The organism is Amycolatopsis sp. NPDC005003 (assembly GCF_053600695.1).
The window spans coordinates 1-55,802 of the sequence record NZ_JBSGAI010000034.1; the positions used below are offsets into that span (position 1 = coordinate 1).

The 55,802-nt window shown below is 70.2% G+C and carries 54 protein-coding genes and 1 tRNA gene (1 of these 55 running past the window's edge); 33 read left to right on the top strand and 22 right to left on the bottom strand.

Annotation, left to right across the window (positions count from 1 at the left end; translation table 11 throughout):
- Window positions 1-385, top strand: a 385-nt coding sequence (locus ACWED2_RS32550) for an IS30 family transposase (protein ID WP_449694335.1), incomplete at its 5' end; no start/stop codon positions are given.
- Window positions 386-551: 166 nt separating this feature from the next.
- A complete protein-coding gene (locus ACWED2_RS32555) occupies window positions 552-1,034 on the top strand; it encodes an SRPBCC family protein (RefSeq protein WP_449694336.1) in 483 nt (160 codons plus the stop codon).
- Here ACWED2_RS32555 and ACWED2_RS32560 read toward each other — a convergent pair.
- The gene (locus tag ACWED2_RS32560) at window positions 1,024-1,599 is read right to left on the bottom strand and encodes a hypothetical protein (protein WP_449694337.1); all 576 of its coding nucleotides are present in this window, start codon (window positions 1,597-1,599) and stop codon (window positions 1,024-1,026) included. The two genes, ACWED2_RS32555 and ACWED2_RS32560, sit on opposite strands and share 11 nt — an antisense overlap.
- 166 nt (window positions 1,600-1,765) lie before the next feature.
- Between ACWED2_RS32560 and ACWED2_RS32565 the strand changes: the two genes are divergently transcribed.
- The 3 genes from ACWED2_RS32565 (at window position 1,766) to ACWED2_RS32575 (ending at window position 6,144) form a co-directional block, all read left to right on the top strand.
- Complete coding sequence (locus tag ACWED2_RS32565) at window positions 1,766-3,577, top strand: NHL domain-containing thioredoxin family protein (RefSeq protein WP_449694438.1); 1,812 nt, start codon at window positions 1,766-1,768, stop codon at window positions 3,575-3,577.
- A 1-nt stretch (window position 3,578) separates the two neighbouring features.
- Window positions 3,579-3,911, top strand: coding sequence for a GroES family chaperonin (locus ACWED2_RS32570; RefSeq protein WP_449660499.1), 333 nt, complete (start codon window positions 3,579-3,581; stop codon window positions 3,909-3,911).
- Window positions 3,912-4,233: 322 nt separating this feature from the next.
- Window positions 4,234-6,144 (top strand): VanW family protein, encoded by a 1,911-nt coding sequence (locus ACWED2_RS32575; protein ID WP_449694338.1) that lies wholly within the window; start codon window positions 4,234-4,236, stop codon window positions 6,142-6,144.
- Between the two features lie 4 nt (window positions 6,145-6,148).
- Here ACWED2_RS32575 and ACWED2_RS32580 read toward each other — a convergent pair whose 3' ends face one another.
- Both ACWED2_RS32580 and ACWED2_RS32585 read right to left on the bottom strand, forming a co-directional pair.
- The gene (locus tag ACWED2_RS32580; RefSeq protein ID WP_449694339.1) at window positions 6,149-6,856 is read right to left on the bottom strand and encodes a leucine-rich repeat domain-containing protein; all 708 of its coding nucleotides are present in this window, start codon (window positions 6,854-6,856) and stop codon (window positions 6,149-6,151) included.
- Complete coding sequence (locus ACWED2_RS32585; protein ID WP_449694340.1) at window positions 6,853-7,695, bottom strand: helix-turn-helix transcriptional regulator; 843 nt, start codon at window positions 7,693-7,695, stop codon at window positions 6,853-6,855. The genes ACWED2_RS32580 and ACWED2_RS32585 overlap by 4 nt, the downstream gene beginning before the upstream one ends.
- A gap of 111 nt (window positions 7,696-7,806) precedes the next feature.
- Here ACWED2_RS32585 and ACWED2_RS32590 point away from each other — a divergent pair, with 111 nt between their 5' ends.
- Entirely contained in the window at window positions 7,807-9,222 is a 1,416-nt protein-coding gene (locus ACWED2_RS32590; RefSeq protein WP_449694341.1) for an MFS transporter, read from the top strand.
- 63 nt (window positions 9,223-9,285) lie between these two features.
- Here the strand turns inward: ACWED2_RS32590 and ACWED2_RS32595 are convergent, their stop codons facing one another.
- The 4 genes from ACWED2_RS32595 to mug form a co-directional block, all read right to left on the bottom strand.
- The gene (locus ACWED2_RS32595) at window positions 9,286-9,561 is read right to left on the bottom strand and encodes a GlsB/YeaQ/YmgE family stress response membrane protein (protein WP_449694342.1); all 276 of its coding nucleotides are present in this window, start codon (window positions 9,559-9,561) and stop codon (window positions 9,286-9,288) included.
- 141 nt (window positions 9,562-9,702) lie between these two features.
- Window positions 9,703-11,538 carry an acyl-CoA dehydrogenase gene (locus tag ACWED2_RS32600; protein ID WP_449694343.1) on the bottom strand — a complete coding sequence of 612 codons (1,836 nt, stop codon included), beginning with the start codon at window positions 11,536-11,538 and terminating at the stop codon, window positions 9,703-9,705.
- Window positions 11,539-11,697: 159 nt separating this feature from the next.
- The gene (locus ACWED2_RS32605; RefSeq protein WP_449694344.1) at window positions 11,698-12,483 is read right to left on the bottom strand and encodes a response regulator transcription factor; all 786 of its coding nucleotides are present in this window, start codon (window positions 12,481-12,483) and stop codon (window positions 11,698-11,700) included.
- A 267-nt stretch (window positions 12,484-12,750) separates the two neighbouring features.
- Window positions 12,751-13,308, bottom strand: coding sequence for a G/U mismatch-specific DNA glycosylase (mug, locus tag ACWED2_RS32610; RefSeq protein WP_449694345.1), 558 nt, complete (start codon window positions 13,306-13,308; stop codon window positions 12,751-12,753).
- A gap of 193 nt (window positions 13,309-13,501) precedes the next feature.
- Between mug and ACWED2_RS32615 the strand changes: the two genes are divergently transcribed.
- Complete coding sequence (locus ACWED2_RS32615) at window positions 13,502-13,678, top strand: hypothetical protein (RefSeq protein ID WP_003058066.1); 177 nt, start codon at window positions 13,502-13,504, stop codon at window positions 13,676-13,678.
- Here ACWED2_RS32615 and ACWED2_RS32620 read toward each other — a convergent pair.
- Window positions 13,619-14,245 (bottom strand): VanZ family protein, encoded by a 627-nt coding sequence (locus ACWED2_RS32620; RefSeq protein ID WP_449694439.1) that lies wholly within the window; start codon window positions 14,243-14,245, stop codon window positions 13,619-13,621. The two genes, ACWED2_RS32615 and ACWED2_RS32620, sit on opposite strands and share 60 nt — an antisense overlap.
- 221 nt (window positions 14,246-14,466) lie before the next feature.
- On the opposite strand from ACWED2_RS32620, the gene ACWED2_RS32625 reads away from it, so the two are divergent.
- The 4 genes from ACWED2_RS32625 to ACWED2_RS32640 all read left to right on the top strand — a co-directional run bounded on the left by ACWED2_RS32625 (window position 14,467) and on the right by ACWED2_RS32640 (window position 18,550).
- Window positions 14,467-15,546: a Gfo/Idh/MocA family protein gene (locus ACWED2_RS32625; protein ID WP_449694346.1), complete on the top strand. Its 1,080-nt coding sequence runs from the start codon at window positions 14,467-14,469 to the stop codon at window positions 15,544-15,546.
- Window positions 15,547-15,597: 51 nt separating this feature from the next.
- Complete coding sequence (locus tag ACWED2_RS32630) at window positions 15,598-16,377, top strand: alpha/beta fold hydrolase (protein ID WP_449694347.1); 780 nt, start codon at window positions 15,598-15,600, stop codon at window positions 16,375-16,377.
- A gap of 116 nt (window positions 16,378-16,493) precedes the next feature.
- On the top strand, window positions 16,494-18,185 hold the full coding sequence (locus ACWED2_RS32635) for a bifunctional metallophosphatase/5'-nucleotidase (RefSeq protein WP_449694348.1): 1,692 nt from the start codon (window positions 16,494-16,496) through the stop codon (window positions 18,183-18,185).
- Between the two features lie 38 nt (window positions 18,186-18,223).
- Complete coding sequence (locus ACWED2_RS32640; RefSeq protein WP_449694349.1) at window positions 18,224-18,550, top strand: MmcQ/YjbR family DNA-binding protein; 327 nt, start codon at window positions 18,224-18,226, stop codon at window positions 18,548-18,550.
- On the opposite strand, the gene ACWED2_RS32645 is transcribed toward ACWED2_RS32640, so the two are convergent.
- Window positions 18,543-19,073 (bottom strand): GNAT family N-acetyltransferase, encoded by a 531-nt coding sequence (locus tag ACWED2_RS32645; RefSeq protein ID WP_449694350.1) that lies wholly within the window; start codon window positions 19,071-19,073, stop codon window positions 18,543-18,545. The genes ACWED2_RS32640 and ACWED2_RS32645 overlap by 8 nt on opposite strands.
- Window positions 19,074-19,168: 95 nt before the next feature.
- On the opposite strand from ACWED2_RS32645, the gene ACWED2_RS32650 reads away from it, so the two are divergent.
- From ACWED2_RS32650 to ACWED2_RS32665, 4 genes are all read left to right on the top strand, one after another.
- A complete protein-coding gene (locus tag ACWED2_RS32650; RefSeq protein WP_449694351.1) occupies window positions 19,169-19,819 on the top strand; it encodes a hypothetical protein in 651 nt (216 codons plus the stop codon).
- Window positions 19,820-19,917: 98 nt separating this feature from the next.
- Entirely contained in the window at window positions 19,918-20,268 is a 351-nt protein-coding gene (locus ACWED2_RS32655; protein ID WP_449694352.1) for a YciI family protein, read from the top strand.
- The gene (locus ACWED2_RS32660; protein WP_449694353.1) at window positions 20,265-21,452 is read left to right on the top strand and encodes an RNA polymerase sigma factor; all 1,188 of its coding nucleotides are present in this window, start codon (window positions 20,265-20,267) and stop codon (window positions 21,450-21,452) included. Before ACWED2_RS32655 ends, ACWED2_RS32660 begins: the two co-directional genes overlap by 4 nt.
- Before the next feature lie 100 nt (window positions 21,453-21,552).
- Entirely contained in the window at window positions 21,553-21,945 is a 393-nt protein-coding gene (locus tag ACWED2_RS32665) for a nuclear transport factor 2 family protein (protein ID WP_449694354.1), read from the top strand.
- Between the two features lie 47 nt (window positions 21,946-21,992).
- On the opposite strand, the gene ACWED2_RS32670 is transcribed toward ACWED2_RS32665, so the two are convergent.
- Window positions 21,993-22,066 (bottom strand) — tRNA-Gly (locus tag ACWED2_RS32670).
- A gap of 109 nt (window positions 22,067-22,175) precedes the next feature.
- On the opposite strand from ACWED2_RS32670, the gene ACWED2_RS32675 reads away from it, so the two are divergent.
- Both ACWED2_RS32675 and dcd read left to right on the top strand, forming a co-directional pair.
- Window positions 22,176-23,369 (top strand): oxygenase MpaB family protein, encoded by a 1,194-nt coding sequence (locus tag ACWED2_RS32675; RefSeq protein ID WP_449694355.1) that lies wholly within the window; start codon window positions 22,176-22,178, stop codon window positions 23,367-23,369.
- Between the two features lie 23 nt (window positions 23,370-23,392).
- Window positions 23,393-23,974 (top strand): dCTP deaminase, encoded by a 582-nt coding sequence (dcd, locus tag ACWED2_RS32680; protein WP_003058109.1) that lies wholly within the window; start codon window positions 23,393-23,395, stop codon window positions 23,972-23,974.
- On the opposite strand, the gene ACWED2_RS32685 is transcribed toward dcd, so the two are convergent.
- Window positions 23,971-25,164: an FAD-dependent oxidoreductase gene (locus ACWED2_RS32685; RefSeq protein WP_449694356.1), complete on the bottom strand. Its 1,194-nt coding sequence runs from the start codon at window positions 25,162-25,164 to the stop codon at window positions 23,971-23,973. The genes dcd and ACWED2_RS32685 overlap by 4 nt on opposite strands.
- Before the next feature lie 73 nt (window positions 25,165-25,237).
- Between ACWED2_RS32685 and ACWED2_RS32690 the strand changes: the two genes are divergently transcribed.
- The 3 genes from ACWED2_RS32690 to ACWED2_RS32700 all read left to right on the top strand — a co-directional run bounded on the left by ACWED2_RS32690 (window position 25,238) and on the right by ACWED2_RS32700 (window position 31,220).
- Entirely contained in the window at window positions 25,238-25,708 is a 471-nt protein-coding gene (locus tag ACWED2_RS32690; RefSeq protein WP_449694357.1) for a MarR family winged helix-turn-helix transcriptional regulator, read from the top strand.
- Window positions 25,709-25,813: 105 nt separating this feature from the next.
- Window positions 25,814-30,370 carry a DUF7507 domain-containing protein gene (locus ACWED2_RS32695; RefSeq protein ID WP_449694440.1) on the top strand — a complete coding sequence of 1,519 codons (4,557 nt, stop codon included), beginning with the start codon at window positions 25,814-25,816 and terminating at the stop codon, window positions 30,368-30,370.
- 145 nt (window positions 30,371-30,515) lie between these two features.
- Window positions 30,516-31,220, top strand: a complete 705-nt coding sequence (locus ACWED2_RS32700; RefSeq protein ID WP_449694358.1) for a CAP domain-containing protein — start codon at window positions 30,516-30,518, stop codon at window positions 31,218-31,220.
- A 2-nt stretch (window positions 31,221-31,222) separates the two neighbouring features.
- Here ACWED2_RS32700 and ACWED2_RS32705 read toward each other — a convergent pair whose 3' ends face one another.
- The 3 genes from ACWED2_RS32705 to ACWED2_RS32715 form a co-directional block, all read right to left on the bottom strand.
- Window positions 31,223-32,224 carry a cation diffusion facilitator family transporter gene (locus tag ACWED2_RS32705; protein WP_449694359.1) on the bottom strand — a complete coding sequence of 334 codons (1,002 nt, stop codon included), beginning with the start codon at window positions 32,222-32,224 and terminating at the stop codon, window positions 31,223-31,225.
- Window positions 32,225-32,241: 17 nt separating this feature from the next.
- On the bottom strand, window positions 32,242-32,673 hold the full coding sequence (locus tag ACWED2_RS32710; RefSeq protein ID WP_449694360.1) for a DUF742 domain-containing protein: 432 nt from the start codon (window positions 32,671-32,673) through the stop codon (window positions 32,242-32,244).
- Window positions 32,674-32,991: 318 nt separating this feature from the next.
- Complete coding sequence (locus ACWED2_RS32715) at window positions 32,992-35,205, bottom strand: (Fe-S)-binding protein (RefSeq protein WP_449694361.1); 2,214 nt, start codon at window positions 35,203-35,205, stop codon at window positions 32,992-32,994.
- A 156-nt stretch (window positions 35,206-35,361) separates the two neighbouring features.
- On the opposite strand from ACWED2_RS32715, the gene ACWED2_RS32720 reads away from it, so the two are divergent.
- Together ACWED2_RS32720 and ACWED2_RS32725 are read left to right on the top strand one after the other, a co-directional pair.
- Window positions 35,362-35,922, top strand: a complete 561-nt coding sequence (locus ACWED2_RS32720; RefSeq protein ID WP_449694441.1) for a TetR/AcrR family transcriptional regulator — start codon at window positions 35,362-35,364, stop codon at window positions 35,920-35,922.
- Between the two features lie 21 nt (window positions 35,923-35,943).
- A complete protein-coding gene (locus ACWED2_RS32725) occupies window positions 35,944-36,381 on the top strand; it encodes a GNAT family N-acetyltransferase (RefSeq protein WP_449694362.1) in 438 nt (145 codons plus the stop codon).
- On the opposite strand, the gene ACWED2_RS32730 is transcribed toward ACWED2_RS32725, so the two are convergent.
- From ACWED2_RS32730 to ACWED2_RS32740, 3 genes are all read right to left on the bottom strand, one after another.
- Window positions 36,378-36,536, bottom strand: coding sequence for a DUF397 domain-containing protein (locus ACWED2_RS32730; protein WP_013230878.1), 159 nt, complete (start codon window positions 36,534-36,536; stop codon window positions 36,378-36,380). The two genes, ACWED2_RS32725 and ACWED2_RS32730, sit on opposite strands and share 4 nt — an antisense overlap.
- Window position 36,537: 1 nt before the next feature.
- Window positions 36,538-37,377 (bottom strand): helix-turn-helix domain-containing protein, encoded by an 840-nt coding sequence (locus tag ACWED2_RS32735; RefSeq protein ID WP_449694363.1) that lies wholly within the window; start codon window positions 37,375-37,377, stop codon window positions 36,538-36,540.
- 83 nt (window positions 37,378-37,460) lie between these two features.
- Window positions 37,461-37,994 carry a YbhB/YbcL family Raf kinase inhibitor-like protein gene (locus ACWED2_RS32740; RefSeq protein WP_449694364.1) on the bottom strand — a complete coding sequence of 178 codons (534 nt, stop codon included), beginning with the start codon at window positions 37,992-37,994 and terminating at the stop codon, window positions 37,461-37,463.
- A gap of 174 nt (window positions 37,995-38,168) precedes the next feature.
- On the opposite strand from ACWED2_RS32740, the gene ACWED2_RS32745 reads away from it, so the two are divergent.
- The 7 genes from ACWED2_RS32745 (at window position 38,169) to ACWED2_RS32775 (ending at window position 45,511) form a co-directional block, all read left to right on the top strand.
- Window positions 38,169-38,939 (top strand): DUF4097 family beta strand repeat-containing protein, encoded by a 771-nt coding sequence (locus tag ACWED2_RS32745; protein WP_449694365.1) that lies wholly within the window; start codon window positions 38,169-38,171, stop codon window positions 38,937-38,939.
- A 28-nt stretch (window positions 38,940-38,967) separates the two neighbouring features.
- The gene (locus tag ACWED2_RS32750) at window positions 38,968-39,201 is read left to right on the top strand and encodes a hypothetical protein (protein ID WP_449694366.1); all 234 of its coding nucleotides are present in this window, start codon (window positions 38,968-38,970) and stop codon (window positions 39,199-39,201) included.
- Between the two features lie 67 nt (window positions 39,202-39,268).
- The gene (locus ACWED2_RS32755; RefSeq protein ID WP_449694367.1) at window positions 39,269-40,711 is read left to right on the top strand and encodes an alpha/beta hydrolase; all 1,443 of its coding nucleotides are present in this window, start codon (window positions 39,269-39,271) and stop codon (window positions 40,709-40,711) included.
- 590 nt (window positions 40,712-41,301) lie between these two features.
- Window positions 41,302-43,176, top strand: a complete 1,875-nt coding sequence (dnaK, locus tag ACWED2_RS32760; protein ID WP_449694368.1) for a molecular chaperone DnaK — start codon at window positions 41,302-41,304, stop codon at window positions 43,174-43,176.
- Window positions 43,173-43,871 carry a nucleotide exchange factor GrpE gene (gene grpE / locus ACWED2_RS32765; RefSeq protein WP_449694369.1) on the top strand — a complete coding sequence of 233 codons (699 nt, stop codon included), beginning with the start codon at window positions 43,173-43,175 and terminating at the stop codon, window positions 43,869-43,871. Before dnaK ends, grpE begins: the two co-directional genes overlap by 4 nt.
- A gap of 33 nt (window positions 43,872-43,904) precedes the next feature.
- Window positions 43,905-45,080, top strand: coding sequence for a molecular chaperone DnaJ (dnaJ, locus tag ACWED2_RS32770; protein WP_449694370.1), 1,176 nt, complete (start codon window positions 43,905-43,907; stop codon window positions 45,078-45,080).
- Between the two features lie 5 nt (window positions 45,081-45,085).
- Window positions 45,086-45,511 carry a heat shock protein transcriptional repressor HspR gene (locus tag ACWED2_RS32775; RefSeq protein ID WP_208630211.1) on the top strand — a complete coding sequence of 142 codons (426 nt, stop codon included), beginning with the start codon at window positions 45,086-45,088 and terminating at the stop codon, window positions 45,509-45,511.
- Window positions 45,512-45,671: 160 nt separating this feature from the next.
- On the opposite strand, the gene ACWED2_RS32780 is transcribed toward ACWED2_RS32775, so the two are convergent.
- The 5 genes from ACWED2_RS32780 to ACWED2_RS32800 form a co-directional block, all read right to left on the bottom strand.
- Complete coding sequence (locus tag ACWED2_RS32780) at window positions 45,672-46,196, bottom strand: DUF305 domain-containing protein (protein WP_449694371.1); 525 nt, start codon at window positions 46,194-46,196, stop codon at window positions 45,672-45,674.
- Window positions 46,193-46,942, bottom strand: a complete 750-nt coding sequence (locus ACWED2_RS32785) for a lytic polysaccharide monooxygenase (RefSeq protein WP_449694372.1) — start codon at window positions 46,940-46,942, stop codon at window positions 46,193-46,195. Before ACWED2_RS32785 ends, ACWED2_RS32780 begins: the two co-directional genes overlap by 4 nt.
- Window positions 46,943-47,089: 147 nt before the next feature.
- Window positions 47,090-47,806, bottom strand: a complete 717-nt coding sequence (locus ACWED2_RS32790; RefSeq protein WP_449694373.1) for a dienelactone hydrolase family protein — start codon at window positions 47,804-47,806, stop codon at window positions 47,090-47,092.
- 74 nt (window positions 47,807-47,880) lie between these two features.
- Window positions 47,881-48,984 (bottom strand): globin domain-containing protein, encoded by a 1,104-nt coding sequence (locus ACWED2_RS32795; protein ID WP_449694374.1) that lies wholly within the window; start codon window positions 48,982-48,984, stop codon window positions 47,881-47,883.
- A gap of 358 nt (window positions 48,985-49,342) precedes the next feature.
- The gene (locus ACWED2_RS32800) at window positions 49,343-50,518 is read right to left on the bottom strand and encodes a globin domain-containing protein (protein ID WP_449694375.1); all 1,176 of its coding nucleotides are present in this window, start codon (window positions 50,516-50,518) and stop codon (window positions 49,343-49,345) included.
- A 305-nt stretch (window positions 50,519-50,823) separates the two neighbouring features.
- On the opposite strand from ACWED2_RS32800, the gene ACWED2_RS32805 reads away from it, so the two are divergent.
- The 4 genes from ACWED2_RS32805 to ACWED2_RS32820 all read left to right on the top strand — a co-directional run.
- Window positions 50,824-51,267 (top strand): MarR family winged helix-turn-helix transcriptional regulator, encoded by a 444-nt coding sequence (locus ACWED2_RS32805; protein ID WP_449694442.1) that lies wholly within the window; start codon window positions 50,824-50,826, stop codon window positions 51,265-51,267.
- Between the two features lie 99 nt (window positions 51,268-51,366).
- Entirely contained in the window at window positions 51,367-52,554 is a 1,188-nt protein-coding gene (locus ACWED2_RS32810; protein WP_449694376.1) for an MFS transporter, read from the top strand.
- A 97-nt stretch (window positions 52,555-52,651) separates the two neighbouring features.
- Complete coding sequence (gene clpB / locus ACWED2_RS32815; protein ID WP_449694377.1) at window positions 52,652-55,249, top strand: ATP-dependent chaperone ClpB; 2,598 nt, start codon at window positions 52,652-52,654, stop codon at window positions 55,247-55,249.
- 196 nt (window positions 55,250-55,445) lie between these two features.
- On the top strand, window positions 55,446-55,802 hold the beginning of the coding sequence (locus tag ACWED2_RS32820) for a hypothetical protein (RefSeq protein WP_449694378.1). The gene runs 417 nt beyond the window's last position; 357 of the gene's 774 nt are visible here — the first part of the coding sequence; the start codon lies at window positions 55,446-55,448; its stop codon lies beyond the right edge, outside the window.

A 55,802-nucleotide genomic window follows, 5' to 3' on the forward strand; every position in this document is an offset into this window, starting at 1 on the left:
GGGCTACACCCCGAGCCTGGTCCGGGACGCCCTCATCACCAAGATCCAGACACTGCCCGAGCAGCTGCGGCGGTCGCTGACCTGGGATCAGGGCAGTGAGATGCACCTGCACGGCCAGGTCACCGCGGCCACGGACATGCCGGTCTACTTCTGCGACCCGCACGCCCCCTGGCAACGCGGCACCAACGAAAACACCAACGGGCTGCTGCGCCAGTACTTCCCCAAAGGCACCGACCTCTCGGCCCACACCGCTGAACACCTCGACACCGTCGCGGTCGAACTCAACGACCGGCCCCGGATGACCCTCGACTGGGACACCCCAGCCGAACGCATGACACAGTTGCTCGGCACCACCCACCAGCAGCGGTGTTGCAACGACCGCTAGAAACCGCCCTCTCCGGGGGCGTCCCCAGGTCCAGTCTATCGCCGCAGGCCGACAAGCCTGGCCGTAACAGCGTTTCCGGCTCCGGCTGTCCACATCACCCTTCCGGCCTCCACAGGCGGTTCCCTAAACGCTGGTCGCTGACATACCCTCGGTATGTCCCCTCAGTGTGGAGGTACGTTTGAACGCCCCGAACGCCATCGGCCGGATCGAGATCGTGGCCGCTCCCGAAACTGTGTACGCCCTGGTCAGCGATCCCGGGCAGCTGGCAAGTCTCGCCGAGGAGTACGCCGGGCACCGGTGGGTCGGGGGCGCTGACGGGCCCGTCGTCGGTGCGAAGTTCCGCGGGCGCAACCAGCGCGGCCGGCGGCGGTGGAGCACCCTCTCCACCATCACCGATGCCGAGCCCGGGCGGCGGTTCGGCTTCGAGGTCACCTCGGTTGCCCGGCTGCCCGTTGCGCGCTGGCAGTACGACTTCGAGCCGGTCGGGGATGGCTGTGTCGTCGTCGAGAGCATGTGGGAACGGCGGCCGGCCTGGTTCAGGGTGCCGACGTCGACCGTTACCGGGGTCTGGGACCGGGCTCAGGCGAACACCGCCAACATCGCCGCCACCCTGGCCCGGCTGAAGTGGGCCGCCGAAGCTAGTCGATGAAGCGGGACCAGAACGGTATGTACCGGGGGCCGTCCGGTGGGGCCGTGCTGATTCCGCCCGTCGCGAACTCGCGGTGCAGGTAATCCCGCAGGTCGGAGCCGTAGACGATGATGTCCGTCTGGTACACCGACAGCACTGGGTAACCCACCGCGCCCGGCATGCCGGGCAGGTACCGGTGCCCGCACACCGGCACCAGCTGCGGCACGTCGGCCAGGCGGCGCCGGGCTTCGCGGACCGCGTCCTCCGGGCCGACCGGGCGCGTGCCCCAGTCCGGCAGCCAGAAGCCGTTGTGCTCGACGTCGTACAGCACGCCGTCGACCGGCCATGCCAAACGTTTGCGCAGCTGCTCCGCGTTGCCGCAGCGCCAATCCGGCCAGCGGTCGCCGATCGGGACGCCCGCGGACAGGAACGTCCGGTGGTCCGCGGCGAAGCGGAAACCGAACCGGCGCTCGACGTCGTCGAGCTCGGTTTCGCTCAGCCCGGGACGCACGGGTTCCCGGAGGTTCTCCTGCAGGTGCCGCGCCTCCTCCGGGGTGAGGGCGCCGGCCGGCTGGACGGGTGTCATGGCCCGAAGCCTAAGCGGCGGCTCACCCGCCCGCGCGTCCTTTTTCGCGCCGACCTGGAGACCCACGTCCGGGTGAGTTTGTTCTCTCATCGGGGCGGACCGCGGAACAGAGCGTGAGCGCGTGTAGTTCACTCATGCCGTGACTTCTCCACGACCGCAGAGCCGCGTGCGCGCCCCCGAGCTGCGCGGCGACGTCTGGCTGAACACCGGCGGCCGCCCGCTCACCCTGGCCGAGCTGCGCGGCCGCGTCGTGCTGCTGGACTTCTGGACCAGTGGCTGCATCAACTGCCTCCACGTGCTCGACGAGCTGCGGCCGCTGGAGGCCGAGTTCGCGGACGTGCTGGTCACCATCGGCGTCCATTCGCCGAAGTTCCTGCACGAGGGCGAGCGCGCCTCGATCGAAGCCGCGGTCCGCCGCTACGAGGTGCACCACCCGGTGGTCAACGACCCCAAGATGGAGCTGTGGTCGCAGTACGCGGTCCGCGCGTGGCCGACGCTGGTCGTCGTCGACCCCGAGGGGTACGTCGTGCACGTCGCCGCGGGCGAAGGGCACGAAGAAGCGCTTCGCCGCGTCATCGCGGACCTCGTGACGAAGCACGAAGCGAAGGGGACGCTTCGGCGCGGCGGCAGCCCGTACGTGCCGGTCGAGGAGCAGTCCGGCGAGCTGCGGTTCCCGAGCAAGGCCGTCGCCACCGCCGAGGGGCGCGTCCTGGTCGCAGACACCGGGCACCACGCGATCGTTGAGTTCGCTTCGGACGGCGAGACCGTGATCCGCCGCTTCGGCAGCGGGGCCCGCGGGGGCCAGGACGGTCCGTTCGACATCGCGACCTTCACCGAGCCGTCGGGTATTGCGCTGCTGCCGTACGACATCGCCGAGCGCGCCGGTTACCACGCCGTCGTCGCCGACACGGCCGGGCACCGGCTGCGCGGCCTCGACCTGATCACCGGCGAAGTGACGACGGTCGCCGGCACCGGCGCCCAGTGGCGCAGCGGGCCCGACTCGGGCAAGGCCGCCGAGGTCGACCTCACGAGCCCGTGGGACGTCGCCTGGTGGGGCCCGGCCGGCGGGGTCGTCGTCGCGATGGCGGGCAACCACACGCTGAGCGTGTTCGACCCGGTCGGCGGCATGATTCGCCGCTTCGCCGGGACCACTGTCGAGGGCCTTCGCGACGGCGACGTCAGCGAAGCGTTCTTCGCGCAGACGTCCGGCTTGGCCGTGGACGGCGACAAGCTGTGGCTCGTCGACGCGGAGACGTCGGCGCTGCGCTGGATCGAGCCCGACGGCGAATCGTTCACCGTGCAGACCGCGATCGGCGTCGACCTGTTCTCCTTCGGCCACACCGACGGCCCGGCCGACAAGGCGCTGCTCCAGCACCCGCTGGGCCTGGCCGTGCTGCCCGGCGACAAGATCGCGATCGCCGACACGTACAACGGCGCTGTCCGCCGCTTCGACGTCTTCACCCGCGAGGTGACCACGATCGCGACCGGGCTCGCCGAACCGCAGGGCCTGCTGCTGCACGACGGCGAGCTGCTGGTCGTCGAGTCCGCGGGCAACCGGCTCGCCCAGCTTCCGGCAGCCGAGCCGACACTCGTCACCGGCGACGCGCACGCGGTGCGCCGCCCGCCGACGGTGCTCGCGCCCGGCGAGATCGACTTTTCGGTGGTGTTCACGGCACCGCCCGGCGAAAAGCTGGACGACCGCTTCGGCCCGTCGACGCGGCTCGAGATCAGCGCTTCGCCGCCTTCGCTGCTGGCAGACGGCGGCGGGACCGGCACGGATTTGAGCCGCAAGATCCGCCTGGCCTCGGGCGAGGGCGTGCTGCAGGTCGTCGCGCAGGCCGCGAGCTGCGACGACGGAGGTGAACACCCGGCGTGCCGGATCACCCGGCAGGACTGGGGCGTCCCGGTCCGCATCGAGGACGGCGGGGCCGGCGAATTGAGCCTGGTCATGGCCGGGGAACCCACGACCGGCGGGTAACATGCAGGCCGTGTCTGACGGGCCGAAACTCGAAATCCAAATGCTGCACGACCGGGTACTCGTGCGGCTGTCGCCGGAAGAAGGGGAGCGCCGCAGCAGCGGCGGCATCGTGATCCCCGCAACGGCGCAGGTCGCGCGCCGCCTGGCGTGGGGTGATGTACTGGGCGTGGGCAACAGTGTGCGGAACGTCAAGACCGGCGACCGCGTGCTCTTCAACCCGGAGGACCAGCTCGAGGTCGAGATCCAGGGCGAGGGGCACCTGGTGATGCGCGAACGCGACATCCACGCGGTGGCGACCGAGCTCACCGAGCACGGGACGGGGCTCTACCTGTAGGTCGGGTCCCGCGAAAGGCAGGCGCGTGGCAGACGAAGAGGGACGCGAGGGCGCGAAAGCACGCGAACTCGCCCAAGAGGGGACGCCCGAGCCGACCACCGCGGCCGCCGATCCGGAGCCTGCGGCCGAGGGGGAGGGCCTGGAGAAGCCCGCGGCTGGGGCCACGCCTGCGCCGGAGGCTGCGGCTGTGGCCGGGGATCCCGCGCTGCCCGCCGAGCCTGCGCCGGAGACGCCTGAACCGCCTGCGTCGGCCGCTGAGGTTGCGCCGGAGGCTGCTGAACTGCCTGCGCCGGCTGCCGAGGTGCCCGCCGAGGCAGCGAGCGTGCCGGCCGTTGCTGCCGAAGTGCCGGCCTTGGCCGGGGCGGGTGGTGAGGCCGTCACCGAAGTCGGGCCCGCGTGGCCGCCGGTTGTCGCTGCTCCCGTCTCCGACACTGCCGCCGCCACCGATCTGTTCTCCGATGATCTGCTCGGCGAGCTTCTCGAGAATCCCGCGCCTCCCCCGGCGCCGGAGACGCCTGCGCGGAAGCTGCGTACCGGCCTTGCCCGGGCCATGATGACCGTCGGGCTGGCGCTCGGGCTCTTCGTCATCCTCTACGGCATCGATCTCGCCGTCAGCATCGGCGACGTGCCGCGCGGGGTGACCGTCGCCGGGATCGACGTCGGCGGGCTCAGCCACGCCGAGGCCGAAGCCAAGCTGCGGAAAGAGCTCGAGCCGCGGCTGATCCGGCCCGTCGTCGTCCACGGTGGGGACGTGCAGGCCGAGCTCGTGCCCTCGCAGTCCGGGCTCGGGCTCGACTGGCCGAACACCCTCGGGCTCGCCGGGCACCAGCCACTCAGCCCGATCACGCGGATCATGTCCTTCTTCAGCAGCCGCGAGGTCGGGGTCGCCACACGCACCGACCAGAACCGGATCGCCGACGCCGTGCGCGAGCTGGCCGAGGGCAAGCTGAACCACCCCGCCACCGAAGGCTCGGTCGGGTTCACCCCGATAGACGGCAGCGACGGCGGTGTCTCCGCCTTCCCGATCCTGCCGCGTCAGGGCCAGCAGCTGACCGACCTCGCCGGCGCCGTGCACGTCGTCACCGACCACTGGCTCGACCCCGGCGGGGTGAAGCTGGCCATGGCGATCACGCCCGTGCGGGCGACCGCGGCCGGGGTGCAGGCAGCCTGCCGGCAGATCGTCGTGCCCGCCGTCGCGAAGCCCGTCGTCGTGCACGGCGAAGGCAAGGACGTTCCGCTGAAGCCCGCCACCATCGCGGCTTCGTTCCAGTTCGCCGCGGTCGAAGGCGGGGCCCTCGAGGTCCGCATCGACCAGGGCAAGCTGCAGGCCGCCCTCAAGGACCAGCTCACGAGCACCGAGACCGACGGCAAGGACGCGCAGATCGTCTTCACCGGCGACCAGCCGAGCGTCGAGCCCTCCGAAGAAGCCCGCAAGGTGGACTGGGAGAAGACCTTCCTCCCCCTGATCGACGTGCTGAAGAAGACCGACGGGCGGGACCTCCCCGTCGTCTACCGCGCGTCGGCACCCAGCGTGACCACCGAAGCCGCCAGCGCGCTCGGCATCAAGGAGGTCATCGGCGAGTTCACCACCGCCGGCCTGACCGGCCCGGCCGCGACGAACAACCGGACGCTCGCCGCCCGCGTGTCCGGCACGATCGTCAAGCCCGGCGAGACGTTCAGCCTCGGCGGCCGCTCCGGTCCGCGCACCGCGGACGCCGGCTACGTGCCGGCCCCGGTCGACGAGGACGGCACCGGCCCGCAAGTGGTCGGCGGCGGCGTCTCCCAGCTGGCGTCCACTTTGTACAACGCCGGTTACCTCGCCGGCCTGGCCGACGCCGGCCACCTGGAGCACGACCACTACCTCGACCGCTACCCCGTCGGCCGCGACGCCAAGGCCGTCAACGCCGACGGCAGCCCGGTCGAGCTCAAGCTGACCAACGACGCCGCGACCGGCATCGCCATCCAGGCCAGCGTCTCCGGCGACTCGGTGACCGTCCGGATCTGGGGCACCCGGCACTTCCGCGTCGAGGGCCAGACCGGCGTGCAGCTCCCCGGCGACCCGCCGCCCATCCAGTTCGGCTCCGGTGGGGCGGCCGAGTGCCGGCCGTCGATCGGCACGTCCGGCTTCAGCGTCACCGACACGCGCGTGCTCTACGACCTCGCGAGCGGCACCGAGCTCCGGCGGACATCGCACACGGCGACCTACGGTCCGCGTCCGACCGTTCTCTGTTGAGTTGTCAGCGAAGGACCATGCAACCGGCCTCCTCGAAGTCGCGCAGCCACGCCGGCTCCCGCAGCTGCTTGTTCCACCGCAGATCCAGCTTGTCCAGTTTGGACAGACCGGCGAGCGACGCCGGCAATGTCGTCAACGCGTTCTCTCGCAGGTCCAGCTGACGCAGCTCGCTCAGCAAGCCGATCGACGACGGCAGCGACGTCAACCGGTTGCCCCGCAAGTGCAGCTCCCGCAACGCCCCCAGCGCGCCGATCGACTCGGGCAGCTCCGCCAGCTCGTTGCGGTACAGCCGGAGTTCGCGCAGCGCAGCGAATCCCGAGAGGTCCGACGGCAACGAAGTGAGCCGGTTGTCCGTGCACCCCAGGTACCGCAGCCTCCCCAAGCGGCACCACGCATCCGGGAACTTCGTCAGCCGGTTGTCGCTGACGTACAGGTACTCGGTGAGCCCGGCCAGCTCACCCAGCTCGCCGGGCAACGACTCGAACCGGTTGTGCGCCAGGTCGAGCGTGTGCAACGACGTCAGCGCCGAAATACCCGGCGGCAGCGAAGAAATCCGGTTCACCGCCAGGTTCAGCACGCGCAGCCCGGTCAGCGACCACAGCGATCCGGGCACCTCCGAGATCGAGTTCTTGTACAGGTCGAGGTGCGTGACGCCGGACGGCACCGAGGGCACCGACGTCAGCCCCTGATCGCTCAGATCCAGTGACGTCATGACCCCGCCAAGCGGGTCAGGGGCAGCAACGCCCAGGTCGACGCGTCGTCCGGAGTGGACACCTGGATCCGCAGGCCCGGCGCCTCCGAGACCGCCAGCTCGGTCAGCCGCAGGTGCATCCGGCCCGCCCGCGGGTGCTGGAACTCCCGCAACCGCGGCCGCGGTTCCGCCACCTCGTGCCGCGCCCACAACGCGGCGAACTCGGGACTCAGCGCGGCCAGCCGCCGGATGTCCTCCTCCCACAACGGGTCACCGACGTGCCTGCCGTATTCGGCGCGCATCCGCGCGACCATGTGCGGGACCTCCTCGTCGTAGTTCAACAGCATCCGCCGCGCGTTCGGCTCGGTCACGCAGCACCACAGCAGGTTCTTGTGCAGGCACGGCAGGCTGTGCCACTCCCAGAACAGCTCCTCCTGCGCCGCGTTCGACTCGAGGATGTCGAACCGGCCGTTGATCACCGTGGCGGGCAGCGGATCGAGCGCGCGCAACACCTCGCGCACCGCGTCCGGCACCACCTCGACCGACGACGGCAGCCGCGACGGGGTCAGCTCCGCCAGCCGGTACAGGTGCTCGCGCTCGGGGTGGTCCATCCGCAGCGTGCGCGCGACCGCGTCGAGCACCTGCGCGCTCGCGTTGATCGGCCGCCCCTGCTCCAGCCACGTGTACCAGGTGACGCCGACGCCGGCGAGCAGCGCGACCTCCTCGCGCCGCAACCCGCTCGTGCGACGGCGGACGCCGGGCGGCAGCCCGACCTCCTCCGGGCCGATCCGCGCGCGGCACGCCTTGAGGAACTGGCCGAGTTCCTCCCGGCGGCTGGTGTGGACCTGCGTCGACGTCATGCGGAACATGGTGCCCGAGAGGTACGACAATTTTCGGCGAGCCAGGTGCTGCCAGTACCAGCATCCACAGGCTCTCTCCGCGCAGAAGCCAAGAACCCCAAGGTCGGAGCCATGACTCTGACCACCGAAGCCCAGGCCACCCCGGACCGGGCTGCGCGGCCGGACAGGCGGCCGTGGTTCATGCTGGCCGTCCTGCTGCTCGGCCAGTTCATGGCGCTGCTCGACGTCACCGTCGTGAACGTCGCCATGACCGACATCCGCACCGACCTGCACGCCTCCGGCGCCGCGCTGCAGCTCGTCGTTTCCGGCTACACCGTGGGCTACGCGATGCTCCTGATCACCGGCGCAAGGCTCGGCGAACTGTTCGGACGGCGACGGCTGTTCGTCACCGGCGTCGCCGCCTTCACCGTCTGCTCGCTGCTGTGCGGATTCGCGCCGGACCCGACCACGCTGATCGTCGCGCGGATCGCACAGGGCGCCGGCGCCGCGCTGATGATGCCGCAGGTCATCAGCGTCATCCAGGCGCAGTTCAGCGGCCCCGCGCGGGCCAAGGCACTCAGCGCGTACACCGCCGTCATCTCCGTCGCGTTCGTGGCCGGCCAGGTGCTCGGTGGGGTGCTCGTCGGCGCGGACCTCTTCGGCGCGGGCTGGCGGCCGATCTTCCTGGTGAACGTGCCGATCGGGGTGCTCGTGGCCGCGCTCGCCGTCAAGCTGGTGCCCGGCGGGGCGGTGAAAGCGGGCCGCCGGCTCGACCTCGCCGGTCTCACGATCGCCGTGCCCGCGGTGGTGCTCGTCGTCCTGCCGCTCGTCCTGGGGCACGAAACCGGCTGGCCGGTGTGGACGTTCGGCTCGCTCGCGGCGGGCGTGCTGCTGGCGGTGCTGTTCGTGGTCGTGGAACACCGGGTCCGCGACCCGCTGGTGAACCTCGGCGTCCTGAAGATCCGCGGGGTCGCACCGGGACTGGCCGCGCTGGCCACCGGCGTGGCGTCCTACGGCGGTTTCCTGTTCTGCGTGGCCCTGCACCTGCAGGCGGGCCTCGGCGAGACGGCGCTGGCCGCCGGGCTCACCATGGCGCCCGGCGGCGTGGTCTTCGGCGTCTGCGGGTTCTTCTGGCACAGACTGCCCCAGCGCGTCCACGCGGCACTGACGCCGTGCGGCTACGCGGGGTCCGCGATCGCGTACGCGTTGCTGGGGCTGAGCCTGAAGGACGGCGGCAAGGGCGGCGCGCTGTTCTTCGCCGCGCTCCTGCTGTTCGGCCTCTCCATGGGCCTGGCGTTCGGGTCCCTGATGGCGCACGCTCTCACGCACGTCCCGCTCGAGCGCGCGGCGGACGCCAGCGGCCTCCTGACGACGACGTTGCAGCTCGGCCAGGTCGTCGGCGTGGCGACCTTCGGGAGCCTCTTCCTGACGCTCGCCGCCGACTCGTCCGCACACGCCATCACGGCCACGATGACCTGGGCCGCGGCCCTGCTGCTGGTCGGCGTCGCGTTCGCCGTCGCGCTCGCCCGCGCGTCGGCCAGGAGGTAGCCGCGGAAAAGCCCGGCCGGTTCACCCGAAGGTGGACCGGCCGGGCGGCAAGATCCGAAAGCGTTACCTGGTTACCCCACGGCGGCCGTAGGCGCCGGCGGCGATGCTGACACCGATCGCGGCCAGCACGACCTGGGTGAGGATCTCCAGCCAGTCGATGCCGTTCGTGTCGGCGTAGCCGAGACCGCGCGCGATGGCCGTGCCGATGAAGGCGGCGATGATACCGATCACGATGGTCAGCCAGATCGGGATGCTCTGCTTGCCGGGAGCGACCAGCCGGCCCAGAACGCCGATGATCAGCCCGACGATGATGGCGCTGATGATGCCGGCGACAGTCATCACTTTCTCCTCTCGGTGATCGCGGAGCCGGCCACTCGGTCCCGCGAACTCTCGCAGACGGAATTCCCCCGCTTTTGGGCGCCGAAACGCGGAAGGGCCCCTTCCCGGTCCGGAAAGGGGCCCTTCGGCGGAACGCGTTGATCAGAACGCGGCTTCGTCGACCTCCATGAGCGCGTTGTCGGCGGCCTCCACGATGGCGCGGCGGGCGGTCAGCTCCGGCAGCACCTGCTTCGCGAAGAACGAGGCCACGGCGATCTTGCCCTCGTAGAACGGGACGTCCTTGGCGGACGCGCCCGCGTCGAGCCGGCCGATGGCGACCTCGGCGTGCTTGAGCAGCTGCCAGCCGATGAGCAGGTCGCCGACCGACATCAGCAGGCGGACCGTGTGCTGGCCGACCTTGTTGATGCTCTGCGGGTCCTCCTGCGACGCCGTCAGGTAGCCGATCAGCGAGCCGAGCATGCCCTGGGTGTCCTCGAGGGCCTGCTTGAGCAGCGCGCGCTCGTTCTTGAGCCGGCCGTTGCCCGCCTCCGACTCGATGAACTTGGTGATCTCGCCGGCGACGTAGGCGAGCGACTGGCCCTTGTCGCGGACGATCTTCCGGAAGAAGAAGTCCAGCGACTGGATGGCCGTGGTGCCCTCGTACAGCGAGTCGATCTTGGCGTCGCGGATGTACTGCTCGATCGGGTAGTCCTGCAGGAAGCCGGAGCCGCCCAGCGTCTGCAGCGACTGCACGAGCTGCTCGGTGGCGCGCTCGGAGCCGACGCCCTTGACGATCGGCAGCAGCAGGTCGTTGACGCCGTGCGCGAGCTTCTGGTCGCCCTCGCCGGTCCACAGCTGGTCCTGGAACGACGCCGTGTAGAGGTACACCGCGCGGAGGCCTTCGGCGTACGCCTTCTGGAGCATCAGCGAGCGGCGGACGTCCGGGTGGTGCGTGATGGTGACGCGCGGCGCGGTCTTGTTCAGCATGTTCGGCAGGTCGGCGCCCTGGACGCGCTCCTTGGCGTACTCGAGCGCGTTGAGGTAACCCGTCGACAGCGTCGCGATGGCCTTCGTGCCGACCATCATGCGGGCGTACTCGATGACCTGGAACATCTGCGCGATGCCGTCGTGCACCTCGCCGAGCAGCCAGCCCTTGGCCGGGGTGCCGTGCTGGCCGAAGGTCAGCTCGCACGTCGTCGAGGCCTTGATACCCATCTTGTGCTCGACGCCGGTGACGAAGGCGCCGTTGCGCTCGCCCAGCTCACCGGTCTTGGTGTCGAAGTGGAACTTCGGCACGAGGAACAGCGACAGGCCCTTGGTGCCCGGCTTGGTCTCGATGCCGGGGCCCTCGGGGCGGGCGAGCACCAGGTGCATGATGTTTTCGCTCAGGTCGTGCTCACCCGAGGTGATGAACCGCTTCACCCCGTCGATGTGCCAGGAGCCGTCCTCCTGCTTGGTGGCCTTGGTGCGGCCCGCGCCGACGTCGGAGCCGGCGTCCGGCTCGGTCAGCACCATCGTGGCGCCCCAGGCCCGGTCGATCATGATCTGGGCCCAGTGCTTCTGCTCTTCGGTGCCGTTCTTGTCGACGATCATCGCGAAGTTCGGGCCCGCCATGTACATGAACAGCGGGGCGTTGGCGCCGAGGATCAGCTCGGACGCGGCCCACTGCACCGTGGGGGGCAGGCCGAAGCCGCCGAGGTCGTTGGTCAGGCCGAGGCGCCACCACTCGCCCTCGATGAGCTGCTGGTAGCTCTTCTTGAAGGACTCGGGGATCTTGACGCTGAAGGTCTTCGGGTCGTACACGGGCGGGTTGCGGTCGGCGTCGGCGAAGGACTCGGCGAGCGGGCCGGTGGCGAGCTTGTTCAGTTCGGCGAGCACACCGCGGGCGGTCTCTTCGTCGGATTCGGCGAGCACACCCTTGCCGAGGCGCTCCTGCACGCCGAGTACCTCGAAGAGGTTGAACTCCAGGTCTCGGACGTTGCTCTTGTAGTGGCCCATGTCGTCACTCCAATGTGTTCGGCTCCCCGGCCGGGCACATGTTCGCCTTACTCGCCGGTAACTTCAGGATATTACCTGCGGGTAACCAGGGCAAGCAGATCCGCACTTCCGGGTATTGGAAATCCACCCGAATGTTGCCCTCGGCCTGGGGAAGAGACGTCAGCGATGGCCCGGGATCGCCGTTGTGTCCGCCGTCACCGGGAGGTACCCGTCTTCCGGCCGGGCGATCAGGATCCCGCTGCGGAAGGCGATCGTCACCGCGTGTGTGCGGTCCCGGGCGGACAGCTTGCGCAGGATGCTCTTCACGTGGGTCCGGACGGTTTCGACCGACAGGAACAGCAGCTTCGCGATCGCCGAATTCTCGAGCCCTTCGGCGACCAGCTGGAGCACCTGGTATTCGCGCCTGGACAGCGGCATCGCGCCGCGCGGCGCCGACGGGTTGTCGTGGGCGAGGTCGCCCTTCGGGGTGGTCGCGCGCTTCGGCCGGGCGGTCAGGGCGGCCAGCGCCGGGTCGATGTAACGGCGTTCGCTGTGTGCCCGCCGGATCGCTTCGGCGAGCCGTCGTGAATCGATCGACCGCGGCACGATCGCGTGCGCGCCGGCGGCGATCGCGGCCGCGAGGTACTGCTGCGTGCGATTCGTGTCACGGATCAGGGTGACCAGGATCAGCGCCGGGTCGCCGGAGTTGAGCAGTTTGGTCAGGTGGCAGTTCGGGTCGAGGGCGGAGTCGAGGACGACGACGTCCGGCTTGACCTGCTCGCACAGCTGCAGGGCGGCGTGGTGGCTGGCGGCCTGCCCGGCCCAGTGCAGGCCCTGGCTGCGGTGCACGAGCGCGGCGAGGCCGTCGCGGAAGATCGGCACGGGATCGACGACCGCCACGCCGAGACTGCGCCCCCCGGGTCCGGCGGGCCCCACGGGCCTGCGGGTGGGCTCGATGCCGTGCATCGCGGGCCTCCGTCTCTGCGCTGCCGCTCCCGGAGCGCCGGACGTCTCCGGCGCCGCCCGGTCTCCCTGCTTGGACCGGTCGGAAGTGACTCCTCCTGCTTGGTACGAGTCGCGATTGCGCAGCTCATGACGCCAAATCCCCCTCATGGCCCAATCCGCCGGTCACAGCAAACTTTCCGTAGAAGTCGATCTTGGAGAGCTGGCTCGGCCGGGCGGGAAAGGACCTGATGGGGCAGTCGGCGCTACTGAGGGTGGCCCGCAGCGGTTTCAACGATTTCGACAGTCTTTCGATGCGGCCCGGAGGAGAGCGAACTCGGCCGCCAGCCCGGCCGGGGTCCAGTGCGCGTTGAGCCCGCTCGGGTTCGGCAGCACCCACACGTGGGTGTCACCGATCCGGTGGTCCTGCGGGCCGACGCGCGCCTTCGGGAAGCCGAAGGCGGTCCGGTAGGCGGTGATCCCGACGACGGCCAGCCACCGCGGCCGGTACTCGAGCACCTTCGAGGTGAGGACCTTCCCGCCTTCGCGGAGTTCGTCGCCGGTGAGTTCGTCGGCGCGGGCCGTGGTCCGGGCGACGACGTTCGTGATGCCGAGCTTGAGGTCGAGCAGCTTGTCCTGCTCGCTGGGCGAATAGAGGCGCGGGGTGAAGCCGCCGTTGTGGAGGGCGGGCCAGAAGCGGTTGCCGGGCCGGGCGAAGTGCCGGCCGAGGGCGCCGGAGTAGAGGCCGGGGTTGATGCCGCAGAAGAGGACGTCGAGGTCAGGGGCGATGACGTCGGGGATGGTGGCGTTGTGCGCCGCGGCCAGCTGGTCCTTCGTGGGTCGGGTCACCCCTCCAGTTTCGGGCACGCTCGCGACGGCGCTCGACGACCTGCTGACCTCGGCCGATCTCACTTTCGACGGCTGGGTTTCCGCTGACCGGGCCTGGTTCGCCGCCCGGGCTCGTCGCGTGGGGTAGCCAATTCGGTACTGACCTGCGTAACCTGTGTGATCTCCCGCACAGCGCCGTACCGAGGAGGATTTCGTGCAGCTTCCGATCGTCCTCGGGCTGGTCGCGCTGGTCCTGGCCGTTGCCGCGCTCGTCGTCGTCCTGGAAGACCGGCGGGCCGCCAAGCGGGCCGCGCTGCAGAGGAAAGCCCGGCTAGCGCGTCTGGGCGAGGTGGACCCGCTCGCGCCGGGCCGGCTGCACGTCGACCGTTGAACGCCGGAGCGTGAGCAGCAGCGCCCCGAACACCCAGCCGACGATCGCCCCGGCCGTGTTGTTCATGAGGTCGTCGACGTCGAAGATCCGGTAGACGTGCGGTGCCGTGCCGAAGTTCGCCGTGAGCTGCGCGAATTCGATGAACAGTGACGCCGTGAAGCCGATCAGCGCGGTGCCCGTCAGGCCGCGGCGCCACAGGATCCGCGCGAACACCCCGAGCGGCACGAACAGCAGCACGTTCAGGCACGCCTGCTGGAACGTCTGCGTCGTGAACCAGGGGCCGCCGTGCTTGAGCAGCTCCGTGTGGATGTCGGCGATCCACTGGAACGGGTGCAACTGCACCGTCTGAGCGAGCCGGCGGGTGCTGGGGCCCGGCAGCGGCAGGAAGACGACCGCCAGCGTCATGCAGCCGTAGAGCAGCACCGCCGCCGTCGTCGCGAGGCCGCGCAGCCGCAGGCCGCCGTACCGGGCGAGCTGGGTGATCAGCTGCGGCACCAGCGCCACGGCCCACAGCGCGAGGAAGGCGATGAAGCCGTACTGCAGGGCGGTGAGCTGTGCGTTCGTCATGCCGACGACGTTATGGATCTTGACCCCGGTGCCGCTTCGGTCGAAGAGCCCGCCTTCATCGGCCACTCGGCCGACCGGCGCGCGGCCGATCGGCGGGCCGTGGGTGATCGAGGTCATGCCGTCGTAACCGGATGCGCCTTGCGCCGATACGGGAATGCGCACGACGCTCGGCACGTCGCAGTGTTTTGCAGGCAACTGTGCAGGCAACGAAAGGAACGCTCATGGCACCGGTCCGGGTCGGCATCGTCGGGCTCAGCGCGAACGGCGGCTGGGCCGCCACCGCGCACGTGCCCGCGCTGGCCGCGGTGGACGGCTACGAACTCCGCGCGCTCGCCGGGAGCAGTGCCGAGACGGCACGGGTGGCCGGGGAGAAGTACGGCGTGCCGCTCACCTTCGGCGACGCCGGCGAGCTCGCCCGGCACCCGGAGGTCGACCTCGTCGTGGTCGCCGTGAAGGTGCCGCAGCACCGCGCGCTCATCGAGCCGGCGCTGGCCGCGGGCAAGCAGGTGCTGAGCGAGTGGCCGCTGGGCGTCAGCCTGGCCGAAACCGAGGCACTGGCCGCGGCCGCGCGGGACAAGACGACCGCGGTCGGCCTGCAGGGGCGCTCGGCGCCGGCGTTGCGCTACCTGCGCGACCTCATCAAGGACGGCTACGTCGGCCGCGTGCTTTCGACATCACTCATCGCTTCCGGCGCGAATTGGGGCCCGAGCGTGCGGGCCGGCCGTGACTACCAGCTGCACCCCGCGGGCGGGGCGACCATGCTGACCATCCCGTTCGCACACACCGTCGACACCCTCGCCATGGTCGTCGGCGGCTTCGCCGAGCTCTCGGCGACGATGGCGACGGTCCGGCCGCGGGTGCGCGACGAGGTCACCGGCGAGTCCGTCGAGATGACCGCGCCGGACCAGATCGCCGTCACCGGCGTGCTGACCGGCGGCGCCGTCGCGTCGGTGCACCTGCGTGGCGGGACGTCGCCGGCCACGAACTTCCACTGGGAGATCAACGGCACCGAGGGCACGCTGGTCGTCGAGGCGGCGGACCCGCTGTTCTGGATCGCGAAGCTCACGCTGCGCGGCAGCCGGACCGGCACGCTGGAGAAGCTGACCGTGCCCGCGCGCTACGAACTGCCGCAGCTGGCCGGCCGCAGCGCCGAGCCGTCGTACAACGTGGCGCACGCGTACGCCCGGCACCTCAAGGGCGATCTGCCGGACTTCGCGCACGCCCTCCGGGTGCACCGGGTGCTCGACGCCGTCCAGCGCTCGGCCGACAGCGGGACCCGGACCCGACCGGACGCAGAGTAACTGTTACCGCTGGTTGTAGCCTTTCCGCTACCGCCGTCTTACGCTCAGGTCATGGACGACGTTGTCTACGACCGCGCGGGCCGCGGCGAGCCGCTGGTGCTGATCCACGGCATCGGCCACCGCCGCCAGGCGTGGGCGCCGGTGTTCCCGCTGCTCACCCCGCATCGCGACGTCATCGCCGTGGACCTGCCCGGCTTCGGTGAGTCGCCCGAGCCGGCCGGCGGGTACGGCATCGAGCCCGCGCTGGTGATGTTCAAGGACCTCTTCACCGACCTCGGCCTCGACCGGCCGCACGTCGCCGGCAACTCGCTCGGCGGCCTGCTGTCGCTGGCCCTCGGGCAGGCCGGGCTGGTCCGCAGCGTCACGGCGTTGTCGCCGGCCGGGCTGTGGACCCGGCGCCAGAAGCTCTACGCGATCGCCGCGCTCAAGGCCCACCGCGCCCTCGCCCAGCGCACGCCGCCGCACGTCGTGCGCCGCATCGCCGCCACCGCGTCCGGGCGACGGGCCCTGACCGGGATGATCGTCGGACGGCCCGAGCGGCAGACGCCCGAGGCCGTCGTCGAGGACGCCCACGCGCTCGCCACCGCGCCGGGCTTCGAGCCGACCGCGGCGCAGTCCCGCGGTGACTTCCGCTTCACCGGGCCGGTCACCGATGTGCCGGTGACCGTCGCCTGGGCCGAGCACGACCGGATCCTGGCTCGGCCGCGCGTCGCCGACCTGCGGAAAGTCGCGCCGCACGGGGTGTTCCGGCTGCTGCCGGGGTGTGGGCACGTGCCGATGAACGACGACCCGGAGCTCGTCGCGCGCGTGCTGCTCGAGGGAAGCCGTTAGGTGACATTCGCTTTACGTCCGTCTTTTGACCCTGGTAGATGACTGCTTCGCGAGGCAGAATCCTCCGCCGTGCGCCCGTTCGGGGACCTTGGGCGCGAATCGGAGGAAGAACACTCATGAGGCTTTCCACCCGGCTCGCGGTGTTCGCCGCGGCCGCGCTGGCGACGACGGCGGTGACCACCACTCCCGCGTCCGCGGGCCAGCGCCCGGATCCCACCACCGACGTCCGGATCATCGGGTTCAACGACCTGCACGGCAACCTGGAGCCGCCGTCCGGTTCCAGCGGGCGCGTCATCCAGTCGGACGGGACCACTGTGGACGCCGGCGGGGCCGCTTACCTGGCCACGCACGTGAAGCAGCTGCGCGCGCAGGTGGCCAACTCGTTCGTCGTGTCCGCCGGGGACAACATCGGCGCGTCGCCGCTGACCTCGGCGCTGTTCCACGACGAGCCGACCATCGACTTCCTGAACTCGCTCGGCGTCAGCGCGTCCGTCGTCGGCAACCACGAGTTCGACGAGGGCTACAAGGAGCTGCAGCGCATGCAGTTCGGCGGCTGCCACCCGACGGACGGCTGCCAGTTCCAGAGCACCTTCGGCGGGGCGAAGTTCCCGTTCCTCGGGTCCAATGTGTACTTCACCAACGGCCTGCCCGCGTTGTTGCCGTTCACCGTGAAGTTCGAAGGCGGCGTGCCGATCGGCGTCATCGGCGCCACGCTGAAGGACCTGCCGTCCGTCGTCACGCCGGAGGCCATCAAGGGCCTGAAGTTCGGCGACGAGGTCGAGGCGATCAACCGCACCGCGAACCTGCTCGACTTCTTCGGCGTCAAGGCCCAGGTCGTGCTGATGCACCAGGGTGACGGCACCGAGGTCGAGGGCCCGAACGACTGCAAGCTGCGGCCCGGCCCGGCCGCCGCGATCGCGGCCGCCGTGACGCCGAAGGTCGACGCGTTCTTCACCGGGCACAGCCACCAGCAGTACAACTGCGTGATCAACGACCCGGCCGGCCAGCCGCGGCCGGTCATCCAGGGCTCGTCGTTCGGGCGCCTGCTGTCGGTGGTGGACCTGAAGATCAGCCGCAAGACCCGCGACGTCGTCCGTTCGCAGACCAAGGCGTTCAACGAGATCGTCACCCGCACGGTCACCCCGGACCCGGCCGTGGCCGCGCTGGTCGCCGAGGCGAAGACCAAGTCGGCGCCGATCGCGAACAAGCAGGTCGGCACCATCACCGCCGACCTGCCGGCGGCGGGCAACGCGGCCGGTGAGTCGCCGCTCGGCGACGTCATCGCCGACGCGCAGCTGGCGGGCACGCAGTCGAACAACGCGGTCGTCGCGATCACCAACCCGGGTGGCATCCGCGCGGACCTGACGTACAAGTCGTCCGCGAACGGCGAGGGCGACGGCGTGGTGACCTACGGCGAGGCGTTCACCGTCCAGCCGTTCTCGAACATCATGCAGACGATCACGCTGACCGGCGCGAACCTGAAGAACGTGCTGGAACAGCAGTGGACCGCGACCGGCACCAAGATCCTGCAGATCTCGAGCTCGCTGCACTACTCGTACTCGGCGGGCGCGCCGATCGGCTCGCGCGTATCGGGCATCACGGTGAACGGCACGCCGGTCGACCCGGCGGCGTCGTACCGCGTGTCGGTGAACAACTTCCTCGCCGCCGGCGGGGACGGCTTCACCGAGTTCACCAAGGGCACCAACCTGTCGGGTGGCCCGGTGGACCTCGACGCCCTGATCGCCTACCTGGGCGCCCACCCGAACCTGGCCCCGCCCGCGGCGGACCGGATCACCCGCCTGCCGTAGGTCCGGTTTCTCCAAGCCACCGGGTCGACAATGGACCCATGACGACCTGGGAAGACGTCGTACGCCTGGCCTCGGAACTGCCCGAGGTCGAGGCGTCGACGTGGTACCGCACGCCCGCGCTGAAGGTGGCGGGCAAGGGTTTCGCGCGGCTGCGCACCGAGGCCGAGGGCGGCCTGGTCGTGATGTGCGGGCTCGACGAGAAGGCCGCGTTGCTGGATTCCGGCGACGCGGCCTTCTTCACGACCCCGCACTACGACGGCCACGGCTCGATCATCGTGGACCTGGAGCGCGTGGACGTCGATCAGCTGCGTGAGCTGCTCGAAGAGGCGTGGCGGCTGAAGGCGCCTCGCCGGCTGCTCACTTGAGTTCGCCCTTGAGCAGGCTCATCAGGATCATGTCGTGACGGCGGCCGCCCTCGCCGACGAACGCCTCGCGGTGCCGGCCGTCTTCGGAGAAGCCGACCTTCCGGTAGACGTGCCGGGCGCGTTCGTTCTCCGCGACCACCCAGAGCGTGATCATGTGCAGCCGCATGAAGTCGAAGCCGTAGCGGCACATCACGCGGACGGCGTCGGTGCCGTAGCCGCCGCCGTTGCGGTACTCGGCGTCACCGATGTAGATGTCCAGCTCGGCGTTGCCGATTTCGGGAACGGCGTCGCGCAGGTCGACGATCCCGATCAACCTGCCGTCGGCCTTCGTTTCGATGCCGAGCAGGACCAGCTCGTACTTGTTGACGGGGCGCTCTTCGCAGCGTTTGCGGATCTGCGCGCGCGATCGCGGGTAGTCGTTGGTCATCCACCGGCCGACCTCGGGGTCGTGCACCCAGTCGTAGATCTTGTCCGCGTCCTCCGGTTCGAGCGCGCGCAGCCGGACCAGGTCTCCGTCGATCATGACGTCATGGTGTCGCATCGCGCGGCGGCAGGCGCGCGATTTTTCGGGTGACCCCGGCTCGCGGCCCGAGGTCGCCCGATGGTGGGATGTCACGCATGTCGACCGAATGGCCGCTGCGCCAGGACCCGGAAGGGCCGGTCATCATCGCGCTGGCCCTGGTGAACGACCCCGACGCGCTGGGGTTCGTCGTGCTGGACGACGAGGACGACTGGTTCATCAGCGACGGCACCGAGCTGTCCGACGACGTGCTGGTCAACCGCGAGAGCTTCGGCAAGATGTCGCTGCGCGAAGCCGTCGAACTGCTGCCGCAGCTCGGCGCGCTGGCCGGCCTGCCGACCGGGATGGCCGCCGACTGGGACCCGGAGCGGCGCACCTGGCTGCTCTCGTCGGTGACCGGTTCCGACGACGAGGACGAGGACGTCCGGCTGCTCGCCCAGCGCCGCGCGGCCTGGGAGTTCGAAGGCTCGCCGGACGACGAAGCCCAGATCAGCAGCGGTCTCACCGAGATCCCGACCGGCCCGCAGCAGCCCGTGCGCGCGGTCCGCCAGGTCGTCCGCGAGCAGGACGGCACCTGGCTGTTCGTCGGCTTCGAGGTCCCCGAGGCGGAGGACTTCGAGGTCGAGGGCCTTGAGCTGGAGCACGTGGCGAACCTGTACCCGGACGTGCGCACGGTGCTGAAGGCCGCGCCGGGCCAGGTGTACGACCGCGCGACGCCGGACAGCGACTGGGAACTCGTCGAGGGTTGAAACTTTTCCGGCGCGGTTGTCCCCGGGACGTCCGCGCCGTTCGTCCTTACAGTGAAAGCCGGCGATCGGCGCCGGTCAGGACCTGCGAGGAGCACGACATGCCCCAGTACGCCGCGATCATCTACGCCACGGACATCGACCCGACCACGCCCGAAGCCACGGACATGATGAAGGACTACGACGAGTTCGGCGCGGGGGCGGCCGCGGTGATCCGCGGCGGCGCGGCGCTGTACCCGACGGCGACCGCGACGACGGTCCGCGTCACCGGCGGCAAGGGCGGCGACATCGTCACCAGCGACGGCCCGTACGCGGAGACGAAGGAAGCCCTCACCGGCTTCTACCTGCTCGAATGCGCCGACCTCGACGAAGCGGTCAAGGTCGCGGCGCGCATCCCGGGCGCCTGGGACGGCGCGATCGAGGTCCGGCCGGTCGTCGACTTCGGCAAGTGACCGGCGCCGGGGACGCGGTCGCGCGGCTGGTCCGGGACGAGGGGACCCGGGTTCTGGCCACGCTGGTCCGCGTCACCGGCAGCGTCGACCTGGCCGAAGACGCGGTCCAAGACGCCGTCGTGCGCGCGCTGGAGACGTGGCCGCGCGACGGCGTCCCCGCCAACCCCCGCGGCTGGCTGCTGGTCGCGGCCCGCCACCGCGCGGTGGACGTGGTCCGCCGCGAGGCGAAGCGGCTCGGGAAGGAGGCCGTTGCGATGCCCGCCGTCGACCCGTGCCCGGACCCGGTGGCGGTCCGCGACGACCTGCTGCGGCTGGTCTTCACGTGTTGCCACCCGGCGCTGTCCCTGGACGCCCAGGTGGCTTTGGCGCTTCGGACATTGGGCGGTTTGTCGACCGCGGAGGTCGCCCGCGGCCTGCTGGTACCCGAAGCGACGATGGCCAAGCGGCTGACGCGTGCGAAGCAGAAGATCGCGACCGCTCGTATCCCGTACCGGGTCCCTTCGGCGGAGGAGCTGCCGTCCCGCTTGGCCGGCGTGGCGTCGACGGTGTACTTGATCTTCAACGAGGGCTACACCGGGCGCGTCTCGTTGATCGCCGAGGCCGTCCGCCTGGCCCGCTTGCTGGTTTCGCTGATGCCGGACGAGCCGACGGCGCTGGGGCTGCTGGCCCTGGTGTTGCTGCAGGACGCCCGACGTGCCGCGCGGTTCTCTTCCGGCGTGCCGGTGTTGCTTTCCGTGCAGGACCGTGCGCTGTGGGACGCGGAGCTGATCAAGGAAGGCGTCGAGCTGGTGGGCCGCGGTCTGCGCCGGACACCGTCGACCCCGAACGCGTACGTGGTCCAGGCGGCGATAGCGGCGTGTCACGACTTGGCGCCGTCGTACGCGGAGACGAACTGGGACGCGGTGATTTCCTGGTACGACGTGTTGTTGTCGGTGCAGGACACCCCGGTGGTCCGGCTGAACCGCGCGGCCGCGGTGGCGGAACGGGATGGGCCCGCGTCGGCATTGGCACTGGTGGACGCGTTGCCAGGCCTGGACGACTATCCGTGGTGGCACGCGTCGCGGGCGGAGTTGTTGCACCGCTTGGGTTCCCCGTCGGCCTTCGACGCGTTGGAGCGGGCAGAGGCAACCGGCTTGCCCACCGCGCACGCGGCACACTTGCGACGCCGGTTGGGGCAGCGGTAGCTGTCGGTGTTTTCCTTACCAGACGGTGAAAATCGAGGCCTTGACCGTGCTCCGGACGGACGCGTTCGATGGACGGACGCCCTATCCGAGGAGGCCACCCATGGCCGAACACCAGAACGCCACTCTCATCCGCCGGGGCTACGAGGCATTTTCCGCGGGCGACATCGCCACGCTGTCGGAACTCCTCGCCCCGGACGCCGTGCAGCACATGCCGGGCCACAACGTGTTCTCCGGCGACCACAAAGGCCGCGACGCGATTCTCGCCATGTACGGGCAGCTGGCCGAGCGCAGCGGCGGAACGCTGAAGGTCGAGCTGGAGGAGGTCTACGCGAACGACGAGGAAGTCGTCACCGTCTACCGCTCCACCGGCACCCGCAACGGAAAACAACTGGACACCCGCCACGCCCTGGTCTTCCGTATGCGCGACGGCAAGGCCGCGGAACTGACGGACGTTTCGAGCGACGAAGCCGCCGACGACAATTTCTGGTCCTGACAGTGAAAGCGAAAGGCCCCGGGCTTTTGCGCCCGGGGCCTTTCGCTTGGAGCGGATGACGGGAATCGAACCCGCGTATTCAGCTTGGGAAGCTGATGTTCTACCATTGAACTACATCCGCAGTGCGTCGCCAGCATACACGGCACCGTGATCCCCTTGTCCAGCGCCCTCCTCCTTGACTCGTGCCCTTCATGTGACAACACTTGTTGTCGACTCTGGAGGTGGCTGTCATGGACGAGCCCGAGCTGTTCCGGCAAGGCGGGTTCCGGCTGGCCCAGCGGTTGTTCATCGACGGCGACATCCGGGGTGACGAGCGGCAGGTCGCCCGGCTGCGGGAGTTCGCCCAGGTGCAGGACAAACTCGCCGACGACGTCGTCGCGTGGATGGTGCAGCAGCCCAAAGGGCAGGGGCGCGCCCTCTTCGAAGCGGCGCTGCGGGACCGGGTCCAGGCGACCGGGCCGCTCAAGGACTTCTTCGACCAGGTCGACGCCAAGCCCTACTGGGTCGATGACGAGCGGCTCGAGCGGGGCGCGAAAGCCATCACCCGGGCCGGGCTGCTGGGGCTCTTCCCGCTCGGGGACATGTCGCTGATGGGCGGCTACCTCGCCTCGCGTGCCACGAAATCGCTGGTCGGGACCGGGGAGATCGAATACAAGGCCACGCGGCGGCTCGTCGAGACCGCCGCCTGGTGGATCGATGTCACCACGCCCGGTGCTCTCAAGCACGGTGGGAAGGGGTACGCCGCCGCGCTGCGGATCCGGCTCGTGCACGCCCACGTGCGCGCCGCCATGAACCGGCGGGACGACTGGGACTACGCCGCCTGGGATCGGCCCGTCAACCAGGTGCAGACCGCCGGGACCCTGCTGCTGTTCTCGCTCGTCTACGTCTTCGGCACGCAGCTGCTCGGCCTGCGCTACTCCGCCCGCGAACGCGGTGACATCCTGCACCTCTGGCGCTACATCGGCTGGCTCATGGGCGTCGACGACGAGCTGCTGCCCACCTCCGAAGAGGACGCCTGGCGGCTTCTCTGGCTGCTCGCCGCCACCGAGTTCGTCCCGGACGACGACTCGAAGCGGCTCGCCAAGGCGCTGATCGAGGCCAACGCCGCCGTCGGCGAAGGGCGCGGGGCCGTCGGGAAGGTGCTCTCGCACGTCTCGGTCGCGGTGCACTCGTCGATCAGTCGGCTGGTGCTCGGGAAGGCCAACGCCGACTTCCTCGGCCTGCCGAACGACCCCGTCGCGCAGGCCGCGATCGTCGCCGTCGCCGGGGTGAACTTCGCCGCCGAGACGGTGCGGCGGTTCATCCCCGGGGCCACCGCGCTGCAGGAACGGATCGGCCGGGCCGGGCGCCGCGGGTACGTCAAGCGGCTCGAGAAGATCTTCGCGCCCGACACCACGTACGCGCAGCACATGCGGGCCGCCTGAGCCCACCGGATAGGCTTCGGGCCGTGCTGCTCAGTGACCGTGACCTCCGCAAAGAGCTCGACGCCGGCCGGCTCGGCATCGACCCCTTCGATGCCGGCATGGTCCAGCCGTCCAGCATCGACGTCCGGCTCGACCGGTTCTTCCGCGTCTTCGACAACAGCAAGTACACCCACATCGACCCGCAGCTGCAGCAGGACGAGCTGACCTCGCTGGTCGAGAAGGAGGGCGACGAGCCCTTCGTGCTGCACCCCGGCGAGTTCGTGCTCGGCTCGACGTTCGAGCTCGTCACCCTGGCCGACGACCTGGCCGGCCGCCTCGAGGGCAAGTCCTCGCTCGGCCGCCTCGGGCTGCTCACGCACTCGACCGCCGGGTTCATCGACCCCGGCTTCTCCGGGCACATCACCCTGGAACTGTCGAACGTCGCCAACCTGCCGATCACGCTCTGGCCGGGCATGAAGATCGGCCAGCTGTGCATCTTCCGGCTCTCCAGCTCGGCCGAGCACCCGTACGGCTCCAGCGAAGCCGGGTCCCGCTACCAGGGGCAGCGCGGCCCGACCCCGAGCCGGGCGTACAAGAACTTCCACCGCGTCGACACCTGGCGCTAAGCAGCGACCTTTTCATCCCAGTCGATGTGGTGGTTCCACATGAAGCCGTTCGGGTCTTCGTCGAACGGCTTCGAGAACGCCCGCTTGATGAAGAAGTCGCGGACCACGCGCCCGACCGGGCCGATCACCTTGTCGTCGCCGTTGCGCTTGCCGGCCGCGACCACCGCCTCGACGCGCTCGCGGCGCAGGCCCTCGTAGGCGGCCAGCGCCCGCTCGATGTCCGGCACGTCGCGGAGGCATTTGCCCAGCGTGACGGCGTCTTCGATGGCCATCGAAGCACCCTGGCCCGCCGCCGGTGACGTCGCGTGGGCCGCGTCACCGATGATCACCATGCGGCCGCGGTGCCAGACCGGGACCGTCGGGAAGTCGTACGTCGGCCAGGCCGGGTAGATCTTCCGGGTCGCGCGGATGATCTCGGTCGCCGGCGTCCGGTCGCGGGCCACCAGGTCCAGCAGTTCCTTCCGGAAGTTCTCCCCGGTGAGCGTCCTCAGCTCGGCCTCGGACGGCTCGATCTTGCGGGCCGGGTTCGCGAACCACCAGACGCGGCCGTCCGGGCTGACGACGTGGCAGAAGAACACCCGCCTGCCGAACACCATGTTCAGCACGCCCGGCTCGTCGGGCAGGTCCAGTCCCTCGGCGAACCCGCCGGTGTTCAGCAGCCGGACGTACCGCGGTGACGGCGCGTCCGGGTCGATGATCGTGCGGACCCGGGAGCGGAGGCCGTCGGCGCCGATCAGGAGGTCGCCTTCCGCGTGGGAACCGTCCGCGAACTCCGCGCTGACGTGCGTGTTCGTCTGGCTCGCGCCGGTCAGCCGCTTGCCGTACTCGACGCGGATGCCGCGCCGCACGGCCTCGTCGCGCAACGCGACGTAGAGGTCGGAGCGCAGGACGGTCTGGCTCACCGTGCCGTCCGCGAGGGCGCCGCCCAAGGGGAATTCGGCCAGCCGGGTGCCGTTGCCGAGGCTGATGGACATCCGCGGCGAGTCGAAGCCGACGCTGCGCACGACGTCCTTCAGGCCCAGCGGCAGCAGGGCGTCCAGGCCGTTGACGGCCAGCGTGAGGAAGGCGCCGACACCCTCCGAATCCCGGTCGTAAGCCTCGAAGACCACTGGCTCGTGCCCGGCTTCGTGCAGCGCGATGGCCGTGATCGTGCCCGCGACGCCGCCCCCGATGATCAGTGCCCGTGTCATATCGTTCGTCCCCTCGAATGTCTTAGAAAGTAATTCGTTCTGTCGAACTAAAGACTGGGCTAGGCTGGTCGCCGTGTCAAGCGAGCGAACGGAACTCGTCGAAGAAGTCCTGCTCAGGTCGCGGGAGCTGTCGACGGAGACGGTCATGTTCCACACCGCGATCTCCGAGACCCGGGGGCTGTCGGCGGTGGAGAGCAAGGTCCTGGACTACCTCGCGCGCTTCGGGCCGCAGACGCCCAAGGACCTCGCGCGCCTGTCGGGGCTCGCGCCCGCTTCGGTGACGGCGATGATCGACCGGCTGGAGCGCAAGAGCATCGTCAACCGCGAGCCGCACCCGGAGGACCGGCGCAAGATCCTCATCGCGTTGGACCTGCAGTCCATCGCGGGCGCCGTGCACCTGTGGGACCACCTGGTCAAGGGCATGCACGAGCTCTGCGACCGCTACACCGACGACGAGCTCCGGACGATCATCGGGTTCGTCCAGGCCGCCACCGCCCTCACCCACGAGTCGACGGCGAAGCTGACGGAGTCCACGAACGAGTGAGTTTGAAGGCGGGAAACCGGGTCTCGTGCCACGCTCCCAAGGTCGTCTCGGCCCCGGAGGTGGCGAGGAGTGCCGTTGCCCGAAAGACCGCTTCGCCCGATTCTCGTGCTGGCACTGGTCTTCCTGGTCTCGGCCTTCGTCCCGGCGGCGGGCGCGGCCGCCGCCCCGCCGTTCGCGGTCGGCTACGACGCCGTGATCTACGGCGACTTCGTCTACGCGGGCAACGGCGTCCTGCGCTGCCCGGTCGCGGCCGACGGCGCGCCGACCGCCGGGACGGTCGCCACCCCGGCGGCGTGCGCGAACACCGCCGACCGCAAGGACACCCTGGCCAACGACGATTTCTTCATGCAGTGGGCCGACGTCGACGCCGACCCGGCGACGTTCGACTCGGCGAGCGCGTCGGTGGGCGTCCCGCCGGGAGCGCACGTCGTCTTCGCCCGGCTGAACTGGGCCGGCAGCACAGCCTGCGGTCCGTCGGCTGTCGCACCGCCCGGGATACCCGCGAAGCAGAACATCCGGCTTTCAGTCGGCAGCGCGGAACCCGTGGACATCGCGCCCTCGGGCTACGCCGAAGACGGTGACCACTACTCGGCGCACGCCGACGTGACCGGCCTCTTCGCGAAGGTGCCTCCGGTCTTCGACGTCACGGCCGGGAACGTCTGGGCACCCAAGGGTTTCGACTGCGTGGGTGGCTGGTCGATCGCGCTCGTCTACGCCTACCCGGAGCGCAACGCGGACTACGCGCCGAACAAGCGCAAGGTGGTCGTCTACGACGGTCACGTCCGCCAGACCGCCGACGCCCCGGCTGCCGAAGTGACGATCACCGGCTTCCGCGCCGCGGCGGCCGACGCACACATCGGCGTCACCGCGTACGACGGCGACTGGGGTGCCTCCGGCGACCAGTTCCTGGTCGACGGCACCCCGGCCGCCGAGCCGTCGACCGGCGGCACGTCGAACTTCTTCATCGCCAACGCGGACAACGCCGCGGCGCCGGGCTCGAAGAACAACTTCAGCGTCGACGCCAAGGCGTTCAACGTCGACAGCGTTCCCGCGGGCGCGACGAGCACCAAGCTTGGCTTCGTGACCAGCGGCGACGCCATCCTGGCGCAGAACCTGGCGTTTTCGGTGCCGGTGCCCGAACTCCAGATCGCCGTGCGTGCGCCCCGGCCGAAGGCGCACGCCGGTGAGCCGGTGACGTTCACCGTCGCCGTGACCAACCCGGGCGACGCCCCGGCGTCCGGCGTCGAGGTCGCCGACCCGGCCGCGCCGGCGTGCGCCAAACCGCTCGGCACGCTCGCCCCGCGGCAGACGGTCAGCTACACGTGCACCGCGACCGCGCCGCCCGACGACTTCACCAACACCGCGAAGGTGACCGGCACGAGCGCGCTCGGCGACGCACTCGACGGCGTCGCGAGCGCCCCGGTCGACGTCCTGCACCCCGCGCTGGGCATGACGAAGACGGCCGACCGGCCCGCGTATCGCGCCGGCGAGGTCGCGACCTTCACGATCAAGGTCACGAACACCGGCGACACGGGGCTGTCCGGCCTCCAGGTCACCGACCCGAAGACGCCTTCGTGCGCGCTCACCGGAGCGCTCGCACCGGGCGAAAGCCGCACGACGACGTGCACCGCGAAGGCACCGATCGCCGACGGCGTCAACACGGCGAGCGCGGTGGGCACCGACGAGCTCGGCAAGCAGGTCACGGCGACCGCCGACGCACCCGCGCCGACGATCGCGCCCGCGCTCGAGGTCACCAAGTCGGCGGACCCGCCGGTGATCCACGCCGGGGACGCCGTCACCTGGACGGTCGCGGTCCGCAACACCGGCGACAGCCCGCTGGCACCGGTGAAGCTCACCGACGACACGACGACGGAGTGCGCGCGCACGTTCGCCGGCCTGGCCGCGGGCGCGACCCAGACGTACACGTGCACGGCGAACCCCTCCCGGACCACGACGTCCCAGGTGACGGCGACCGCAGCCGACCTGGCCGGCCAGCCCGTGACGGCCACCGCCTCGGCCACGGTCACGGTGATCACCCCGGCCCTGACGCTCACGAAGGACGCCACACCGGCCATCGCCCGCGCCGGCGACCCGATCACGTTCACGACGACGGTCGCCAACGCCGGCGACACCCCGCTGACCGAGGTGACGGTGGCCGACGACGTCCCGGCGTGCGCCAAGGCGATCGGCGCACTGGCACCGGGCGGGAAGGTCACCTACACGTGCACCGCCCCCGCCCCGCCGGACGACCTCGCCACGAAGGCCACGGCCACGGGCAAGGACCAGCTCGGCCGCGCGGTGAAGGTCACCGACGACGCAGCGGTGGACGTGATCCACCCGGCCGCCAAGCTGGCCGTGCGCGCGACACCGGCCCAGGTCCGCGAAGGCGACACGGTGACGTGGACGATCACCGCGGCCAACACGGGCGACGTGCCGCTGACGGAGGTCGCGGTCGCGGATGCCCAGGTCCCGGCATGTGCCAAGCAGCTCGGCACGCTCCAACCGCGAGCGCAGCAGGAGTACACGTGCACGACGGTCGCGGGCGCGACGGGCTTCGCGAACAAGCCGACGCTGACGGGCACGGACCCGACCACCCGCCCGGTGACGGCCGCCGCCGAGGGGGCGTTCGCGGTCCAGCACCCGGCCGTGGCGATCACGGCCGAGGTGACGGGCGGCCCGTTCCGCGAGGGCGACAAGGTGCCGTTCCGGATCACGGTCCGCAACACCGGCGACGTGCCGCTGACGGGCCTCCGAGTCACCGACGCGCAGGCGAGGGACGGCCGAGCGATCGGCGGGCAGGCCGCGGACGGCCGAGCCACTGGCTCGCAGGTCGCCGACGCGCGAGCTACCGGCGAGTCAGGCCTCGGCGGGCAGGCCGCGGGCACGAGAGCGCTCGGCGAGCACCCCGCCACCCAGCCGGCCGCCGGCGCGCGGGCCACTACCTACGCCGCCCAAGCGCCTGCCGCCCAAGTGCCAGCCACCGGCTGCACCCAGGCCATCGAGGGCATCCTCGAGCCCGGCGCCACCCGCGACTTCGCCTGCACCACCACCGCGCCGGCCGACGACGTCACCCGCACCGTCCGGATCGCCGCCACCCCGCCCGTCGGCGCGGATGTCGCCGCGGCCGGCAGTGCCGCCGTCGATGTCATCCACCCCGCCGTTGCGGTTGCCCGGGCCGTCGATCCCGCCGTCGTGCGCGTCGGCGACACCGTGACCTCGACCATCACCGTCACCAACACCGGTGACAGCGCGCTCCGGGACGTTGCCGTCGCCGATGAGCGTGCCCCTGACTGCACCAAGTCGCTGGGGCGGCTCGAACCGCAGGCGAAGCTCACCTACAGCTGCACCCAAGCCGCCGGTGAGACCGACTTCGCCGCCGTCGCGAAAGTCGTCGGTACTGACGCCACCAACCGTCCGGTGACTGCCGCTGCCGAGGCCGGCGTCGATGTCATCCACCCTGCGATCGCCGTCACCGAGGACGTCGCACCCGCGCGAGTGCGGCAAGGCGATACCGTCACGTTCACCCTCGTCGTCGCGAACACCGGTGATGTCCCGCTGACCGATGTGTCCCTTGTGGACAGTCGGATCCCGGCGTGCGCTCAGTCCATCGGCACCCTCCTTCCCGGCGCCACGCAGCGCCACTTCTGCAAGGTAGACGCCGGCACCGACAGTTTCGTGAGCTCCGCCACCGCAACTGGCACCGATCCGGTGAAACGCCAGGTCAGCGCCACCGACGACGCGGCGTACACCGTGCTGCACCCCGCCCTCGCGCTCACCCAGGACATCCACGGCGGCCCCTTCCGCCCGGGCGACCCCGTCACCGCCACCCTCACCGTCACCAACACCGGCGATGTCCCGCTGACCGCCGTCGACGTCCGAAGCGGGCCCTGTACGAAGACCTTCGACGCGCTCGAACCCGGCGCGAACAAGAACTTCGACTGCACCACGACCGCCCCGGCCGACGACGCGGACAGCGCGGCGAAGGCGACAGCGAATGCCCCGGTCGGCCCACCTGTCACCGCGAAAGACACGGACAAGATCGACGTCATCCACCCGGCCGTGAAGCTCTCGATCGACGCGACACCCCGGATGGTCCGCGCAGGCGACGAAGTCACCTTCACCGTCACCGCGCGCAACACCGGCGACGTCCCGCTGACCGCAGTGTCCGTCGTGGATGAACAGACCACCTGCGCGAACAAGTCCGGCACCATCGCCGCCGGAACGGCGATGACCTACACCTGCACCCGCAAAGCGCCTGACGACGACTTCGGGCAACGTGTCGAGATCACCGGAATTGACCCGAGTGGTCGCACCGTGCAATCGACCGGTGACGCAAAAGTCGACGTCGTTCACCCCGAGATCGCCGTGATGAAAGACGCGGCACCCTACGAAGTCCGGGAAGGCGACACCGTCACGTTTTCGATCCTGGTCAAGAACACCGGTGACGTCCCGCTCGCCGACGTGAGCGTCGTCGACGACCACACCCTGGCGTGTGCGCGAACCGCGGGAGAACTGGCCGTGGACGCCGAAATTTCGTACTCCTGCACAACGACCGCGGGCAAAGTTGGCTTCACGGGCAAAGCAACCGCCTCCGGTCAAGACCCGACCCGTCGTCCGGTGAGTGCGTCCGGTGAAGCGACGTTCGTCGTCCGAATGGGCTGAACGGAGTAACGAGGAAGAGTCCGATTGCCTCGAAATCCCGGCCTGTCGCCGACGGTAAATGTGACCAGTGCGTTCGTAGGGTTCTCGCCTTAATTGTTCCGTGATACGTTCCTGCGCCGTGTCCCCCATTGGTGAACGTGCTCACGTGGTGATGGTGTCACTCAGTGTGCTGCTCGGCGTTTTTTCCGCCGCCGCCGGCACCTGGATGGCCACCGCGGAAGGAAACACCGCCGAGCTCGGCGCCGCGGCGCTCGTCCTGCCGAACGCGCCAGCCGGCGCCGGCAGCGGCAGCGGAACCGACCTCGCCGGCGGCAAGGTCCAGACCACCACCCCCGGTCACCCTGCCGCGCCCACCACCTCGGCCCCCGCCCCGACGACCTCCAGCGCGGAACCGACGCCGACCGAGACGTCGCCGCAGCCGCAGCCGTCGACGTCCGAAGCCGCGCCGCCGCCGAGCACCAAGCCGGCGGCCCGCGTCGCGCCTTCCGTCGCCGCGCAGGTCGTCACCCTGGTCAACGACGAACGCGCGAAGGCGGGCTGCGAGCCGCTGGCCGAGGAATCGCACGTCACCAAGGCCGCGCAGGACTTCAGCGACCAGATGTCGGACGAGAACTTCTTCTCCCACACCAGCCCCGACGGCACCACGTTCGACCAGCGCATCAAGCAGGCCGGGTACTCGAAGCCGGGTGCGGAGAACATCGCGCGCGGGCAGACGTCCGCGGCGCAGGTCATGGACTCCTGGATGAACTCCGAAGGCCACCGCGCCAACATCCTGAACTGCTCGCTCAAGAAGATCGGCGTCGGCGTCACCACCGACGGCTGGTACTGGGTCCAGGACTTCGGCTACTGAAACTAGGGCTTGCTCCACCGCTCGGCGATGTCGCCGTACCGAGCCAGCACCGTCGCCCGCAGCTCCGGATCCGACCGCGGCACCGGCTCGATGAACACCTCGGTGACGTCGTGGAACGCCTCCGTCAGCTCCGACGCGAGCCGGACGCACGCGCGTTCGAGGTCCGCGGCGCCGAGCGAGTCGTCGAAGTCCACGCGGGTGCAGACCAGCACCTGGTCGGTGCCCATCAGCATGGTCTGCAGGTCGACGACGGCCTCGATCTCCGGCGCGGCCGTCAGGTGGTCACGGACGCCGCGGACCAGCGTCGGGTCGGCCTGGCGCCCGACCAGCAGCCCGCGGTTGGTGCGGCCGAGCAGGTAGGCGACGCAGGCGAGCAGCAGGCCGATCGCGATCGACGCGATGCCGTCCCAGACCTCCGAGCCGGTCAGCTGGTGCAGCCCGATGCCACCGAATGCGAGCAGCAGGCCGATCAGCGCGGCCGAGTCCTCGAACAGCACGGTCTTCGGCGTCGGGTCGTCGATGAGCCGCAGGTACGTCCACAGCGAGCGGTTCTCCGCCCGGGACTCCCGGACGACCTGGCGCACCGCTTGCAGCCACGACGTGCCTTCGAGCAGGAACGCCACGGCGAGGACGATGTAGCTGAGCAACGACGTGCTCTGCGCTTCGCCGTGCCCGAACAGCGTCGAAACGCCCTCGTAGAGCGCGAACATCGCGCCCGAGGCGAAGATCGAGACGGCCGCGAGCAGCGACCAGAAGTACCGCTCCTTGCCGTAGCCGAAGGGGTGCACGCGGTCGGCCGGGCGCTCTGAGCGCTTCAACGCCGTCAGCAGGAGGACTTCGGTGATCGTGTCGGCCACCGAGTGCGCCGCTTCGGACAGCATCGCGCCCGAACCGGTGATGATGCCCGCGATCAGCTTCATGATGGCGATCGCCAGGTTCACCCCGCCGGCGAGCAGGACGGTCAGGGTGCTTTCGCCACCGGAGTTCCCGGATTCCTCGCTCACCTTGGTGAGCGTAGTGCTCAGAGGCGGCGCAGGCCGTGCAGAACGCGTTCCATGAGCGCCATCGCGGGACGGCCGTCGGCGTTGGTCCGGCTGTCGTGGATGGTCACCAGGCCCTGTTCGGCCATGTCGTCCAGCAGCACCCGCACGACGCCGAGCGGCACGCTCAGCGTGGCCGCGACTTCGGCGACCGACCGCGGGTGCAGGCACAGCGAGCGCACCGAGCGGATCTCGCCGGTGACCCGGGCGCCGTCCCAGTGCGCCTCGGCCCGCGTCGAGACCATCGCTTCGATCGCGAGGTGCCGCCGCGACTGCGTGCGGCCGCGAGTGAGGACGTACGGACGCACGAGGGTGCGCTGAGTCGGTACGTAGTCCTGGGCGAGCCGGATGTCGTCCGGGATGGGGTGGAGTGCGTGTCGGCCGGTCGTAGTGGTCCGCCGGTCCTCGGCCATCCGTGCCGCCCCCTGTTTCTGTGATCGTCAAAGGTGCCCTCGCTGGCAACGGCGGCGGCGAGGAAAGGCCAGGATACGCCGCTTGTCCAGAGTTCAGGAGATCGTTTCTGGTTAACCTGATGGGCCATTTCGGTGATTATCATGAACATTTTTCAAGAAAACGATTACCGTCACGAAATCCCAGCTAGTGGGCTTGCGGGACAGGACAAAGTTGTGACAACGGGTAGTGGAATGGCTACGAAGTCCGGAAAGTTTCGATCACGGAAAACGGCCCCGGTCAGGAGACCTGACCGGGGCCGTGCGTTCTCGGGAAATGTGTCACTCCTCCGCGAGTGACGGCGCTCCGAGCGCGATCGGCTTCGGTTCCGGCTTCCGCTTGACCGCCTCGAGCAGCATCTGCGCGACGTCGACGATCTCGACCTTCTCGCTCGCCGTGCCGTCGGCCTGACGGGCCGTGAGGCCGTCGTTCAGCATCACCTTGCAGAACGGGCAGCCGGTGGCGATCTTGGACGGCGCGGTGCCGAGCGCCTCGTCGACGCGCTCGATGTTGATCCGCTTGCCGATCTTCTCTTCCATCCACATCCGCGCGCCGCCGGCGCCGCAGCACATCGACTTGTCGCCGTGCCGCGGCATCTCGCGCAGCTGCGCGCCGGTCGCGCCGACCAGCTCGCGCGGCGCCTCGTACACCTTGTTGTGGCGGCCGAGGTAGCACGGGTCGTGGTAGGTGACGTCCTCGGCGACCGGCGCCACCGGCACCAGTTGCTTCTCGCGCACCAGGCGGTTCAGCAGCTGCGTGTGGTGCACGACGTCGAACTGGCCGCCCAGCTCCGGGTACTCGTTGGCGAGGGTGTTGAAGCAGTGTGCGCAGGTCACGACGACCTTGCGGGCCTTGCGCTCACGGCCCTCGAACACCGAGTTCAGCACCTCGACGTTCTGCTGGGCCAGCATCTGGAACAGGAACTCGTTGCCGGCGCGGCGGGCCGGGTCACCGGTGCAGGACTCCTCCGAGCCGAGCACGGTGTACTTGACGCCCGCCATGTGCAGCAGCTCCGCGACCGCGCGCGTCGTCTTCTTGGCGCGGTCCTCGAACGCGCCGGCGCAGCCGACCCAGAACAGGTACTCGGCGTCGCCCAGGTCGCCGTCGAACACCGGGACCTCGAAGTCCAGGTCCTCGGTCCAGGCCAGCCGGTCCTTGGCGTTCTGGCCCCACGGGTTGCCCTTGTTCTCCAGGTTCTTGAACATGCCGTTCAGCTCGCTGGGGAACGACGACTCGATCATCACCTGGTAGCGGCGCATGTCGACGATGTGGTCGACGTGCTCGATGTCGACCGGGCACTGCTCGACGCAGGCGCCGCAGCTGGTGCACGACCACAGGACGTCGGGGTCGATGACGCCGCCGTCGTCCCCGATCAGGGCCTTCTGGGACTCGGCGATCGCGAGGACGTCGATCCCGGCGTACATGTTGTCGCCGCTCAGGCCGATTTCGTCGCCCGCCATGTCGCGCTTGCCGCCGGCCAGCAGGTACGGCGCCTTCGCGTACGCGTGGTCACGCAGCTGCGTGATGACCAGCTTCGGCGACAGCGGCTTGCCCGTGTTCCACGCCGGGCACTGCTCCTGGCAGCGGCCGCACTCGGTGCACGTCGAGAAGTCCAGCCAGCCCTTCCAGCTGAAGTCTTCGATCTTGCCGACGCCGAAGGTGTCCTCGTCGGGGTCGGCTTCTTCGAGGTCGAGGACCTTGCCGCCGCTCATCATCGGCTTGAGCGCGCCCAGCGCGACGCCGCCGTCGGCCTCGCGCTTGAAGTAGATGTTGAAGAAGGCGCTGAAGCGGTGCCACGCGATGCCCATGGTCATCGTACGCGCGACGACGATCAGCCACACCGTGGCGCTCATCAGCTTGACGAACGCGAAGACCGTCACCAGGTTCGGGCTGGCCGGCAGCAGCTGGCCGATGGGGTTCGAGACGAAGGACGCCCACAGCGGCCCTTCGTGCGTGTTCAGCGCGGACTTCGCGGCCCGGACGCCGATGATGCCGATGCCCTCGATCAGGACGACGGCCTCGATGAAGTACGCCCACTTGAAGTTGGAGCCCTGGAAGCGGCTCTGGCGGTCGGCGCGGCGCGGGTGGTTGCGCTGGCGGATCGCCATCAGCACCAGGATGCCGACGATCGTGCCGAGCCCGAGCAGCTCCATGAGCAGCTGGAACGGCGGGAAGTCGTCGAGGATCGGCCAGCCCCAGGTCGGCACGAAGACCTCGCCGTAGGCCTCGAACAGGGCGAGCGAGCCGAGCAGGAAGCCCCACATGACCAGCCAGTGGGCCGGGCCGACGCTGCGCTTGCGGTTCATCCGCGTGTGCGCGGCGAACTCCTTGATCAGCGTCTTCATGCGCGGCCAGAACGGCCCGTTGCGCGTCGAGTCGGGCTGGCCGAGGCGGATCACCCGCACGAAACGGGCGATCGTCGCGGCGAACATGCCCCAGGCGACGACGCCGAGGACGACGGCGATGCCGCCGAGCGTCAGTTGCAGAGCGCCCATCGTTCGGGTGCCTTTCGTCCGGGAAAAACTGTGGTGGTGCCGGGAGACTAACCGTCCTTACTGATGAGTAACCCGTTGAGTGGCCCTAAGTCCCACCGATGTGGTGTACGTCGCTCTTTGTTTCGGGACGATCGTTCAGGTAGTTTTCACCCTATGGTGAAGCTGCAAGTGGACGGCCGGAAGGCGCGCGGCCAGAAGCGGCGCACCGAGCTCATCGAGGCCACGCTGCGGATCATCGAGCGCGACGGCGTCGCGGGCGTCACCCACCGAACGGTCGCGGCCGAGGCCGGCGTGCCGACGACGTCCACGACCTACCACTTCTCGTCGCTGGACGACCTCCTAGTCGCGACGCTCATCTCGTGCGCACGCGACATGGCGACCGAGGTCTACTGGATGATCGACCGGGCGCGGTCCCGCGGGTCACGCGGTGCCGAGGAAGTCGCGGCCCTGCTCGCCGAGGCGCTCGGCCCGCGGCGCGGGCGCACGATGGCGGAGTACGAGCTGTACCTCCTGGCCGCGCGCAAGCCCGAGCTGCGCCCGGCCGCCCGGCGCTGGCTGGACGTCCTGACGTCGATGGTCCGCCACGACGACGAAGTGGCGTTCCGGGTCTTCCTCGCCGGCATCGACGGGCTGCTGATCCAGGGCCTGATCGACGACGAGCCGCCGTCGGCCGAGGAGCTGCGGCCGGTGGTGGACTACCTGCTGAAACCGCGTTGACGGCTGCCTTAGTTTCGGATCATGCGCACCTTTGGCGACTACGAACTCGACGACGACCGCGCGCGGCTGGACCTCGACGTCGTGTGGAAGTTCCTCTCCACCGAGGCCTACTGGGGCCGCTGGCGCACGCGTGAACAGGTCGAAGCCTCGATCGACGGCTCGTGGCGGGTGGTCGGGGCCTACCGCGACGGCTCGATGGTCGGGTTCGCCCGTGCGTTCTCCGACGGCGTCCTGTCCGCCTACCTCGCCGACGTCTTCGTCATCGACTCCGCCCGCGGCAGCGGTCTCGGCAAGGAGATCGTGCGCGAGATGATCGACAACGGGCCCGGCGCGCAGTTCCGCTGGATGCTCCACACCGCCGACGCACACGGGCTGTACCGCCAGTTCGGCTTCGCCGAGCACACCCGCGGGTACTACCTCGAGCGCGAAGGGCCCAACTCGAACAACTTCGTCCGCTAACGCAGGTCGGTGAGCAGGGCGTCCCACGATCGGGTGGTGATTTCGAGCGTTCCGCCCGGGCGGTCCTTCGTGTCGCGGATCCGCACCACCTGGGCGAGCGCCACTTCCACGCAATCGGCCTCTTGGCCGCTGTAGGTCGACTTCCGCCAGGTCACGTCAGGCCTCCAGTTCGGCGATCACCCCCTCGATGAACGCGCGCGATTCGTCCACGTCCAAGGCAAGGGATGCCATGGTCTTCGCGGCCGACTTGTAGTCCGCCACCTGATCCTCATCGTAGAGGTAGGCGCTGCCGCGATGCTGGTCCAAGAAGACGATGGCGGGCAGGTCGGAGTACTCGAGTACGGCGAAGGAACCGTTGAGGCCGGGATGGAAATCGCCGCCGGACGGCACCACCCGGACCGCCAGTCGCCGGGGGAGACCGACGAGGTGCCGCAGCTGGTCGGTGAGGGTGTCGGTGCCGCCGATCCGCTGCCGGAGTGCGACCTCGCCGAGCAGGAACGAGCAGTCCGGCGCGCGGTGCTCGCGCAGGGCCGCCTGCCGGACCATGCGCACCCGCAGCCGCTGCTCGACCAGCTGTGCGGGAGAACCGCCGTACGACAGGATCGTGCGGGCGTAGTCGGGCGTCTGCAGCAGGCCGTGCACCAGCATCGGCTGCCAGCTGAAGATCGCGGCCGCGGTGCGCTCGTACTCGGCCAGCGACATGAGGATCGCGGGCGCGTCCGGCATCTCCTTCTCGGCCCAGTTCGGCTCACGCGCGGTGCGGGCCAGCTCGAACAGCCTGTCGCGCTCCTCGCCGAGCACCCGCAGCTGCCCGAGCAGGAGCGCGACCTCTTCGATCCGCGGCACGCGCAGGCCGAGCTCCCAGTTGGACAGCTCGGCGGCGTGCACGCCGGTGGCGCGGGCCAGCTCGCGCAGCCCGTACCCGCGCGCCTTCCGCGCTTTTCGCAGCCCGAACCCCAGCGCTCTCGACCGGGGTGTCGCTATCGGTGGTGACATGAGCGCAGTGTGTCATCGGGGTCCGACAAAAACGGGCCCGGCTCCGTTGCCGATCGGCAACAGCGCCGGGCCTGCCCGGGAAATCAGCCCTTGTTCTCGTACACCGGCGTGATCACCGCGCGGGCCAGCGTGTGCCCGAACAGGTTGAAGCCGAGGAACGCCGGCGTCGCGTCCTCCGGCACGTCCAGCTTGTCCACGTCGAGGGCGTGCACGGCGAAGTAGTAGCGGTGCGGGCCGTGCCCGGGCGGCGGCGCGGCGCCGAGGAACTGCTTGACCCCGCCGTCACCCTTCAACGTCACCGCGCCTTCCGGCAGCCCGGAGCCGTCTCCCGCGCCGGACGCCAGCTCCGTCACCGAAGCCGGGACGTTGAACACCGCCCAGTGCCAGAACCCGCTGCCGGTCGGGGCGTCCGGGTCGTAGCAGGTGATCGCGAAGCTCTTCGTCTCCGCCGGGAAGCCCTCCCACGCCAGGTGCGGCGAACGGTCCTCGCCGCCGGCACCGAAGATGCCGGACAGGTGGGGCGTGGCCAGGGTTTCGCCGTCGGCCACGTCGTCGCTGCGGAGGGTGAAGGACGGCACGTCGGGCAGGGATTCGTACGGGCCGGGTGCTTGCGGCATGGATCCTCCTGATCACGGAACCGGTGACTTGCGCCAGGTTAGGCCCCGAGCACCACCCCCGCGTCTCAGGGAGGGATCTCAGGGTCTTTCGGGGGGTTACCCCCATGTACGGCCCGCTCACCCCGTCATAACGTTTCTCACGCAGAGGAAACAACACTGAGGGGACCAACGAGCATGGCGCGCCCGCTTCTGGCTGTGGGAGGCATCGTCCTGATCGGCGTCGGCCTGGCGACGGCGCTCGGCTGGGGCTGGGGTTCGGACTTCGCGAACACCGGGACCGTTTCGCAGACCATCCGCAGCGTGAAGCTGGAGGCCGACTCGGGCGCGGTGAAGATCCGCAAGGGCTCGGGGCAGACGACCGTGCGCGAAGAGGTCAGCTACCACTGGCGCAGCAAGCCGGACGGGCCCTTCTACCGCGTCGACGGCGACCAGCTGGTGCTCGGCTCGTGCGGCACGAACTGCTCGGTCGACTTCGAGGTCGTCGTGCCGGCCGGGGTGCCCGTCACCGGGAATCTCGACTCCGGCGGGCTGGACGTCGCCGGGATGTCGACTGTGGACGTTCACGTCGATTCCGGGCACGCCCGCGTCGAGGACGTCCCGGGTGCGGTGAAACTGTTCCTGGACAGCGGTTCGACCGACCTCCGGAACGTCGGTTCGGTCGAGCTGCGGAGCGAATCCGGCGCCATCACCGGCGACGGCGTGCACGGCCCGGTCGACGTGACGTCGTCCAGCGGCAGCGTCGAATTCACGGTGGTGCAGGCGAACGACGTCAAGGTGCACGCCGACAGCGGCAGCATCGACCTGACGGTCCCGGGCGGCGCGTACCGCGTCGAGGGCGGCAGCGACAGTGGGCACCGCGACATCGGCGTCCGCAACGACGGCGCCGCCCAGCACGTGCTGGACCTGACGACCGAAAGCGGCAGCGTCACGGTCCGCGCGGCCTGACTTCTTCCTTACTACGGGGGCATTTCCGATGGGCAGGATCGAACGGCGCGTGCTGGTGGCCGCGCTGCTGGGGGCGATCGCGGCGTTCGGCGTCGTGGGCTTCACACGGGACGAGCCGTCGTCGCCGTCGGCGCATGGCGTGCCGGTCGTCGTGGATTCCCACTATCGAGTGACTTCGTGGGGCGGTACCCCGGCGGAAGTCGTTGTGCAGCAAGGAAATTCCGATTTCTTCTTCTCCTCCTGGACCGCCCGCCGCTCCTGAACTGTCGGTGGCTGCTGTTAGGAAGGAAGCACGCCGAAGGCCGGCGGGCAGGGGGAGGAAACACATCATGGACGTGCGCCGGTTCGTCGCGGTCGTCGCGGCGGTTGTGGTCATGGCGGCGGTACCGGCCGCCGCTTCGGCGTCGGAGCTGACGTGGCGCCCGTGCGCGACGCAGCAGGAACCGACGGCGGAGTGCGCGACGGTCGAGGTGCCGATCGACCGGGCGCGGCCGGAGCTGGGGGCGGCGCAGCTGGCGCTGGCGCGGCTGCCCGCCCGCGATCCGGCCCGGAGGATCGGCTCACTGCTGGTGAACCCGGGCGGGCCGGGCGGCTCCGGCGTCGGCTTCGCGCAGTTCGGCGGGTTGGCGTCGCCGGAGCTCGCCTCGCTCCGGCAGCGCTTCGACGTCGTGGGCTTCGACCCGCGCGGCGACTGGTTCAGCACGCCACGCATCACCTGCGACGCGGCCACGCTGTTCGACCCGGCGCTGGACCGGTTCCCGTCGACGCGGGCGGGGTTCGAGGCGCTGGTCGCGCACAACCGGAAGGCGGGCGCGGACTGCCTGGCCCGCACCGGGCCACTGCTGGCTCACGCGGACACCCAAAGCGCGGCGGAGGACATCGAGACGATCCGGGTGGCGCTCGGCGAGCCCCGGATTTCGTGGCTGGGGCTGTCGTACGGCACCGAACTGGGCGCGGTCTACGCGTCGAAGCACCCGGGCCGGGTGCGGGCGATGGTGCTCGACGGCGCGATCGACCACGCGCGGCCGATGAACCAGGCGATCCTCGAGGAGGCCGCGGCCACCGAAGACGCGCTGGTCCGGTTCGCGGACTGGTGCCGGGGCGCGGCTGGCTGTGCTTTATATGGCCAGGACGTCCTCCGCTTCTACGACGACGTCGTGGCGCGGGCGGCCCGCGGCGGGATCTGGTCGAGTGAGCTGGGCCGTCCGGCGACGGCCGACGAGGTGTCGGCCGGGGTCTACGGCCACGTCTACATCCGGGACGACTGGCCGGCGCTGGGCAAGGACCTGGCCGCGGCCGGCGGGGAGTTCCCGGACGCCCGCGGGCTGACTGAGCGGAACCAGTTCCTTTCGCCGATCTACGCGGCGTACCGGGGGATCGGCTGCCACGACTTCCCTTCGCTGTTCACCGGGCCGTCGGACCTGGGCTATTTGGCCGGCCTGCTCCGCAAGGTGGCGCCGCACAGCTGGCGGTACTCGGAGTACTGGGACTTCGCCAGCGGGTGCACGGGCTGGCCGGTGCCGGCGAAGAACCCACCCCAGCCGCACCCGGTCCGCGGCGCCCCGCCGATCCTGGTCGTGGGCGGCGCCCATGACCCGGCGACACCGCTGGCCTGGGCGCGTGGCCTGGCGTCGAGCATCGACGGTGCGGTCTTGCTGACCCGGACGGACGACGGCCACACGGGGCTGTTCAACTCGGCTTGCGCGCGGGCGGCCGAGGTGAAGTACCTGGTGAACGGGGTCTCGCCCGGTCGCGGGGCGGTGTGCCGATGAGGCGGGAGCATCCTTCGGGCCGGGGGCCGGGGGCCGGGGGCCAGGGGCCAGGCGGCTGTCGGCCGGCCGCGAGGCGGCCTCATGGGCGGCGGCGGTGCCCGGCCGGCTGTGGCGCGGCCGGCTGTGGCGCGGCCGGCTGGTGGGGCGCTCGGGTGCGGCCAGGTAGCGGGTGAGGCAGGGCTGCCCGGGCAGGCCAGGGCCCGGTGGGCCACGGGGTCGGCCGATGGCGCGGTCGGCCGGTGAGGTGCTCGGGGATGGCCGCGGCGGAGTGCGCGGGCAGGTCCGAGGCTGCGGCCGGTCCCCGGTAGCGCCCGGTCCGCGGCAGGCTGCGGGCCTGGTCGCAGCCATCGCCGGCGAGCCGCTGTGCCGGGTGAGCGGCGTCACAGCCGATCCGGCCGCAATCGGTCACCGGGGTCGGGAACAAGAACCCGGATCGCCTCGTTAGGCTGGGTACAGAGGTTGAGCGCAGTCGACTCAAGTCCGGCTTGACGAGGCTCGTGAAGGCCCGATAGAACTTGCCAGGGCCTCGCTCAAGGCGAGAACGAACCTGCAGGTCACGAACATAGCAGCCGTACACAGGAGGAAGCACCATGGCGCGAGCGGTCGGCATCGACCTCGGCACGACCAACTCGGTCGTCGCCGTCCTTGAGGGCGGCGAGCCGACGGTCATCGCCAACTCGGAAGGCTCCCGTACCACCCCCTCGATCGTCGCCTTCGCCAAGAACGGTGAAGTGCTGACCGGCCAGCCGGCGAAGAACCAGGCCGTCACGAACGTCGACCGGACGATCCGGTCCGTGAAGCGGCACATCGGTACCGACTGGAAGACCGAGATCGACGGGAAGAACTACACCTCCCAGGAAATCAGCGCCCGTGTGCTGATGAAGCTCAAGCGCGACGCCGAGGCGTACCTGGGCGAGACGATCACCGACGCCGTCATCACCGTCCCGGCGTACTTCGAGGACGCCCAGCGGCAGGCCACCAAGGAGGCCGGGCAGATCGCCGGCCTGAACGTGCTCCGCATCGTCAACGAGCCGACCGCCGCCGCGCTGGCGTACGGCTTGGACAAGGGCGAGAAGGAGCAGACCATCCTGGTCTTCGACCTCGGTGGTGGCACCTTCGACGTCTCGCTGCTGGAGATCGGCGAGGGCGTCGTCGAGGTCCGCGCCACCTCCGGTGACAACCACCTCGGTGGTGACGACTGGGACGAGCGCATCGTCAAGTGGCTGGTCGACAAGTTCAAGGCCACCAACGGCATCGACCTGACCAAGGACAAGATGGCGCTGCAGCGCATCCGCGAGGCGGCGGAGAAGGCGAAGATCGAGCTGTCCAGCTCGAACTCGGCCAGCATCAACCTGCCGTACATCACCGTGGACGCGGACAAGAACCCGCTGTTCCTCGACGAGACGCTCTCGCGCGCCGAGTTTCAGAAGATCACCTCGGACCTGCTCGACCGCACCAAGGCGCCGTTCAACAACGTCATCCGGGACGCGGGCATCTCCGTCGGCGACATCGACCACGTCGTGCTCGTCGGTGGTTCCACCCGCATGCCGGCCGTCGCCGAGCTGGTCAAGGAGCTGACCGGCGGCCGTGAGCCGAACAAGGGCGTGAACCCGGACGAGGTCGTCGCCGTCGGCGCCGCGCTGCAGGCCGGTGTCCTCAAGGGTGAGGTGAAGGACGTCCTGCTGCTGGATGTCACGCCGCTGTCGCTCGGCATCGAGACCAAGGGTGGCGTCTTCACCAAGCTCATCGAGCGCAACACCACGATCCCGACCAAGCGCTCGGAGATCTTCTCCACCGCGGACGACAACCAGCCGTCGGTGCAGATCCAGGTGTTCCAGGGTGAGCGCGAGATCGCCGCGCACAACAAGAAGCTCGGCATGTTCGAGCTGACCGGTCTCCCGCCGGCCCCGCGTGGCGTGCCGCAGATCGAGGTCACCTTCGACATCGACGCCAACGGCATCGTGCACGTGACCGCGAAGGACCTGGGCACGAACAAGGAACAGTCGATGACGATCACCGGTGGCTCCGCGCTGCCGAAGGACGACATCGAGCGCATGGTCAAGGACGCCGAGGCGCACGCCGAGGAAGACAAGAAGCGCCGCGAGGAAGCGGAGACCCGCAACCAGGCGGAGACGCTGGTCTACCAGACCGAGAAGTTCGTCAAGGACAACGACGACAAGCTGCCCGAGGACCTCAAGGGCAAGGTCAAGTCCGCGATCGACGAGGCCAACGAGTCGCTGAAGGGCACGGACTCGACCAAGATCCGCGAGGCGATCGAGAAGCTGAACGCCGCTTCGCAGGAGCTGGGCTCCGCCCTGTACGCCAACGCGAACGCCGACGCGGCGGCCGGTGCCGCCGGCGGTGCGGGTGCGGGTGCGGCCGGGGACGCCGGTGCGGCCGGCGGCCAGGCCAAGGCCGATGACGTGGTGGACGCCGAGATCGTCGAAGAGGACCCGAAGAAGTGACCCACAGCTACGACGAATCCGAGAACCAGGGCCGAGGCCCCGAGGAGCCGGTGGTCGTGCGGGACCGGCGTCGGGTGGACCCCCAGACCGGGCAGGTCCGCCCGCCCGGTCCGGCCCACGCCGCGCCGGACCCCGACGAGGCGCCCGTGGAGCACGCGGGCCCCTCGCTGGGTGAGTCCATTGTGGACGAGTCGGTGGCCGTCGTCTCCGACGTGGAGAAGGAGCTGGCCGAGCGCACCGCCGACCTCCAGCGCCTGCAGGCCGAGTACGCCAACTACCGCAAGCGGGTCGAGCGCGACCGCGAGGCGGTCGTGATCGGCGCGAAGGCGACGGTGGTCAACGACCTGCTGCCGCTGCTCGACGACCTCGAGCGGGCCGAGCAGCACGGCGACCTCACCGGCGCGTTCAAGGCCGTCGGCGACAAGCTGATCAGCGGCCTGCAGCGCGCGGGCCTCGAGTCGTTCGGCGCCGAGGGCGAGGCCTTCGACCCGAGCGTGCACGAGGCCGTGCAGCACAACACCTCGCCGGACGTGGCGGGCCCGACGGTCACCGTGGTCATGCGCCGCGGGTACCGCTTCGGGGATCGCGTACTGCGGGCGGCGCTGGTCGGCGTGACCGACCACGAGCCCGGCGCGGCCCCGTCCGTCGGTGGCGAGCCGCCACTCGACGGCGGAGCCGATGAGCAGCAGCAGTAAGAGGAAAAACCAAGTGGGAGGAGGAGACGCCCGATGAGCGCACGGGAATGGATCGGTAAGGACTTCTACCGTGAACTGGGCGTCTCCTCCGACGCCACCGCGGACGAAATCAAGAAGGCCTACCGGAAGCTGGCCAAGGAGAACCACCCGGACGCGAACGCCGGCAACGCGCAGGCGGAGCAGAAGTTCAAGGCGGTTTCCGAGGCCTACGGCGTGCTCTCCGACGCGAGCAAGCGCAAGGAGTACGACGAGGCGCGGCGGCTGTTCGGCGGCGGGGGTGGCTTCAACTTCCCCGGTGGCGGCGGTGGCGGCAGTTTCGACATGGGCGACATCTTCGGCCAGGCCGGCGCCGGCGCGGGTCAGCAGGGCGGCTTCGGCGGCCTCGGCGACATCCTCGGCGGGATCTTCGGCCGCGGCCGGTCGTCGGCGGGCGCGACGGCGAACCGGCCGCAGCGCGGTGCCGACGTCGAGACGGACGTCCGGATCGACTTCACCGAGGCGGTCAAGGGCGCGACCCTGCCGCTGCGGCTGTCGAGCCCGGCGACCTGCGCGACCTGCAACGGCAACGGTGCCCGGCCGGGGACTTCGCCGCGGACCTGCCCGACCTGTTCCGGTTCGGGGCTGGTCAGCCGCAGCCAGGGCGCGTTCGCGTTCTCGGAGCCGTGCCGCGACTGCCGCGGCCGCGGGACGATCATCGACGACCCGTGCCCCGAATGCGGCGGCGAAGGCATCAGCACGCGCACCCGCACGCTGACCGTCCGGATCCCGCCGGGCGTCGACGACGACCAGCGCATCCGGCTGGCCGGCCAGGGTGAGCCGGGCCGGGGCGGGGCGCAGGCGGGTGACCTTTACGTCCGCGTGCACGTGGCTCCCCACGCGCTGTTCGGGCGCAAGGGGCTCGACCTGACGATCACCGTGCCGGTGGACTTCACGGAGCTGACGCTCGGCACCACGATCACGGTGCCGACGCTGGAAGGCAAGGTCTCGCTCAAGGTGTCGCCGGGCACGGCGAGCGGACGGGTGCTGCGCGTGCGCGGCAAGGGCATCGCCAAGCGCGACGGTTCGCAAGGTGACCTGCTCGTCACCCTCCAGGCGGCGATTCCCGCCAAACTGGACGACAAGGCGCGCGAGGCACTGCAGGCGTACGCCGAGGCGATGGCCGGGCACGACCCCCGGCCAGAGATCACCGAGCTGCTGCAAGGTAGGTGAGAGTGGTGTTCGGCGGGATTCCCCAGGAAGGCGACGAGGAGACCCCGGTGTTCGTCATCTCGGTGGCGGCCCAGCTCGCCGGGATGCACGCGCAGACGCTGCGCACGTACGACCGGCAGGGCCTGGTCTCACCGGGCCGCACCCCCGGCGGCGGGCGGCGCTACTCGATGCGGGACATCGCGCTGCTGCGCGAGGTCCAGCGGCTGTCGCAGGAAGACGGCGTCAACCTGGCCGGCATCAAGCGCATCATCGAACTGGAAAACCAGGTCGACGCGCTGCGGGCCCGGATCACCGAGCTGACCGAAGAACTGGCCGCGGCGTACGTGGCCGCGGAACAGGCGACGGCGGCGGCGCACGCGTCCTACCGCCGGGACCTGGTGCCGCTCAACCAGCAGACGGCGCTGGTGGTCTGGCGGCCCAAGCGCCGCTGACGACCAACGCGACGAAGGCCTCCCCGGGCGACCGGGGAGGCCTTCGCGCATGTGGAGAACCGGCCCTCATGGGGCCTGCGGGCACGAGAAACTGTCGGTGCCTGCGGGTAGCGTGGAAAACGGGGGCCTGCTCAGACAGGTTTCCCCGGCGCGCCGCGGGTCACGTCTTGACGTTCAGCAGCTGCTTGACCTCCGCCGTCCGGGACTCGATCACCCGCCGGGCCAGGTCGCGGGCCTGGGCGTTGACCCCGCCGCCTGGTCCGTTCTCCGTCCGGGCCAGCTCGACCGCTCCCTGCTGCTGTCCGGTCAGGACGTCCAGGAACCGGCGGGTGAACTCGCTGTCCGGCGCCGTCCGGAGCGCTCCGACCAGGTCCGGTGCCGTCGTCTTCAGGCCGCCGTGGCCGGCGTGGGCCTGCGGGGCCACCGCCTCGGGCTGGTCCCACTCGCGGAGCCAGCGTCGCATGTCGTCGACCTCGGTCTGCTGGGTCACCTCGATCGCCGCCGCCAGCTCCTTCAGCGAGGGCGGCAGCGGGCGGGCCGAAGCCAGCCGGACGATCTCGATGCCCTGCTGGTTCTGGGGAATCAGCATCTGCAGGAACATCACGTCGGCCGCGTTGTGCTGCGGAGGGGCCGTCGTCGCGCAGCCGGTCAGGAGCAGCGCGACGACGGCCAGGACCACTCTCACTGGCGCTGCCAGAGCGCCGGGGTGTTCGGCGGCTCCCAGCCCGCGATCGCCGTGTGCGCCTGGATGCAGCGGTAGGTCGCGCCGCCGTACGTCACGACGTCGCCCACCTTGTACGCCGTGCCCGCCGCCCACGTGCCACCCGTCGGCGGCTTGGTCGTGGTGGTGGGCGGCCGGGTCGTCGTGGTCGGGGGCGGCGTGGTGGTCGTCGGCGGCGGGGTGCCGCCTCCGCCGACCTGGAGGTCGACGCAGCTGTAGAACGCGTTGGCCGTGTCCGCGATGTTCCAGATCGCCAGCACCTTGATCCGGCCCGAATAGCCGGCCAGGTTCACCGTGTGCGACAGCGTCGACGGCGGCTGCTGGTTGTTGCCGTCGAACACCGCGACCCGGGTGCCGCCGACGTAGTACTCGTAGTTCGACGTCGAGTGCCGGGCGGTGAACACCCAGTTGAACGTCACCGTGCTGCCCACCGACTTGGCCGGCCACGGCTTCGACTCGTCGGCCAGCTCGGCGAACTGCGACAACCCGGCGTTGCAGCTGCGCAGCCCCTTCGGGCCTTCGACGCTCTGCGGCTCGTAGATGATCTGCCCGCAGTCGGGGACCTTCCCGGCCGCGCAGTTGGCCTGCCGGCTGGGCGGGTCGGACACGTAACCGTGGGCGCTCGCGGAGGTGGCGGGGAGGGCGACGACCAGCACCGGCGCGAGCAGGGCGCCGGCCGCGGCCGCGAAGAGCGTTCTTTTCCAGGTCATTTCGGCTCCTCGAGGGGGAACGGCGTTGTTCCGGCAGGGGAGGACGAGCGAGCACATCCGGGGAAGATGTGGTCTAGACCATAAGGCGATTCGGGCACAACGGTCAACGAACTACCGCCGTTCGACGAATTCGCTGCTCCGCTCGGCTCAGTGCGAAGGTCGGGACGGCTGCTGCAGGTGTTCGCCGAAGAAGGACGTCACCCGGCGCCACGCGTCTTCGGCCGATTCGTGGTGGTAGGTGAAGCCGACGACCTTGAGCAGCAGGTTCACCGGGGCCGCCGTGTCGATCTTGTTGGCGAACCCGTGGCTGGCGTCCGGGTACTCCTTGACGTCGTGCGGGACGCCGCGCTCGGTCAGCGCCGTCTCGAGCTTCGCCGCGGCGCCGCGCAGCCCGAAGTCCTTCTTGCCGAAGCTGGCGACGATCGGGCAGGCGTCGTCGAGCACCGACAGGTTCTTCGGCAGCTGCCCGTAGTACGGCGCGGACGCCTCGAACCCGCGTGACGCCGCGACGAGCGCGAAGCCGCCGCCCATGCAGAACCCGGCGATGCCGACCCGGCCCGAGCAGTCGTCCCGGCCCGTCAGGAGCGTGCGGGCGGCCTCGATGTCGTCGAAGCTGCGACCGCGTTGGGCGAACATGTCCGAGAACACCCGCCGCACGCAGCGGCGCATTCCCCCGCGCGAATACAGGTCCGGGCTGAGCGCGAGGTAGCCCTCGCGGGCGAAGCGGTCGGTGATGTTCTTCGTGTCCTGGCTCAGCCCGAACGCGTCGTGGATGAGCACCACACCGGGGTGGGGTCCCGTGCCGGCGGGCTCCGCCAGGTAGCCGCCGATGGTGCCGTCCGAAACCGGAATAGTCATCTCCATATCGGCGAAGATAGCGAGAAACCACCGGTGCGGCGCGGGGTGCTGAGAGTCTCTCAGCGCATTCCGGACAAACCTCAGTCCATGGTGAACGGGTCGTAGGATATTCGTTCCAGATCGATCCCCCTGGCCAGCAGCTTGGCGACGGTCGCCTGGATCATCGGCGGCGAACCGGAAACGAGCACCTCGTGGTTCCGCCACGTGCCGCGCTGGGTGACGGCGTGGGCGAGCGTGCCGCGGTCGCCGCCGGCCAGCGCGCCCTCCTCGGTGACCGGGGTGACCGTCAGCCACTTCGACATCGCGGCCAGCCGGCGCAGCTCCTCCAGCGCGTACAGGTCCTCCGGTCGCCGTCCGCCGAAGAACAGGTGCACCGGCGGGTTCCGCTTCCAGCGCGAAAGGTCGTCGAGGATCGCCAGCAACGGCGTGATCCCGGTGCCGCCGCCGATCATCAGCAGCCGCCGCTTCGTGGACGTCGGGCGCACGTTCAGCACGCCCATCGACGGCCCGAGGCGCCACACGTCGCCCGGCTTGGTGTGGTTGACGATGCTCCCGCTGACCCAGCCGCCGGGCACCGCGCGCACGTGGAAGGTGAGCTGACCGTCGCCGCGCGGCGCGTTCGCCGGCGAGAAGTACCGCCAGAACCGTGGCCGCTGCGGCACTTCCACGCTGACGTACTCGCCGGCGCGGTAGGGCAGGAGGCCTTCGGTGCGCACCTTCACCAGTGCGACGTCGCGGCTGAGCTTCCGGTGCTCGAGCACGGTCGCCGACCACGCCGCCGGTCCCGTTTCCGCCTGGGCCGCTTCGCGCATCGTCTTGGCGATGAGCCCGTAGGCCGAGGTCCACGCCGATTCGACCTCGGTGGTCCACTTCTCCTTAAGGAATCGTTTCAACGCGGCGATCAGCGCGACGCCGACGGCGTCGTAGTGCCGCGAGACGACGGCGAACTTCCGGTGGTCGCGGCCCAGTTGCCCCAGGAAGGTGACCAGCTCGTCGGGCCGGTCCACCATCTGCACCACGTACACCAGCGCGCGCAGCAGCCTGCTCCGCTGCGTCGTCATGGTCACCGGGAACAGATCCCGGCAATCGGGGGCGACCACGAACAACGCACCGTAGAAGTACTGCGCCAGTTCCTCTGCTTTCGGTTCGACCTCCGCAAAACTTTCACGAATCAACCGGGCCATCTCTCGACCTTCCACGGCCGAAACAGGAACTGTCTCGGGCATGGTGGAGATCTTCACGGATTCAGCACTCATCGGGAACGGTATTCTCCAGTCGTGCCAAGGCTTTCGCGCCGTGCATGCGGCGTCGCTGTGGCGGTGCCGCCCCCGAGGGTTCCCGACTGTAGGCGAATTCCCGTGCAGATGCGCGTGATTCCGCGGCTTCCCGCTCGAACGGAGCAATTCAAGTACGCCCGGTCAACCCCGTCTGTCGCAGCGTGAGAATGATCACCGCGCCGGATTCATCCGTTACGGGTTATCGATTTCCGAAGCGTAACGAATCCATTCACCGGACGGCGGATTGCCACTGCGCCGCCGGTGGCTAGTCGATCGTGAACGGGTCGTACTGGATCTGGTCCAGCGCGCTGCCCGCGACCAGCATGCGTGACACGGTCGCGCGGATCATCGCCGGCGAGCCGGACACCAGGATGTCGTGGCCGGGCCAGGCGCCGTACCGCGTGACGGCTTCGGCCAGCGTCCCCTGCTCGAACCCGGGGACGTCGCCGCCGCGCTCCACCACCGGGGTGACGCTCAGCCAGGGGTTCGTCGCGGCGAGCGCGCGCAGTTCTTCGAGGTCGTAGAGGTCCTCGCGGGACGGGCCGCCGTAGAACAGGTGGGTCTTCGGGTTTTCGCCCCACAGCGCGAGGTGGTCGAGGATCGACCGCAGCGGCGCGATGCCCGTGCCGCCGGCGACCATCAGCACGGCTCGCGAGGCCTCCCGGTCGACCGTCAGCCTGCCCAGCGGCGGGCCGAGCCGCCAGACGTCGCCGGGCTGGGTGTGGCTGACGATGGCGCGGGAGACCCAGCCGCCGTCGATCGCGCGGACGTGGAACTCGATGCCGCCGTCCTCGCGCGGCGCGTTCGCCGGCGAGAGGTAGCGCCACAGCCGTGGCCGCTGCGGCACTTCGACGCTCACGTACTGGCCGGGGTGGTAGGGCACGGGCTGGTCGGGCACCAGCCGCACCAGGGCGAGGTCCCAGGTCAGCCGCCGGTGCTCGACCACGGTGGCCGACCACGACGGCGGGTTCGTGTCGGCCGCGGCCGCGTCCTGCATCGCCCGCGCGGCGATGGTGAACGCCTCGGCCCACGCCCGTTCGACCTCGGGCGTCCAGGCCGGGCCGAGGTGGTTCTTGAGCGACGCCAGCAGCGCGGTGCCGACCGCTTCGTAGTGCCGCGGGACCACGCCGAACTTGCGGTGGTCGCGGCCCAGCTGGCGCAGGAACGGCGCGAGGTCGTCGGGCCGGTCGACCATCTGCACGATGTGCACCAGCGCGCGCACCAGCCTGCCGCGCTGGATCTCCATGTTGATCGGGAAGAAGTCGCGCGTGGTCGGGGCGAGGGTGAACAGCATCCCGTAGAAGAACTGCGAGATGTCCGCGATGTACGGCTCGGACCTGGCCCAGCTGTCCCGGATGAGCCGGACCATCGCGGTCACGGCCGCGGGGGCTTCACGCGGGGCCGAAGACCGGGGAAGCGGGCTGACGGAATCTGCTGTCATGAGAGGTTGTTCACGGGTCGGGGACCGCCTCCTGGGTCCTTCGCCACTGCTGCCACCTCGTCACTCAACGCCACTGGAGGGCGCCGCGCGCAGCGCCCGTCCGCAGGGTAGCCGTCGACCGCCCTTTTGCCCGCATTGTTGCTCCGACCGGGTGTATTCGGCCCGGTCGGGCGTGGGGGACCTCACCGGAGAGATGGTTGTTCCCCGCAAGCGTCCGGCAATATACTTGTATGGCACAACCAATGGAGGTGTCAGGGGTGGCTACGGGCTTCGGCAACACCGACGACGACGTCCGGGTCGAGCTCATGCGCGAGCTGAAGACCGCTTCCCAGCTCCAGCACGCCTGGATCATGCAGACCTGGCAGAGCGAGCCCGGGCTGCACCCGGCGGCCGCGATGCTGCTGTCCGACCTGGCGAAGAACGGCGAGACGCGGCCGTCCGAGCTGGCGAAACGCCGGTTCGTCGACCTCTCGGTGGTCAGCAGGCAGATCGCCCAGCTCTCCGCGGCCGGGCTGGTCGACCGCCGTCCCGCGCCCGAAGACGGCCGGGCGTCCCTGGTGAGCGTGTCCGAGAAGGGCCGGGCCGAGCTCACCCGCTGGCGCGCCAGCTACACCGATTTCATGGAGAAGGCGCTCAGCGGCTGGGACGACGAGCGCGTCACCGACCTCACCGCGCGGCTGGCGGAGATGAACACCGATCTCCGCCGGGCCCTCGGCAGCGACGCCTGCCTGGCTGACACGAACAAGTGATACCGCGGCGAAGAGGCACACCGGAAGTGTCTTTCGCCCCCGAGGAAACTGTCCGTTCGGTCCTGACTTGACGGTATTCCCCAGGGTTACCGTCGGTGGGTGACGCGTGACCGGGTCGCGCTGCTGTGCGCGCTGGGGATCGACAACCTGGGCTCGGGCCTGTTCCTCCCGTTGGCGCTGGTCTACGTGACGCAGGTGGTCGGCATGCCGCTCGCCGTGGCCGGCACCGCCGTCACCCTGGGCGCCGTCGGCGGGCTCGTCGTGCCGCCGATGGCAGGCCGGCTCGTCGACCGCGTCGGGCCGCGGGCCGTGGTGATCGGCGCCCAGCTGCTGCAGGCCGCGGGCACGGGTGCGTACCTGGCCGCCGACAGCGCGGGCTTGGTGGTGGTCGCGGCCGTTCTGCTCTCCGCCGGGCAGCAGCTCTTCTACAGCTCGCTGTTCGTGCTCATCGCCGACGTCGCGGGCGACGGCCCGAAGGACCGGCCGTTCGCCGAAGTGGGGATGGTGCGGGCCGCCTCCTTCGGCCTGGGCGGCCTCTCGGCGGGGGCGATGCTGACGTGGCTGGGGAACGACGGCTACCGCATCGCGCTCGCCGTGGACGTGGTGACGTTCTTCGTGGCCGCGTCGATCCTCGTCTTCTTCGTCCGCCTCGCGCGCCCGCACCGGCCGGTGCGCGAACGGTCGGTCCGCGTGCTGCGCGACCGGCCGTACCTCGCCCTCATCCTCTTCAGCGGGCTCTTCGGGCTCTCGCTGGACTTCTTCCTGATCGGCACGCCGGTGTTCGTGCTCGACCGGCTGCACGGCCCGGCCTGGCTGCCGGGCGCGATCCTCGCCCTGCTGACCGTGCTGACCAGCGTCGGCGGCACGCTGGCGCTGCGGCTCACCGCCCGGCTGACGCGGATCGCGGCGATGCGCGTCGGCTCGGCCCTGTTCTCCGCGTGGTGCCTGGTCAGCCTGGGCGTGCTGCTCGTGCCCGAGGCCTGGCGCGTGGTGTACCTGCTCGTGTCGACGCTGGTGTTCGCCGCCGGCGACCTGGTCTTCGGGCCGAGATCGGGGGCGCTCGCCGAGGCCGCGGCACCTCCGGTCGCCCGCGGGCGTTATCTCGCTGCGTACCAGTACGCGTTCACGGTGGCGCAGGTGATCGCGCCCGCCGTGGTGGCCTTGTTCTCGGTCGCCGACTGGTTACCCTGGGTGCTGGTGGGGGCGTGCGCCGGCGTCGCCGTGGCCGGGCTGGGCGCGCTCGGCTCGCGGTTGCCGGCGAACGCGGTCGCACCCGGGCAGAGTTGAGCGGAACAGACTCAAGTTTTCGTGCGTTAGAGATACTGACGGGTCACGGTCAGGCCTGTCACCAGGACTTCTCGCAGTACCGAGCATGAGGTGAGGGATGGACGCTTTCAACCCGACCACGAAGACCCAGCAGGCGATCTCGTCCGCGGCGCAGGCGGCCACCATGGCCGGCAACCCGCACGTGTCGGCCGCCCATCTGCTGGGCGCCCTGCTGGCGCAGGGTGAGGGGCTGACCGCACCGCTGCTGACCGCGGTCGGGGCCGACCCGGAGGTGGTGCACAAGGAGCTCGAGCCGCTCATCGCGGCGCTGCCGTCCGCGACCGGCGCCACCGTGTCGAGCCCGCAGTTCGACACCCACGCCGTCAAGTCGCTGACGCGCGCCCAGAAGCTCGCCACCGAGCTGGGCGACGAGTACGTCTCGACCGAGCACCTGCTCGTCGGGCTCGCGACCGAGGGCGGCCAGGTCGCCGACCTGCTCAAGCGCCACGGGGCGACGCCGGACGCGCTGCAGGAGGCGTTCGCCAAGGTCCGCGGCTCGGCCCGGATCACCAGCGCGGACCCGGAGAGCACGTTCAAGGCGCTCGAAAAGTACGGCGTCGACCTCACCCAGCGCGCCCGCGCCGGCGAGCTCGACCCGGTCATCGGCCGCGACACCGAGATCCGCCGCGTGGTGCAGGTGCTGTCGCGGCGCACCAAGAACAACCCGGTCCTGATCGGCGAGCCGGGCGTCGGCAAGACGGCCATCGTCGAGGGGCTGGCCCAGCGCATCGTCGCCGGGGACGTGCCGGAGTCGCTGCGCGGCAAGCGCGTCGTCGCCCTCGACCTCGGGTCGATGGTGGCCGGCGCGAAGTACCGCGGCGAGTTCGAGGAGCGGCTGAAGGCCGTGCTCAAGGAGATCACCGACTCCGCGGGCGAGGTCATCACTTTCATCGACGAGCTGCACACCATCGTCGGCGCGGGCGCGACCGGCGAGGGCGGCGCGATGGACGCGGGCAACATGATCAAGCCTATGCTCGCCCGGGGCGAGTTGCGGATGGTCGGCGCGACCACGCTCGACGAGTACCGCCAGCACATCGAGAAGGACGCCGCCCTGGAGCGGCGCTTCCAGCAGGTGCTGGTCGGCGAGCCGTCGCCGGAGGACACCATCGCGATCCTGCGCGGGCTGAAGGAGCGCTACGAGGTGCACCACGGTGTCCGGATCACGGACGCCGCGCTGGTGGCCGCCGCGACGCTGTCCGACCGCTACATCACCGCCCGGTTCCTGCCGGACAAGGCGATCGACCTGGTCGACGAGGCCGCGTCGAAGCTCCGCATGGAGATCGACTCGCGGCCGGTGGAGATCGACGAGGTCGAGCGGGCCGTGCGCCGGCTCGAGATCGAGGAGATGGCGCTCGCCAAGGAGAGCGACGCCGCTTCGAAGGAGCGGCTCAACAACCTGCGTGCCGAGCTGGCCGAGAAGCGCGAGACGCTGACGGCGCTGACCGCGCGCTGGCAGAACGAGAAGGGCTCCATCGAGCGCGTCCGCGAGCTCAAGGAGCAGCTCGAGCAGCTGCGCGGCGAGTCGGAGCGCGCCGAGCGCGACGGCGACCTCGGCAAGGCCGCCGAGCTGCGCTACGGCCGGATCCCGGCGCTGGAGAAGGAGTTCGAAGCGGCCACCGCGGCGAGCGAGGCCAGCCAGCAGAACGTCATGCTGAAGGAGGAGGTCGGCGCGGACGACGTCGCCGACGTGGTCAGCGCGTGGACCGGCATCCCGGCGGGCCGGCTGCTCGAGGGCGAGACCGGCAAGCTGCTCCGGATGGAGGAGGAACTGACCCGGCGCGTCATCGGGCAGGCCGAGGCCGTGCAGGTCGTCGCGGACGCGGTGCGCCGCGCCCGTGCCGGCGTCGCCGACCCCGACCGGCCGACCGGCTCGTTCCTGTTTCTCGGCCCGACCGGCGTCGGCAAGACCGAGCTGGCCAAGGCCCTGGCCGAGTTCCTGTTCGACGACGAGCGCGCGATGCAGCGCATCGACATGAGCGAGTACGCCGAGAAGCACTCGGTGGCGCGCCTGGTCGGTGCCCCGCCCGGGTACGTCGGCTACGACCAGGGCGGCCAGCTGACCGAGGCCGTGCGGCGCCGTCCGTACTCGGTGGTGCTGCTCGACGAGGTGGAAAAGGCCCACCCGGATGTCTTCGACGTGCTGCTGCAGGTCCTCGACGACGGGCGGCTGACCGACGGCCAGGGCCGGACGGTGGACTTCCGCAACACCATCCTGATCCTGACGTCGAACCTCGGCTCGCAGGCCATCGCCGACCCGTCGCTCGACGAGCGGCAGCGGCGCGACGCGGTGCTCGAGGTGGTGCAGCGGCAGTTCAAGCCGGAGTTCCTCAACCGGCTCGACGACATCGTCGTGTTCCACTCGCTCGGCACCGAGCAGCTGACGTCCATTGTGGACATCCAGATCGCCCGGCTGGCGAAGCGGCTGGCCCAGCGCCGGTTGAACCTGGACGTCACCGACGGCGCCCGCGAGTGGCTCGCGCTCAACGGCTTCGACCCGATCTACGGCGCCCGCCCGCTGCGGCGGCTGGTCCAGTCGGCGATCGGCGACAAGCTGGCGAAGGAGCTGCTCTCCGGCGAGATCCGGGACGGCGACACCGTGCGCGTCGACGGCCCGTTGCTGGAGGCCGGCGACTCGCTGACCGTCACCCGCGCCTGACCCCTCGTGAGTGGTAATTCGGGTTCTAACCCGAATTACCACTCACGACCAGCCGCGGCAGACCACTCCGCCGGGCCGTCCACAGTGGTTCGTGGCGATTTGTCGACCCGGGAACGCGGAAAATGCTCCGAATGGGCCCGGCGACACGGGGACCGGCGATCATCCCTCCGGCGTAACAGGCGATACCCTGGCCGTCGTGGGTATTCCGGCGTGGATCTGGTTCGTCATCGCGGCCGTCGCCCTGGTGGCGGGGCTGGGGCTGCTCGCGGCCGACCGGGCGAAGGAGGGCTCGCGCAACCGCGAGCGAATGCGCTGGGCACAGTTGCGCGGCTGGCAGTTCGTCGAGGAGGACGAGCGCCTGCCGCAGCAGTGGTCCGGCGGCGCCATCGGCTACTTCGGCGCGGACGCGGCGGTGAACGTCGTCGCGGGTTCCACCTTCACCTCCGACGGCCGCCGCCCGGTGTTCATCTTCGACATCGAGACCGAGGGCCAGATCCCCGCGGTCGTGGTCGCGGTGCGCTGCAACAAGAAGCACCGCATCCCGATCGAGATG

What these genes read in the sequence shown, in the direction of transcription:
- ACWED2_RS32580 (WP_449694339.1), bottom strand. Translation starts at nt 6,856, where the DNA reads ATGACGTCACTGGATCTGAGCGATCAGGGGCTGACGTCGGTGCCCTCG.
- ACWED2_RS32785 (WP_449694372.1), bottom strand. Translation starts at nt 46,942, where the DNA reads ATGACCTGGAAAAGAACGCTCTTCGCGGCCGCGGCCGGCGCCCTGCTC.
- ACWED2_RS32805 (WP_449694442.1), top strand. Translation starts at nt 50,824, where the DNA reads ATGCGCGAGCTGAAGACCGCTTCCCAGCTCCAGCACGCCTGGATCATG.
- ACWED2_RS32750 (WP_449694366.1), top strand. Translation starts at nt 38,968, where the DNA reads ATGGGCAGGATCGAACGGCGCGTGCTGGTGGCCGCGCTGCTGGGGGCG.
- ACWED2_RS32745 (WP_449694365.1), top strand. Translation starts at nt 38,169, where the DNA reads ATGGCGCGCCCGCTTCTGGCTGTGGGAGGCATCGTCCTGATCGGCGTC.
- ACWED2_RS32710 (WP_449694360.1), bottom strand. Translation starts at nt 32,673, where the DNA reads ATGGCCGAGGACCGGCGGACCACTACGACCGGCCGACACGCACTCCAC.
- ACWED2_RS32685 (WP_449694356.1), bottom strand. Translation starts at nt 25,164, where the DNA reads ATGACACGGGCACTGATCATCGGGGGCGGCGTCGCGGGCACGATCACG.
- ACWED2_RS32650 (WP_449694351.1), top strand. Translation starts at nt 19,169, where the DNA reads ATGTCGACCGAATGGCCGCTGCGCCAGGACCCGGAAGGGCCGGTCATC.
- ACWED2_RS32560 (WP_449694337.1), bottom strand. Translation starts at nt 1,599, where the DNA reads ATGACACCCGTCCAGCCGGCCGGCGCCCTCACCCCGGAGGAGGCGCGG.
- ACWED2_RS32735 (WP_449694363.1), bottom strand. Translation starts at nt 37,377, where the DNA reads ATGTCACCACCGATAGCGACACCCCGGTCGAGAGCGCTGGGGTTCGGG.
- dnaK (WP_449694368.1), top strand. Translation starts at nt 41,302, where the DNA reads ATGGCGCGAGCGGTCGGCATCGACCTCGGCACGACCAACTCGGTCGTC.
- dnaJ (WP_449694370.1), top strand. Translation starts at nt 43,905, where the DNA reads ATGAGCGCACGGGAATGGATCGGTAAGGACTTCTACCGTGAACTGGGC.
- ACWED2_RS32595 (WP_449694342.1), bottom strand. Translation starts at nt 9,561, where the DNA reads ATGACTGTCGCCGGCATCATCAGCGCCATCATCGTCGGGCTGATCATC.
- ACWED2_RS32675 (WP_449694355.1), top strand. Translation starts at nt 22,176, where the DNA reads ATGGACGAGCCCGAGCTGTTCCGGCAAGGCGGGTTCCGGCTGGCCCAG.
- ACWED2_RS32645 (WP_449694350.1), bottom strand. Translation starts at nt 19,073, where the DNA reads ATGATCGACGGAGACCTGGTCCGGCTGCGCGCGCTCGAACCGGAGGAC.
- ACWED2_RS32585 (WP_449694340.1), bottom strand. Translation starts at nt 7,695, where the DNA reads ATGACGTCGACGCAGGTCCACACCAGCCGCCGGGAGGAACTCGGCCAG.
- ACWED2_RS32655 (WP_449694352.1), top strand. Translation starts at nt 19,918, where the DNA reads ATGCCCCAGTACGCCGCGATCATCTACGCCACGGACATCGACCCGACC.
- ACWED2_RS32620 (WP_449694439.1), bottom strand. Translation starts at nt 14,245, where the DNA reads ATGACGAACGCACAGCTCACCGCCCTGCAGTACGGCTTCATCGCCTTC.
- ACWED2_RS32570 (WP_449660499.1), top strand. Translation starts at nt 3,579, where the DNA reads ATGCAGGCCGTGTCTGACGGGCCGAAACTCGAAATCCAAATGCTGCAC.
- ACWED2_RS32640 (WP_449694349.1), top strand. Translation starts at nt 18,224, where the DNA reads ATGACGACCTGGGAAGACGTCGTACGCCTGGCCTCGGAACTGCCCGAG.
- ACWED2_RS32665 (WP_449694354.1), top strand. Translation starts at nt 21,553, where the DNA reads ATGGCCGAACACCAGAACGCCACTCTCATCCGCCGGGGCTACGAGGCA.
- ACWED2_RS32590 (WP_449694341.1), top strand. Translation starts at nt 7,807, where the DNA reads ATGACTCTGACCACCGAAGCCCAGGCCACCCCGGACCGGGCTGCGCGG.
- ACWED2_RS32725 (WP_449694362.1), top strand. Translation starts at nt 35,944, where the DNA reads ATGCGCACCTTTGGCGACTACGAACTCGACGACGACCGCGCGCGGCTG.
- ACWED2_RS32740 (WP_449694364.1), bottom strand. Translation starts at nt 37,994, where the DNA reads ATGCCGCAAGCACCCGGCCCGTACGAATCCCTGCCCGACGTGCCGTCC.
- ACWED2_RS32795 (WP_449694374.1), bottom strand. Translation starts at nt 48,984, where the DNA reads ATGGCCCGGTTGATTCGTGAAAGTTTTGCGGAGGTCGAACCGAAAGCA.
- clpB (WP_449694377.1), top strand. Translation starts at nt 52,652, where the DNA reads ATGGACGCTTTCAACCCGACCACGAAGACCCAGCAGGCGATCTCGTCC.
- ACWED2_RS32790 (WP_449694373.1), bottom strand. Translation starts at nt 47,806, where the DNA reads ATGGAGATGACTATTCCGGTTTCGGACGGCACCATCGGCGGCTACCTG.
- ACWED2_RS32635 (WP_449694348.1), top strand. Translation starts at nt 16,494, where the DNA reads ATGAGGCTTTCCACCCGGCTCGCGGTGTTCGCCGCGGCCGCGCTGGCG.
- ACWED2_RS32600 (WP_449694343.1), bottom strand. Translation starts at nt 11,538, where the DNA reads ATGGGCCACTACAAGAGCAACGTCCGAGACCTGGAGTTCAACCTCTTC.
- ACWED2_RS32605 (WP_449694344.1), bottom strand. Translation starts at nt 12,483, where the DNA reads ATGCACGGCATCGAGCCCACCCGCAGGCCCGTGGGGCCCGCCGGACCC.
- ACWED2_RS32715 (WP_449694361.1), bottom strand. Translation starts at nt 35,205, where the DNA reads ATGGGCGCTCTGCAACTGACGCTCGGCGGCATCGCCGTCGTCCTCGGC.
- ACWED2_RS32630 (WP_449694347.1), top strand. Translation starts at nt 15,598, where the DNA reads ATGGACGACGTTGTCTACGACCGCGCGGGCCGCGGCGAGCCGCTGGTG.
- ACWED2_RS32755 (WP_449694367.1), top strand. Translation starts at nt 39,269, where the DNA reads ATGGACGTGCGCCGGTTCGTCGCGGTCGTCGCGGCGGTTGTGGTCATG.
- ACWED2_RS32625 (WP_449694346.1), top strand. Translation starts at nt 14,467, where the DNA reads ATGGCACCGGTCCGGGTCGGCATCGTCGGGCTCAGCGCGAACGGCGGC.
- ACWED2_RS32800 (WP_449694375.1), bottom strand. Translation starts at nt 50,518, where the DNA reads ATGACAGCAGATTCCGTCAGCCCGCTTCCCCGGTCTTCGGCCCCGCGT.